Genomic DNA, 57,671 nt, shown 5'->3' with positions numbered 1-57,671 from the left:
GCTATATTCGGGCCGCGCTGGAGCACATCCGCAATGCCGTCGCGTAGTGTCAGTACAGCCTACTTGGCACAGGCAGCCGAGTTGGCAGGAAACCCAGGTCAGTTGGCAGCATATAACTCTCAGGGGCATTGCGTAGTACTCGCTGGCCCTGGAAGCGGAAAAACCAAGACGCTCGCATTGAAGCTGGCCCGTATCCTCGCTGAGGACGTTCAGCCCCCCCGTGGTGCTGCATGCATCACTTACAGCCAAGAGTGTGCGCGTGAGTTGACTCGCCGGCTTGAGGTGTTGGGGTTGCGAGAGGCGCCGAACCTATTCATTGGCACTGTCCATGGGTTCTGTCTGCGCCATCTGTTGATGCCATACGGGCGCTTAGCTGATCTGCCGATAGAATTCCCTCTCTCAGTGGCATCTCAGCGAGTGGGTGAGCGTTTGCTCAAGCAATCTGGAGACCGGCTCTTCGGACCTAATCACCCTTACAAAGCGATCGATCTTGGACGGCATCGCCGCTCCGTACTGAACCGAAATAGCATTGCTTGGAGTAGCGAAGAGGAACTCGCCGCTTGGGCTGACGCTTACGAAGCTGCATTGCGTCAGGATGGGCTAATCGACTATGACGACATGGTTGTCTTTGGCCAGCAGTTGATCTCCGATCATGATTGGGTGCTACCGCTGGTGCAGGCAAAATTTCCAGTGCTGGCAGTCGATGAATATCAGGATCTGGGGGTCGCACTCCATCGAATAGTTACGCGCCTGGCTTTCGATGGTGGTGTGCGCCTGTTCGCGGTCGGCGACGCCGACCAATCAATCTACGGTTTCACTGGTGCCGATGGCGCGTTGCTCATGGAGCTCGCCGCGCGCGAAGACATCGAACCAGTCAGACTTCAGCTGAACTATCGCTCAGGCGCCGGAATTGTCAGTGCTTCGGAAATGGCTTTGGGTGAAGCTCGAGGCTATAGGGCGAATGACCCAGCCCGTCAGACGACCATCGAGTTCGTCCTTTGCCCCAATGGGCTGTCGGATCAGGCCGCACATGCCGTCGCTCAGATCATTCCCACGGCCTTAGCGTCTAAGCCGGGGCGAACGTTGGGCGATATCGCAATTCTTTATAAAGATTATCGTGCAGGCGATGTGGTCGCTGAGGCGGTGACAACGGGCGGCTTCGATTACATCCGGGTGGACACCGCTGCGCCTTATCGTAAGGTTGCGTTGACGAGTTGGGTGGAGGATTGCGCTGCTTGGTGTGCGGGTGGCTGGCGTGTCGGACATCCGCAACTGCGCGGGCTAATTGACCGCTATTTCGCCTTCCACAGGTCGGGCTTAGACGATGTGCACGCTCGACGCAAAGGGCATGAGCTCACCGCTTTACTGTGGCAATTGCGTGCTGACCAGCAGCCCGCACGTAACTTTGTTGCTTCGTTACGTAACGGGATCGTGGATCGCCTAGTTCATGATGAGTTGGCGCTCGCTGATCAGAAAGAGCAGTTAGATCGTATGACGACAGCTCTCGCCGAGGGCGGTGCGTTGGCTACGCTGGACATCACGAGCTTGGGCGGACGTGATGGTTCGCCGGACCACCTCAATTTACTGACACTGCACTCAGCGAAGGGGTGTGAGTATGACGTGGTAATCATGGTCGGTCTCGATCTCGGAAATTTGCCATGGCGAAATGAGAGCCCCGAGAAGTTGCGCGAAAGTCGCCGGCTTTTCTATGTTGGGGTTACACGTGCGCGTGATGAGGTCCATATGCTGTACTCTGGTTTCGTTGACGGCCGCTATGGCCCGATGCGCCTGGGGCGCTCGCCATTCTTGGATGAGCTGGAGCAACGAATGCGTGCAGCCGGTCTGTGAGTGTTGTAAGCGGCCGTTGAAGACTACAACTTCCAAGGTGGTAGGGGGGGCTTTCAGTGCATGTCCAAAATCTTGATTGAGTGGGGGCAGAGAGGGTAAGGCGCATCCACCGCATTGAAGGCGTCAGCAGCGGGAAGAGGTCTGATGTCATAACGTATTATCCGCTGCAGGCAGGCTGAAGTAAGCAGGTACTAAACTTTAGCGCATTGGGTCGGAGTGCAGTCACTGAGTTTTAATGGCGACACCGTAGCTATAGCTCATAGGGATGGAGCCCAAATGATGACCCTATGGCATACCAGACGTTTTGCCATTGAACTTGCACCAGGTCGGTTCCGACGAAATGAGTTTCCTGGTTTCCCAAGCGCAGGAGCTTGCCATTGGCCAAGTACTTATTGGTGGACAAACCCATCTGTCGATCACTGAGTTGTTGAGGTAGGACAGCTCGAAACGGGGCCGCGTAGACCGGGTCATCCGCGACCAGCATGAACTCATCGAACAGGTGAGCATAGGCTTCCATGTGCTCACCTAGATCAAGGGTGTACCAGTCGCTTGTCAGGGTATTGAACCTGACCTCTCCAGTTTCGTATTCCATCACCAAGCTATTCAGGTGATCGATTTCGTTTCGGTCTTCCGTTGGGCAAAAGACGAACACGGTGATGAACGACCTTTCGTGAAGCCAAGAAATCGCATGTGGAATGATGCTCTCGATCGATTGGGGTTCCAGAGTTTTGTCAGGATGAATGTCCCGATAAAAACTCAGTGCCAAGTGCATCTGCTTCATTACGAATGTGTAATCGACGTACATGACACGATATTTCGCTGGAGCCCGCTGCATGCGCTCAAGGTAGATTTGCCTAACATCCGCAACGCATTGCCGCACATCACGGTTGATCTCACGTCCAGTGAAGCGGATCACTGAGTAACCAGCGCGGGTAAGATACCGCTGCCGGATCGCATCCTTTTCGAGCTGTTCCTTTGTCGAGTGATATGCGTGCCCATCCAGCTCGACAATCAGCCGTGCATCTTTGAGAATGAAGTCGACCCTGTATCGATGATGTTTTACGGTGTCTCCGAACCAGTGTTCGCTCTCGATGGCACTCGCGAGATCCTCAATCGCGTTGTGGAACTCCTGCTCGATGTAGGACTGCCCCCGGTCGTGGTACCACGAAGGCGGAGTCTCATCAGTGGGGTGGCCTGGGTACTTCATTCGTCGTCTCCGCTGACATACTGCCCGGTTGCCGTTGACTGCTTACACATACCACCGAGCATGAGTGCTTTCTACGACTGTAGAGGGCGTTAGGGTGCTGGTGAATGGCCGCAATACTCCCTGTTAGATTTCGTCTACAGCCCACCGTACGATGCTTTTTTCGAAGTGTGTCAACGGTGCTGATTCGATTCTAGGTGCCCATGCGCGTAACTTGTCGAGTAGTTGGGTAAGGTTTTCTGAAGGTAAGATCGCCCCTTTGAATTTCGAGGAGATCTGCGTCGGCACACCGTACTCATCCAACGCGGTGAGCAGCGGATCATGGAACAGGTTTTCAAGCTGTTCGGCGAAAAAGCCAAAGTCCCCTGGCTCGATGCCCCTGCGGGTCAAAACGTCCGCTTGGATCTTGCTCAGCGCCATGATGTCTCGGGGAAGGCGGTATGAAATGACGTTGCGTATGAGCTTGAGCCGTTGCCCTATCGACTCGCTGGGAGTCCGGTCGGAGCCATCCTCATCAATCGCCTGCTGGAGATAGGCCTTGAAGTCTTTCTGGGCTCTGAGGGCATTGATATGCCAAGCGAGTTGCAGCCCTGAATGGATACCATACTCCGGCAGCCGATGAGGAAGGTGCTCATAGATCAGAGTACAGAGATACTCAAGTTGCTTTTGCTCTGGGTTACCTTTCCACGTGAGCCATACGCGACCCAGCGCGAGCTCTCGCAGAATGCGGTCGGCCAATTCGACCTGACGTTCGACTGGAATGTGCCTGTTTTCGATCAGCGTCGCGACGGACAGCTGAGGAGTCGCATAGGCAGCCTCAAGACGCTGCCGCGATTGGTCGGTGAGGTATTCGGGTTCGAGTTTCATGAGCAGTCCCATAGGGGACGCCCCGTCTTGCAAGCCGATTGGGTACTCGACTATGAGGCTCTTCTCCTCTGGTGGCTCCTCCAGCATATGAACCTTACCGATGAAGTATTGATTCATTCGCCCGGCGCGCCCGGAAATATTCTTGAATGTGAAAAAATCAAAGGGACTGTTGTTGATTCTTCGGTCATAGATGATGACGTTCTCTGCCGACGTGTTCACCCCCTCGATCATGGTGGACGTACAAATGATGTAGCGAATGGTTCGCTCGTTGAACAACTTCACAAAATATTGCTGGATGGCCCTTGGTACACCGCCGTGGTGAATGCCGATGCCTAGCGAAATCGCCTTCGCTACGTTCCAAGCAGGATGATAGTTATCCGCGATCCATTCTGAAATTTCACGGGTGCCATCAAGCGCAGAGAAGTCCCCCTCATCGATTAAATATTGCGCGACCCGATTTGCGCTTGCCGGTGACTGGCAGTAGATCAGGGTAGGGGAGGTGATCTGCGAGCACAGCTCAAGAAGCTTATCCTTTCGCGTGTCGCCGCGCGTTCGCAGGTTGTAGTGTGTCACGTCGACTGCCACGGTCGAGAAGTTCGAGGGAATGAAATTGTACTCATACCCATCCAGGCCTTGGATGTTCTGAATGTGTGGGCCGAGTAGATAGAACTGAGCATTCAGCTTCGCAAGCTTGTGAAAAGCAAGGCTGAGATCAATAGATCGATTCTTTTCGTCAGAATCGCTGGCAAGGTCGAGCTTGTAGAATTCGTCAATGACGAAGAAATCAACATCACCCAGGTCATCACGCTGGAGCACCCTCTCCTGGGTCAGCAAGTACACATTAATAGGGGCGTCTGTTGCCGCTTGGCTAGGGTGCGTGATGATGTTGCACTGCTGACGAAAGCGCCTGACCAGCCGCCGGCGAGTTTCATCAATGAGCGCGATCGTAGGCACGATCACTACAACCTTTCGGAACTTGCCCTGTGCGAGGACAGCATCAATCACCAGGCTCTTACCGACGCTGGTCGAGGCACTTAGTACGACGTTTCTGCCTTGCATCAACAAATGGAAAACATGTGCCTGCAGGCGATGAAAAACCATGCCTTTCTCAATCCCTTCCACTCGATGAACCTCATAGGCCAACCGGTCGGGGAACGAAACGCTCTCCACATGTGGGGTGATGTAGGGGAACAGTCCAACGGTACGAACTAGGCTGAGCAGCAACGACTGTTCGACTTCATCGAACAGCTCGAACTTGTCAAGCGCCCGAATGACCAGGTCACGGCCCTCCCATTCGGGATGACCCTTGTTCACGATAGAGCTCATCCCCATGAGCAGGCCGGATTTGTCACTTTTGAGATCGTAAAGGTTCTCTAGCTGTTGTTTGATGAGATCGTATTTCATATCAGCTAGCAGCCTTGCAGAGCGCATTAAATTTCTGAACGAGCTGGTGGATGCTCTCGATCGGCACCAAGAAGACCACTACCCGGACTTGTTTGATCTTTGACGGTAATGTATTGGCCAGCGCATTGTAGTGCTGGGTAACCTCTGTCTTGAGGTTGGCCAGATAATCAGACAGGTACCCCTCGGACAACGCGTCGCTGTCGTAGGCGAGCAGGATCGGGAAGCACAACACACTTAGCATTTCCTGCGCAGGAGCATTGCGGTGCAAGGCCTTGTTGAAGGCTTCGGCCGTGGGTAGGTGGTGATGAGGCTCGCGGAGCGTGATGATGATCTCTCGCTCCTCAGTTAGCGCTGCTCTGGAGATGGTGGCATCGAGCACATCGCAAATTTCTTTCAGTGTCTGATCCATCGTTCCGGTGGAAATCATCCGCGACAAACCAAGCCATAGCTGGTCTGCTTCACCCGGTTTCTGGACGATGTGCGCATTGCCGAACTCGGAAAGCTTGCCGTTGACCGCATAGAAAACCTTACATGCGATTGGCTCGCTGTGTTCCCGACTTCGCAGGATGGCATGCAATATCAACTCTGCAATCAATCGATCCCGAGGTACGGCGGCTTGGGTCAACGTGTTGATGGATCGCGCCAATGCCGTTGGCGTGTGGTGTATCTGGAAATTGGCGATTTCGCTCGCACGTAGACAGAATTCAGGCAGCCACTGCAGCAAGTGCTCCGCTAGTTGTTGGGCTCGCCATTCCTCGAAATCGTACTCGACGTCAAACCCAGACAGGGTACGCAGCAAACCATCCTCTGTGGTCGTATGGAACTCCACCAGGAACGGATCGGGCTTGGTCTTGTATGGTTTGGCAAAGGCGGCAGAGTGCTTAGCAGCTGCACCAAGTAGTGCTTTCAGTCGCGCGAGGGCTGCCTCACGGCGGATTATTTTCTTCTCGGGCAAGGTTTTGACATCAGCAGTTGCAGCGTCGTCGGCCCAAGCCAGGAAGGCATCGTAGATCTCTTTCTGCTGGCGATGAGAAGGGGTCTCCCCATACAGATCGATAACCTCAGCAAGGACACGTAGATTCGTTGCCTCCAGCGACGAAGCATCACCGCAAACTTGCCAGACGAAGTTGTCTGCCCAATAGGAAAAGTCCCGCCCTCTGACAGACACGGTCTTGAGCTGCTTGGCCAGCGTCCGCCCTCGCTGGGTGGCTAGGTCGGGGGTAACCCGTCTGTCCAGTTCCTTGGCGAAATACTCCAGCGCCTTTGCGATATCGCGTTTGGACACGATCCTGAAGCAGGCTATGCCCGGTCGCACATCGCATTTTAATGATTTCTGAAACAGGGAGGAGTCAGCTTTCTGCTTCTCCAGGGCGGTGCACTCGGTCAGGTTCCACTTCTTATCACTTTCGGTGGTCTTGACTTGAATGTACTCATTGACAGTTTCCCCAGCATTCTCAGAAACCGCGACGATGTCATCAGCAGTTTCGCATTCCACTTGGAGATAGGTACTGTCACGCAGCATCTTCAAAATAAACGCAACGGCGACGTGATCCTGGTATTTGAAACCTTGTCGAGCTGCTGGCCCACCTTTATTTGATGGGCTTGGAATACTCACCATGACGTCCTTGTATCGATGAAGAAGGTTGGCGGCCGGGCTTGTGAAGAGCAAGCGCAAGCTTACGGACACATCCATTGATGGCTCCACGCTACCATCATTGGCGATCACTCGACTATCCCCACTTGTTCTCGTACGGAGGGTCAGCCATTAACTGAGGTGATCGAATAGCGCTCGACGGTGGTTGGGAACAGCAAAGGGTGACTTTTCGAGAAGGGAACTGTTGGGCGTTAGGCTGGGGGCATCCTTTTCAAACCATCCATAGCATGCCCTCAGATATGCCCCCGGGAGCCTCATCCTCTGGAAGTGGATGGATCTCGATGGTCTGTGAAAAGGCAGAAATGATCAGCTGAACAGCCTGCCCGACGACGCCTAGAGACTCTCAGGGTCGCCAAAAAACATCTGTATCCGCGACCGCAACCACCGCTCCGCCGGGTCGTTGTCCTGCGCCCCGCGCCAGGCCATGTGCAGTTCGAAACTGCGCACAGGTATGGGCAAATCCTCGGCCCGCAACCCGCCCGCTGCAGTCAGCACATCGGCGGTGTAATCCGGCACAGTGGCCACGATATCCGTGCCCGCCAGCAAGCTCCCCAGCCCGTTGAACTGCGGCACCGCCAGCACCACGTGGCGCTTGCGGCCAAGTTCTTCCAGGGCTTCGTCGATGAAGCCGGACAGGTCACCGGCAAACGACACCAGCGCATGGGGCCGCGCGCAGAAGTCGTCCAGGGTGATACCGCCGGGCACGCTGTCGGCACGCAGCAGCTTCGGCATGCTGCGGCGCAGCACCTTGCGTTTGGCGTTGGCCGGCAGGTCGCTGGTGTAGCTGACCCCCACCGAGATTTCCCCCGAGGCCAGCAGGGTTGGCATCAGCAGGTAGTTGACCCGCCGCACCACCAGCACGATGCCCGGCGCTTCGGCGCGGATACGCTTGAGCAGTTGGGGCAGCAGGGCGAACTCGGCGTCGTCCGACAGGCCGATGCGGAACACCGCATTGCTGGTGGCGGGGTCGAACTCGGCGGCGCGGCTGACCGCAGTGGAAATCGAGTCCAGCGCCGGGGACAGCAGGGCGAAGATCTCGTGGGCCCGTGCCGACGGCTCCATGCTGCGGCCGGTGCGCACGAACAGCGGGTCGTCGAACAGGTTGCGCAGGCGTGACAGGGCCGCGCTGATGGCCGGCTGGCCGAGGAACAGTTTTTCCGCGGCGCGGGTCACACTGCGCTCATGCATCAGCGTTTCGAACACGATCAGCAGGTTGAGGTCTACACGACGCAGGTCGTTTCGATTCATCGGTGCGCTTCGCCTAAAGTGGGGCAGGGGTGAATCTTACGGCCAAAGGCTGTTACCCTGCACGGGTTTAGGGGGACCAATTGCAGGGAAAGTCAGGTGCCCAATCGATGACAAGCATGTCGACTATTAATGACCACTGATGGTCTAACCGTCAAAGCCCGGATAAAGTCAGTGGTAATTAGAGGTTCACAAAGGCGAGGTATGCGATGTCCCGCATGATCCGTTTCCACAAGTTCGGCGCTGCCGATGTGCTCCGTTGCGAGGAGCAGGCCGAACCGTCACCCGCTGCCGACGAGGTACAGATTCGCGTCGAGGCGGTTGGCGTCAGCTGGTATGACGTGCTTTGGCGCCAGAACCTGGCGCCGTCCCAGGCACGCCTGCCGGCGGGCATCGGCCACGAAATGGCCGGGGTGGTGACTGCGGTCGGTGAAGGGGTAGAGGACATTGCGGTGGGCGACCGGGTCGCCAGCTTCCCGGCCACCAGTGCCAACGATCACCCGGTGTACGGTGATGTTATCGTGCTGCCGCGTACGGCCATTACCCGCTACCCGGATGTGCTTACCCCGATCGAGGCCAGCGTGCACTACACGCCCTTGTTGATCGCCTATTTTGCCTATGTTGACCTGGCCCGTGCCAAGGCCGGGCAGACCGCGCTGGTGACCGATGCCAGCCATTGTGCCGGCCCCGCCTTCGTGCAGTTGGGCAAGGCCTTGGGGCTGAAGGTGTTCGCAGCCACCAAGGAAGCGGAGCAGCGTGAGTACCTGCTGGGCCTGGGTGCCGACAAGGTGATTGTCACCGAGGAGCAGGACCTGCTGCTGCAGGTTGGCAAGTACACCGATGGCCGCGGCGTGGACATGGTCCTCGACGGCATGGGCGGGCCGCAGATGTCGCTGCTGGGCGATGTGCTGGCGCCGCGGGGCAGCCTTGTGCTGTATGGCCTGCAGGGCGGTAACCAGACGCCGTTCCCGGCCTGTGCAGCCTTCCAGAAGAACATCCAGTTCTACGTGCATTGCATCGGTAACTTCACCGGCAAGCCGGAACTTGGCATCAGCCAGGACCAGGTGGCGCTGCAGCGTGCCTTGCGCGACATCAACCAGTTCACCGCTGACCAGTTGCTGACACCGCAGATCATCAAGGTGTACCCGTTCGAGCAGGTGGTGGAGGCACATCGTTACATGGACCAATGCCCTTGCGGTGGGCGAGTGGTGCTGGACATGGCGCAACACTGACAGCTGTTTGCAAAGCCGACAAACCCGGGCAGAGACCCGGGTTTTTTGTGTGTGGAGCAGAATGATTTCAATTCTAAGTATAGGAATATTCCTACATTGAAATCAGGCGTGGACTACATATAGGGCAATGAACTGCAGTTGTATAGAAATATTCCGCCAACTATTCAGCCTTGAACTATTTCGGCTTGACGTTCAGTGTTCATTTGCAAGCTTGCTGAATGGTTTTTTTACCCCGATCTGTATCTTCTATTCGCTCTGCATCTCCCGATAATGGCCCTGTGATAGTTTGCGCAAGGAGCGTGGAATGAGCATGGCTATGCCTGAGGACGGGCTGCGTGTGGTAGCGGCAGGCCGCCGCAGTGGTGAATTTTTTTCGATGGTCTGGCGACAGTGACGCGTTACGTCATTACTTCAATTTGATTGTAGGAAATTTCTTCCCGGTAAGCACAAGGCGTATCGAATCTTGAATACAAGAGTCAGCACGCGTTGGCTGCATGAAGTTGATGAGGTGATTTCGTGACGGCTATTCACGATCAGGCAATGCACTATATCTACCAGCAAGTGCTCGAGCGCTTGCTGAGCCAAATGTCACAAGCGCAGCGAGCGTCCTTGCAGTTGCTGATACAGCGGTTGCTGGTTGCGGCTGGTGGGCTCGAGTGCATCGGTACGTTCCGCGTGCTGGTGCTGCAAGGCGGCGATTGTCGCAGTGCCCGGCTGCTGGCCATGCTGCGTGCGGCGCAACTGAGCATCGCCCTGCGTGCGCCGGTAACCTTTCAGTTGCGGGTACTGGTGGTCAGCCTGCCGGTGGCCGCCAGCGACACGCTGGAAGGCCACGAGCGCAGTTTCAGTGCCCTGTTCATGCAGGATGACCCGCGGGTTCAGTTGCAGATGATCGAAGGGCGCGAAGTGGTGCCCTTCAGCCGTCGGCCTTCGGCAGAGCCCGAACGCTGGCTGCTGGCGAGGAACGCCATGCTGATGTTCGGTCACATGGTCGATGCCAGGCCCGAAGCCCTGCTGGGTAGCCGTCTGCACCTGGAGCTGGCGGATGCCGTGGGTTGTGCACTGCAGGCACCGACACCGGCCGACGTCTTGATCACCGCCATTCCCGTGCGCCAGCGGCGCCGCTACCTGGGCTGGGCCCGGCGTAGCCTGCGCCTGGCAGGGGAGCGCGGCCCACATGTGTTGCATCAGTGCCTGGCGACGTTGGCCCACGGGCTGAGCCGGTTGCAGGGCGTTGTCGAAGTCTCGCCGGGCAGCCAGGCGCAGCCCATACCGGGCGCTGTCACGGAGGATGCACCGTTGCGGGTGATTACCATGGATGACCTGCTGCCGCATCTGCTTGAAGGGCAGCAACTTGACGCCATGCTGGGTAGTGGACTCGAAACGGCCGAGGATGCCTGGCCATTGGCGGCGTTCGTCGACCTGTACGCCCCGGCGCAGTTGCACGAGCTGCGTGCACGCAGCCTTGAGCTGCAGGCCGCTCGCCCGGCGCTGCGGATGGCAGGCCAGACGGGCGAAAGCAAGCCTCGCGATGTACACACGCTGCCGCTGGGTAAAGCCTACGGTATCAACCAGACCCAGCTGGTGTGCCTGCTGTTCAGCCCGTTCGCCAGGCAGGGGAAGAAGCTGGAGCGTTTTCTGCAGTGCCGTCATGCCGACATGCTGGTTGCGCTGCCGTACTTGCACCGGGCCTTGCAAGGCAAACCTTGCCCCGATGCGGTGAGGGACTGGCTGGTGAATACCAGTGGCCTGCCGCTGGTGCAGTTGCGGGCGATCTATGAAGGGCGCATGCCGCTGACCGCCTGGCGCTTGCAGAGCAACCTGGCCCGCCGCGACGTGCACCTCAGGTTGCTGCCACGGCCTTCGCCGGGGCGCCGCCCTGGCTTGGCGGGGCTGCCTTGATGGGGCAAGCGGTTCCCGGCGAGTTCGCCTATCGCAAGGTGTATCGCTACCTGGAAGCGCTGATCGGGCAGGCCTCAGGCGGCGGTCCCTGCAAGTTGCCGTCGCTGCGTGCACTGTCCCGGCGGCTGCGGGTGTCATTGGCCACTGTGCAGAGCGCCTACAACCTGCTGGAGGAAGAAGGTCGCGTCCAGTGTTTGCCAAGGTCCGGCTACTACGCTCAGGTTGCAGCCAAGGCAGAGGCAGCGGCCATGCCCCGGCAGTCACCCTTGCCGGCGCAGCCATTTCTGGAGCGTGTGCTACTAGGCCATGAACGGCGCTTGGCCCGTCAGCGCGCCAGCGGCGTTGCACCCGTGGAAACGCTCGGTGACACCCGTCTGCGCAATGCCGTGGCTGAGTGTTATACCCGTTCCTCCAGCCAGTACTGGTGTGCCGAGGACGTTCAACTGGCCCCTGATGTACAGGCGTTGCTGGAGACGGTGCTCGCGGGGCTTGCCTTGCAGGGGGGAACGGTGCTGGTGCAGTCGCCCTGTTGCTGGCAGGTGCTGCGCGCGTTGGCGAGCGCTGGCATGCGGGTGCTGGAAGTGTCTGCGGACAGCCGCGGCAACCCGGACCTGCGCGCCTTGGCCCGGTTACTGGGCGGCGAGCCGGTGTGCATGCTGGTGATGCCGTCTTGCCTTGGCATGCCACAAGGGCGGCTGGTGTCGCCGCACTACCAGCAGCAGCTTGGCCAGCTACTTGGCCAGCATCCTGTATGGTTGCTGGAAAACGACCTGGACAGTGAACACTGTTACAGCGGGCCGCCACACACGCGCCTGCGCGACTGGGTCGACCCCCGCTCGCTATTGGTGCTGGGGGCGTTCGAGGCAGCAGTGGGGGCCGAGGCACCGTACGCCTATGTGCTGGGCCATGAAGCCGCACTGGCCAAGGCGTTTGCCGAACGGGCATTTCGGCTTGCGCCGCTGCGCTTGCAAGCGCTTGCCCTGATGATGGGTAAAAGGCAGATCGAGATGCAACTGGTGCAGCTGCGTACCGACCTGCAAAGGCGCACACACTACCTGGTGCACGCGCTGAAATTGCAGTTCGGTCAGCAGGTGGCGCTGCAGATGCCCCAGGGCGGGCGAATGCTTTGGGTGCGTTTTCGCCAACCACTGGAGTGGGATTGCATCGTTGCGGCGTTGGCAGGTTCAGCCTTGCATGCACTGCCGGGCCGGCAGTTCAGCCTGCAGGGCCGTTACCAGCAGTATCTGGCACTGGTGTGGCTGGGTGACCAGCCGGGTGACCTGCAACAGGCGGTGGAGCGCCTGGCGCAGGCACTGGAACCGCGCTGCCGGCCAGCTGCCGGCGTTTCACGCTGACTACGCCTGTTCTTGCCCCTGGCGCAAGCGGGTGCTGAGCAACGCTGCCAGCACCAGCAATGCGGCAATGATCCACAAGCCGGTACGGGTGCTGCCGGTGGCCTGCTCGATCAGGCCCATCACCGACGGCCCGACGAAACCACCCAACAGGCCGCAGGTGGTGACGAACGCCAGGCCCGCCGCCAAGGCGTTGCCACTGAGTCGGCTGGACGGGAAGACAAACAGGATCGACTGCACCACGAACAGCATCAGGGCAGTCAGTGAAAACCCGATCAGGCCGATGAACGAGTTGGTCAGCGACGCCAGCAGCAACCCGGTCGCCATGGTCAGCAGGCCGCAGAACAGCAGGGTGCGGCAACGGCGTGGCGAGGTGGCGAGGCGCGGGAAGGTGGCAGCACCGATGGCGGCGGCAATCCACGGCACGGCAGTCAGCAGGCCTATCTGGAAGGGTGATAGCGCAGCGTAAGTGCCGATGATGCCCGGCAGGAAGAAAATCACTGTGTAGATGGTGATCTGGTGCACGAAGTACACCGCGATCGCCAGCCAGATCTGCCGGTCGCGGAACATCTGCCCCAACTTGCTCTGCTGTGGCGCGGCAGCCCGTTCGGCAGCCAGGCGGCGTTCGATGTCCTGGGCGTCGGCGGCCGACAGCCAGGGCGCCGAAGCCGGGCCATCGGGCAGCTTCTTCCACACCACATAGGCCAGGGCTACGGCGGGCAAGCCTTCGAGCACGAACAGCCATTGCCAGCCATGCCAGCCCAGTACGCCGTCCATTTCCAGCAGGGCACCGCCCAGCGGGCCGCTGAGGATGTTGGCCAGGCACACGCCCAGCAGGAAGTAGCCCGTGGCGCGGGCGCGCTGTTCGCGGTCGAACCAGTAGGTCAGGTACAGCATCACCCCGGGGAACAGGCCCGCTTCGGCCACCCCCAGCAGCAGGCGCATGATGTAGAACGACGTTTCTCCCTGGACGAAGGCCATGCCCGCCGAGAGCAGGCCCCAGGTGATCATGATGCGGGTGATCCAGAAGCGTGCGCCCACCCGGTGCATGATCAGGTTGCTGGGCACTTCGGCCAGCGCGTAGGTCAGGAAGAACAGGCCGGCACCCAGGCCATAGGCCGCTGCCGACAGGCCCAGGTCGATGCCCATGCTGGCTTTCGCCAGGGCGATGTTGGTGCGGTCAAGAAAGCTCATCACGTAGACGACGATAAGCAGTGGCATCAATTTGCGTAGCAGCAGGCCGTTCAGGCGCTGCTCGGTGGTGGCGGCAGGGGCCGAAGCCGCTGCGCTGGTGAGGGTTGTCATTGTTTTTTTCCCCGTGAAAAGTGCTGGTGGTGTGCCCCCTGCGGGGCACACCCAGGCTTGTTGTTCAGGAACGGTTGATGTCGAGCCACACCGCGCCGTTGGGGTACTGGTAGCGCTCCAGGGTCTCGGCATGCATTTCGATGCTGTAGCCCGGGCGTTGCGGTGGCATGTAGCGCCCACGGCGGATCACCACCGGGTCGATGAAGTGCTCATGCAGGTGGTCGACGTACTCCAGTACCCGGTTGTGCAGCGAGGCAGACACGGCGATGTAGTCGAACAGGGCGATGTTCTGCACATATTCGCACAGCCCGACGCCGCCGCCGTGCGGGCACACCGGCACGTCGTACTTGGCCGCCATCAGCAGCACGATCAGCACCTCGTTCAGGCCACCCAGGCGGGCGGCGTCCAGCTGGCAGAAATCCAGCGCGCCGGCCTGGAACATCTGCTTGAACATGACCCGGTTGTGGCAGTGTTCACCGGTGGCGACACCAATCGGCGCGATGCGTTGGCGAATGGTGGCGTGGCCGAGTATGTCGTCCGGGCTGGTCGGCTCTTCGATCCACAGCGGTTCGAAGGCGGCCAGGCGGCGCATGTTGGCGACCGACTCCTCCACGCCCCACACCTGGTTGGCATCCATCATCAGGGTGCGCTCCCAGCCGATTTCGTCGCGCAGGATGCTGGCGCGGCGGATGTCTTCTTCCAGGTCGGCACCGATCTTCTGCTTGATGTGGGTCCAGCCATCTTCCACGGCCTCGCGGGCCAGTTTGCGCATCTTTTCTTCGCTGTAACCCAACCAGCCTGGCGCGGTGGTATAGCCGGGGTAGCCTTCGCGCAGCATCTGCGCCTCACGCTGGGCCTTGCCTGGGGCCTGGCGGCGGAGCAGGGCGATGGCTTCCTCTGGGGTGAGCACGTCTGTGACGTAGCTGAAGTCCAGGCAGCGCACCAGTTGCTCGGGCGTCATGTCGGCCAGCAGTTTCCACACCGGTTTGCCTTCGTGCTTGGCCCACAGGTCCCACACCGCATTGACGATGGCCGCAGTGGCGAGGTGGATCACGCCTTTCTCCGGGCCCAGCCAGCGCAATTGGCTGTCGCTGACGGTGAAGCGGTGCCAGAAGCCGCCCATGTCGGCGGTGATCTCTTCGAGGCTGAGGCCGACGATCAGGGGGGCCAGCGACTGCACCGCTGCCGCGCAGATTTCGTTGCCGCGCCCGATGGTGAACGTCAGGCCGTGGCCTTCAAGGCCCTCGGCGTCGGTGTGCAGTACCACGTAGGCTGCCGAATAGTCGGGGGCGCTGTTCATGGCGTCGGAGCCATCCAGCGACAGCGAAGTGGGAAAACGAATGTCGCGAACGCTCAGGTGGGTAATTCGTATGCTCATGGTCGACTCTTGTTCTGCTCAAGCGCTGGGAGACCTGACTGTAGGTTGTCGAGCGATACAGGCATAATCACCAAATCTTAATCAGCGATACCGGATTCGATATGTCTCGCTTGCCACTCGGCCCCACCCAGGCGCCTGCCAGCCTTGGCGCATTGAAGATCTCCAGCCGGCAGATCACGCTGCTTAATGCGCTGGGCGAGTTCGGCAACCTGCGCCGCGCCGCCGCAGCGATGCACACCACGCAACCGGCAGCCAGCCTGTTGCTGCAGCAGCTGGAGGAACGCCTTGGCGTACGTTTGTTCGAGCGCTTGCCGCGCGGCATGCAAGCAACCCTGTACGGTGAGGTGATGATCCGCTATGCGCAGAGCGCGTTGCATGAGTTCGAGCATGCCCAGGCGCAAATCGCCGAACTGGCGCGCGGGGCCCTGGGCCTGGTGCGGGTGGGCAGCGTCATGGGCCCGGTGCCGGGCGTGCTGACCAAGGCGGTACTGGCCTACAAGCGCGACCACCCCAAAGTGCGCATCTCGCTGGAAGTGGGTACCAGCGATACCTTACTGCCCGCGTTGCTGCGCGGCGACTTTGACATGGTGGTGGGCCGCCTGCCAGACCAGAGCGACAGCCAGGACCTGAACATCGAGCTTTTTGAAGGTGGTGAGCAGATGCGTGTGATTGGCCGCGCCGGGCACCCTCTGGCGGCGGCTGTCGGGTTGCAATTGAGTGACCTGGTGGCCCTGACCTGGATCCTGCACCCCATCGGTAGCCCGATGCGCCGCCGCGTCGAAAGTGCGCTGCAGGCCGGGGGCATGGTGCAGTCACTGGACATCGTTGAAACCGCCTCGATCCTGGCCACCACCGCCATGCTCGAAGCCTCCGAAATGATTGCGGTGGTACCCAACGACGTGGCCGAGCATTATGCCCGCTATGGCATGGTTGCCATCCTGCCGGTAGAGCTGCCGCTGACCATGGCCAACCTGGGCGTGCTGACCCTGCGTTCGCGGCCCAACTCGGTTGCGCTGGATACCTTGCTGCGCTACCTACGTGCGCAATAACCCTGCCTTTTCAACTGCCTGAGGCCTGCCGCCGATGTCGCCGGACCTGACCCATTCCAGCTTTTGCAACTGGATCCGCTACAAGCACCTGGTGCTGATCGACACCCTGGCGCGCACCCGCAACATGCACGCAACCGCCACGCGCATGAACCTCAGCCAGCCGGCCCTGAGCAAGATGCTGCGCGACCTTGAAGAACAGTTCGGCTTTGCCCTGTTCGAGCGCCTGCCACGCAGCATGCCGCCCACCGAACTGGGTGAATACGTGGTGCGTTATGCCCAGGGTGCGCTGGCCGAGTCGCAGCAATTCGTCGACCAGGTCAACCGCCTGCGCAACGGCGGGCACGGTTTTATCCGTGTCGGCGGCATCTTTGCCGCCACTGCGCTGGTACTGCCGCAGGCCATCGCCGCGATCAAGGCGCGCAGCCCGCTGTTGTCGATCGAAGTGGTGGAGCATTCCAGTGATCACCTGCTGACCATGCTGGAGCAGAACAAGCTCGACATCATGATTGGCCGCTTCACCGAAGAGCGCTTCAGCCAGCTGTTCGACTTCCAGCCCCTGGAACCCGAACCGTTCAGCCTGGTGGTCAACAGCGAGCACCCGCTGAACCAGCTGGAAAGCCCACCACTGTCGGCGCTGGGCGACTGGCCGTGGGTGCTGTACCCGGTCGGCACGCCGATCCGCAACCGCCTGGAACAGGCCTTCCGGGTGGCCGGTATCGCCACGCCCGTCGACAGCGTCGAGACCATCTCCATGCCGATGTTCCTGCAACTGCTGCAGTCGGCGCCGATGATTGCCATGTTGCCACGCTCGATGGTTGCCGCGCAGTTGGCCAGCGGGCAGTTCAAGGAGCTGCGCAGCCCCTTGCATGTACCCGCGCTGGAGTATGGCGTGGTCACCCGCAAGGATGAACCGCTGAGCGCTTCGGCCCGGGCGTTTGTCGAGATTTTGCTGGAGGGTGCGCAGAGTCGCAGGACAGTGCAGAGTTAGAAAACGCGGGGGCCGCTGCGCTGCCCATCGCAGGCAAGCCAGCTCCCACAGGGACCGCGCGGTGTTCGAACCTGTGGTGATCCTGTGGGAGCTGGCTTGCCTGCGATGGGCTGCGAAGCGGCCCCGTCGGTCTTCCAGGCGATTGAAGATCACACATCGAAATACTGTTGCGATAACGTCTGGTTATCGCTTGATCGGATCATCTCATTGGGAATGCTGCGCAAGGCTTCTTACAGTGGCAACAGCCATAACAAGAAGCCCGCCGCACCGCCCTGAGAGGTCCCATGCAACTGATTGCCAAGTCCGGTGACCTTGCCGTCATCCGCCTCAACCCGCTGGACAACGTGCTTATCGCCCGCCAGGCCTTGCCGCAAGGCCTGCATCTGGATGCCGAGGCGATTACCGTGCGCCAGCCGATTCCTTCGGGCCACAAACTCGCGACCGAACGTGTGGAGCAGGGCCAGCCGCTGCGCCGTTACGGGCAGATTATCGGTTTTGCCTCGCAGGCCATCGATGCCGGCGAGCACGTGCATGTGCACAACGTGCAGATGGGTGATTTCGCCCGTGATTACGCCTTTGGTGTCGACACCCGCAGCCAGCCTGGCAGCGAAGCGCAGTTTCAGGGCATCGTGCGTGCCGATGGGCGGGTTGCCACCCGGAATTACATCGGCATTCTCACCTCGGTGAACTGCTCGGCGACCGTCGCCCGGGCGGTGGCCGACCATTTTCGCCGTGACATCCACCCCGAGGTACTTGCCGACTACCCGAATATCGACGGCGTGGTCGCCCTGACCCACGGTGCCGGCTGCGCAGTGGACCCCAGCGGCGAAGCCCTGGGCCTGCTGCGCCGCACCCTGGCCGGGTACGCCGTGCACCCCAACTTTGCTGCCGTACTGATCATTGGCCTGGGCTGCGAAACCAACCAGATCGAAAGCCTGCTGGAAACCCAGGGCCTGCAAGCCAGTGCGCAGCTGCGTGCGTTCACCATCCAGGGCATCGGCGGTACGTCGAAAACCATCGCGGCCGGCATCGAGCAGGTCAAAAGCCTGCTGGCCGAGGCCAACCATGTCCAACGCCAACCGGTCAGCGCACGGCACCTGGTGGTCGGCCTGCAATGTGGCGGCTCCGATGGCTACTCCGGCATCACCGCCAACCCGGCACTGGGCAACGCCGTGGACCGCCTGGTGGCGGCCGGTGGTACCGCGATCCTGTCCGAGACCCCTGAAATCTACGGCGCCGAGCACTTGCTGACCCGCCGCGCGGTCAGCCGTGAGGTCGGCGAAAAGCTGGTGGCGCGCATCCGCTGGTGGGAAGACTACTGCCAGCGCATGAACGCCGAGCTGAACAACAACCCTTCGGCCGGCAACAAGGCCGGGGGGCTGACCACCATCCTCGAGAAATCCCTGGGCGCAGTGGCCAAGGCGGGTTCCAGCAACCTGGTCGATGTGTACCAGTACGCCGAAGCCGTGCGTGCCCAGGGCCTGGTGTTCATGGACACCCCCGGGTACGACCCGGTCTCGGCCACTGGCCAGGTGGCCGGCGGGGCCAACCTGATCGCGTTCACCACTGGCCGAGGTTCGGCTTACGGCTGTGCCCCGGCACCGTCGATCAAGCTGGCGACCAACAACCGGGTGTTCGAACACCAGGAAGAGGACATGGACGTCAATTGCGGTGGTATTGCCGACGGCTCCACCAGCATCGAGGAGCGTGGCGGGTACATCTTCGAACAAATGCTGCGCATTGCTTCCGGGGAACGCAGCAAAAGCGAACAGCACGGATATGGGCAGAACGAGTTCGTGCCCTGGCAGATCGGCGCAGTGACCTGATTGACCGCTCCCGTCCCGCTTACGAGATAACAACAATGACTCAAGCCACACATTACAACGTGCAAGCGCTCACCACCTTTGTCGAGCAACTGTTCGAAAAGGCTGGTGCCGATACTGAAGTCGCCCAGGTGGTGACCCGGGTACTGCTCGAAGGTGAACTGCTCGGGCACCGTACCCACGGCCTGAACCTGGTCAGCCGCTACATCGGCGGCATGCTGGAAGGCCAGGTCAAGGCCCGTGCACAGGCACTGGAGCAGGTGTCGGACAGTGGCATCGCCAGCGTGTTCGATGGCCATTACCTGTTGGGGCCTTACTGCGTCAGCCGTGCCCTGGACTGCGCGGCAAAGGGTGCCACTGCGCAGGGCATCGGCATTGCGGTGGTGCGCCGTGCTTCGCACATTGGCTGCCTGGCCGCCTACCTCAAGCCCTATACCGACCAGGGCCTGGTGGCCATGGTCTACTCATCGGACCCTTCGGTGGGGCTGGTCTGTGCCCACGGTGGCATCGACCCGATCTACACCCCCAACCCGATTGCTGCCGGTATCCCGACCCAGGGCGAGCCGATCCTGCTGGACGTGAGCATGTCGACCGTCACCCTCGGGCTGGTTGGCCAGTGCCGCGATGCCGGCAGCCGCCTGCCGCACCCGGTACTGGTGAGCAATGACGGGCAGCTGAGCGACGACCCGGGCGATTTCTTTACCCGCCCGCAAGGCAGCATCCTGCCCCTCGGCGGTCAGGCATTCGGCCACAAAGGCTTCGCCCTGGCACTGCTGGTCGAAGCCCTGACGTCGGGCCTGGCCGGTCATGGGCGCAAGGATGCACCTGAGCAGTGGGGCGCCTCGGCCACGGCCGTGGTCATCGACCCGCGCTTCTTCGGCGGCCTGGAAGCGTTCACCGATGAAACCAGCTTCCTGGGCCGACTGGTGCTCGCCAGCCGCCCGCTCGACCCCGCGCGCCCGGTGCGCTTGCCTGGGCAGGCTGGCCTTGCCCTGCGCCGCCAGGCGCTGGAGCAGGGCGTGAGCCTCTCGCCACCGCTGCTGGCCGACCTTGATCGCCTGGCCGGCGAACTGCAACTGCCGGCACTTTCCCAATGATGCACAGTAAGGGTACACAGATGACTGATCGATCGAACGCCAATCAACCGCTGCCGCTGAGCCAGGATGCCAGTGTGTTCGACAGCGGCAGCTGGGTAGGGCGGGTGTGGCTGGCGGACCAGGGGCCGGCGGTGGTGCTGGTGAAAGCCGGCGCCGTCTACGACATCAGCACCCACGTGGCGACTGTCTCGGCCCTGCTGGAAGTGGCCGACCCGGTGGCTTACCTGCGCGCGTTGCCGCTGGCCGAACCGCTGGTGGCGCTGTCGGTGTTGCTGGACAACAGCGACCCCGCCCGGCGCGACCCGCGCCAGCCATGGCTGCTGGCGCCTATCGACTTGCAGGCGGTGAAGGCCGCTGGCGTAACCTTTGCCGCCAGCTTGCTGGAACGTGTGGTGGAAGAGCAGGCCAAAGGCGACCCGGCCAAGGCCGATGCCATCCGTGACACCCTGGCCAGCCGCATCGGCGCCGACCTGTCGCAGATCGTGCCCGGCTCGGCCCAGGCCGAAGCGCTGCGCAAGGTACTGGTGGAGCAGGGCCTGTGGTCGCAATACCTGGAAGTGGGCATCGGCCCGGATGCCGAAGTGTTCACCAAGGCCCAGCCGCTGTCGGCAGTTGGCCATGGTGCCGATATCGGCATCCACCCCAAGTCCAGCTGGAACAACCCGGAGCCGGAAGTGGTGCTGGCGGTGTCCAGCGATGGCAGCATCAAGGGCGCGATGCTCGGCAACGACGTCAACCTGCGTGACTTCGAAGGGCGTAGCGCCTTGCTGCTGTCCAAGGCCAAGGACAACAACGCCTCCACCGCACTGGGCCCGCTGCTGCGGCTATTCGACGAAAGCTTCGGCCTTGACGATGTGCGCAACGCCGAAGTGGACCTGCGTGTAGAGGGCGAGGACGGTTTCATCCTGTCTGGCCGCAGTTCCATGCGCCAGATCAGCCGCGATCCGCAAGACCTGGTGCAGCAAACCCTCAACGAAAACCATCAGTACCCCGACGGCATGGTGCTCTTCCTCGGCACCCTGTTCGCCCCCAAGCAGGACCGTGACCAGCCAGGCAACGGCTTTACCCACAAGCCGGGTGATGTGGTGACCATCAGCAACCCGCAACTGGGTACCCTGTGCAACCGCGTGACCACCAGCGACCAGGCACCGCAGTGGGCGTTTGGCCTACGCGCGTTGATAGACAACCTCGGCCGGCGTGGCCTGCTGGAGGTAGCAGCTACCGCACGCCAGCCTTGAGCGACACGCTGCGCAAGGGAGGGGCGCAGGCACATCGATGGATCGCCAAAGCGCTGATAGCGCGGCAACAATAATAATAAAGGTCGACACATGAACCCTATGAAGAAGTACCAGCGCATCACCGTTGTGTTCCTGCTGCTGATCGGCATCGTCAACTACCTGGACCGTAGTGCGCTGTCGATTGCCAACACCTCCATCCAGAAAGACATGATGATCAGCCCGTCGCAGATGGGCATCCTGTTGTCGGCGTTTTCCATCGCCTATGCCTTTGCCCAGTTGCCAATGGGCATGATCATCGACCGCCTGGGCAGCAAGGTTGCCCTCGGCGCCTCGCTGCTGGGCTGGTCGGTGGCCCAGGCGGCGTTTGGCATGGTCAACAGCTTTGCCGGTTTCATGGGCCTGCGGGTGCTGCTGGGGATTGGCGAGGCGCCCATGTTCCCGTCGGCGGCCAAGGCCCTGTCGGAGTGGTTCGATGCCAATGAGCGCGGCACGCCCACCGGCGTGGTCTGGTCATCGACCTGCCTCGGCCCGTGCCTGGCGCCGCCGTTGCTGACGTTGTTCATGGTCAACTTCGGCTGGCGTGGCATGTTCATCATTACCGGCGCGATCGGTGTGGTGCTGGCGGTGTGCTGGCTGTCGTTCTACAAAAGCAAGGCGCGTTACCTGGCGGAACTGGCGGCCGAAGGCAAGCCGCTGCCAACTGAGCACAAGGCCCCGGTGGCCCCTGTGCAAACGCCGAAGGCCTCGTACTTCGCCGGCTGGCTCGACCTGTTCAAGCACCGCAGCACCTGGGGTGCAGTGTTGGGTTTCATGGGTGTGATCTACATGCTGTGGCTGCACCTGACCTGGTTGCCGGGCTACTTCGAGCGTGAACACGGCCTGGACCTGTACAAGACCGCCTGGGTCGTGTCGCTGGCCTATGGCTTTGGCGCGGCGGGTACAATCGTTGCCGGGCGCTTCTGCGACCGGCTGGTGAAGCGTGGCATGACCGTGCTGGGCAGCCGCAAGTTCAGCGTCATCACCGGCCTGGTGCTGGCGGCGCTGTTCACCTTGCCGCTGTCGTTCGTCACCGGCCTGACGGGCTGCGTGATCTTGCTGTGCCTGGCACTGTTCAGCATCAACATGGCCAGTGCCACCGCCTGGATGATCGTCAACACCATCGTCGACAGCCCGCGTGTGGCCTCGTTTGGCTCGATCCAGAACTTCGGCGGCTACATTGCCGGCTCCGTGGCACCGATCGCTACCGGCTTCAGCATCCAGTACTCGGGTTCGTTCACCACGGCGTTCATGATCAGTGCGGTGGTGGCGCTGTGCTCGGCGGTGGCGTACTTCATCTTGCTCCAGTCACCGATTGGCAGTGCCAAGGTCGAAGAAGAGGGGATGGTTCCGGCAACCAAGTAAGTTTGAGACGTCACGTAACCCCTGTAGGAGCGGCCTTGTGTCGCGATCGGGCCGCAGCGCGGCCCCAGCGATATCGGCATTATTCTCAAGATCCTGGGGCTGCTGTGCAGCCCATCGCGACACAAGGCCGCTCCTACACAAAGCGCCATCGAACTGACCCATGGCTCTTGTCAGGCACAGTTGTCTGTATGTATAAACAGTGCCTGTTACCGCAACCTGACCTCAGCCAGTGATCGCCCATTCCGTCGACGACCCGTTCTACTACCTGCATAACTTCCGCCAGGTAATGCTGTGGGTCGAACAGCGCTACCAGGACCTGCTCGATGACCAGGACCTGGCCTTCATCCGTGCCTTCAACCAACTGCAAGCGCCAGCCCAGGCCTTGATGGTGCGCATGGTCATGCGCAAGGGCGAGCTGTTTCGCAGCGACCGGCTCGACTACGCCGAAATCGGCGACACCACGCTGGCGCTGCAGCCGTTGCAGGCCCTCGGCTGGGTGCAGGAACCCGAGCAACTGCAACTGGAGCAGCTGTTCGGCTTGCTGCGCAAAGACGAACTGGCCCGCTGCTTCGCCAGCCAACTGAGCCGCCCCCGCGCCGCCAAGCAGGACTTGCTGGCGCAGTTGCAACCCCTGGAACTGGCGGCACGGTCACTGGCCGAATGGTTTCCCGACAGCGAGGTGCGCATTCTCCAGTGGTGCCTGCAGCCCCTGTGCGACCGCATGCGCCTGTTGTTCTTCGGCAACCTGTACCAGGACTGGTCAGACTTTGTCCTCGCCGACCTCGGTGTACTGCGCTACGAGCAGGTGCCATTCAGCGCTGGCTCGCGAGCCCTGCAGCAACGTGCCGAAGTCGACCTGGCCATGGCCTTGCACCACTGCGCCGAGCGGCTGGAGCAGGGCGACGAACCCGTGTCGATTCTGGCGACCTTGCAGGGCCTGCACAGTGACAACCCGTGGCTGGCCCGCCGCCATGCGCGCCTGCAGTTCGCCCTGGGCCAGCAATGCGAGCGCCTGGGGGAGTGGGACCAGGCCATGGCGGTGTATGGCCAGTGCAACCATGCCCAGGCGCGCATTCGCCAGGTGCGCGTGCTTGAGCGCACTGAGCAGTGGCCCCAGGCTCACGGTCTGGCGCTTCAGCTGGCGGCGGCACCTGCTAACGCGCTGGAAGTGCAGGCACTGGAGCGGATGCTGCCACGCCTGGCGCGCAAGCTCGGCGGCCCGCCACAGCGCCGCCAACGTGCCACACCGCTGGAGCTGATCGAGCTCGAACTGCCCCGCGAGCATGCTGCGCTGGGTGTGGAAGAAGCCGTGCGTCAACACCTGGCGCAAGAAGGTGGCCAGGCGCATTACGTGGAGAACACGTTGTTCAACAGCCTGTTTGGCCTGTTGTGCTGGGAGGCCATCTTCGCACCGGTGCCCGGCGCATTCTTCAACCCGTTCCAGGCCGCGCCACAGGACCTGCACGACAGTGACTTCCAGCAGCGGCGCAGTGCGCTGTTCGATCTCTGCCTGGGGCGGCTCGACGATGGCAGCCATCGCCAGGCGATTCTCGACTGCTACAAGGGCAAGCAGGGCCTGCAGTCGCCGTTCGTATTCTGGTCCATGCTCAGCGAGGAGTTGCTGGAACAGGCCTTGGCTTGCTTGCCGGCTGCCCAGCTGAAGCAGTGCTTCCTGCGCTTGTTGCAGGACATTCGCAGCAACCGCGCCGGCATGCCCGACCTGATCCAGTTCTGGCCCGAGCAGGGCCGTTACCGCATGGTCGAGGTAAAGGGGCCCGGTGACCGCCTGCAGGACAACCAGCTGCGCTGGCTGGAGTTCTGCAGGCAACACGGCCTGCCCGTTGCGGTGTGCCATGTGCGCTGGAGCGAAACGCCTTGAGCTACAGCGTGGCGGTGCGTGCATTGTGCGAGTTCAGCGCCAAGGTCGGCGACCTGGACCTGCGCTTCACGCCGTCACCCACCGCTCAGGAAGGCATCGAAGGGCATCAGCGGGTAGTGGCACGGCGTGCTGCGGGCTACGAGTCGGAAATCACCCTTGAAGGCCAGTTTGAAACCCTCAAGGTGCGGGGCCGCGCCGACGGCTATGACCCTGCCAGCAATCGCCTGGAAGAGATCAAGACGCACCGTGGCGATCTGGCGCGTCAGCCGGCCAATCACCGTCAGTTGCACTGGGCCCAGGCCAAGGTCTATGGCTGGCTGATGTGCCAGGCACGGCAATTGCCGGCCATCGAGGTGGCGCTGGTGTACCTGGACGTGGACAGCGATGACCAGACGCTGTTCAGTGAGCACTACACGGCGGCTGAGTTGCAGGCCTTCTTCGAAACCCAGTGCCAGCGCTTTCTGGGCTGGGCCCAATTCCAGCAAAGGCGTCTGGCCGAACGTGACCAAGGCCTTCAGGCGCTGAGCTTCCCCTACCCACAGTTCCGCCAGGGCCAGCGGCAGCTGGCCGAAACCTTGTACAAGGCGGTAAGTACCGGGCGTTGCCTGATGGCCCAGGCCAGCACCGGCATTGGCAAGACGCTAGGTACCTTGTTCCCGCTGCTGAAAGCCATGGTGCCGCAGCAGCTGGACAAGTTGTTCTTTCTCACCGCCAAAACCCCGGGCCGGGCGCTGGCCCTCGATGCCATGCGCCAGATCACCGATGCCACGCCGCAACCTGCCTTGCGCACACTGGAACTGATCGCCCGCGACAAGGCGTGTGAGTACCCGGACAAAGCTTGTCATGGTGAGTCCTGCCCATTGGCTGCAGGCTTCTACGACCGCTTGCCGGCAGCGCGCGAGGCTGCGGCAGCACGGCCGCTGCTCGACCGTGCCAACCTGCGCGAAGTGGCCTTGGCGCATCAGGTTTGCCCGTACTACCTGGGGCAGGAGATGGCGCGCTGGGTCGACGTGCTGGTCGCCGACTACAACTACTACTTCGATGCGCATGCCTTGCTGTTCGGCCTCACCCAGCTCAACCAGTGGCGCGTGGCAGTACTGGTGGACGAAGCGCATAACCTGGTCGAGCGTGGGCGCGGCATGTACAGCGCCAGCCTTGACCAGGGGCAGCTGCTGGCCCTGCGCCAGAGCAAACCGCCTGGGCTGGTCAGTGCGCTGGACCGCCTTAACCGGCAGTGGAACGCCCTCTATAAAGAACAGCGCGCGCCTTACCAAGCCAGCGAGTCACTGCCGGAAGGCCTGCTGCGCGCCCTGCAGCAGTGCATCGGGCTGATTCAGGAACAGATCAACCAGACGCCTGCGCAAATGGACCCGCAGGTGTTGCAGTTCTTCTTCCAGGCGTTGCAGTTCAGCCGGGTTGCCGAGCTGTTCGACGAGCACTTCCTGTTCGACATCAGCCAGCGTCAGGGCCCGCGCAAGCGCCGGCTGGCTACCCTGTGCCTGCGCAATGTCACCCCGGCGCGCCTGTTGGCCCCACGCATGCAGGCAGCGCGCAGCGTGACGCTGTTTTCCGCCACGTTGAGCCCGCGGCATTTCTACAGCGACCTGCTGGGCATGCCGGCCGATACCGCCTGGCTGGAAGTGGCTGCGCCGTTTCGCGCAGAGCAGCTGGAAGTGCGGATTGCCAGCCAGGTGTCCACCCGTTACCAGCAGCGGCACGCCTCCCTGGCGCCGATCGTCGAGCTGATTGCCCAACAGTATGACCGCATGCCGGGCAACTACCTGGCGTTCTTCAGCAGCTTCGAATACCTGCAGCAAGTGGCCGGGCTGCTGGCCGAGCGGCATGGGCAGATTCCCCTGTGGGCCCAGGAACCGGGGATGGACGAGGCGGCCCGCCAAGGGTTTCTTGACCGATTTGTCGCCGACGGACGCGGCGTTGGCTTTGCCGTATTGGGTGGCGCGTTCGGCGAAGGGGTGGACTTGCCGGGTACGCGGCTGGTTGGCGCGTTTGTCGCCACCTTGGGTTTGCCACAGGTCAACCCGGTGAACGAGCAGTTCAAGCAGCGCTTGGGGCGGCAGTTTGGTGCGGGTTTCGACTATGCCTATCTGTACCCCGGCGTGCGCAAGGTGATCCAGGCGGCAGGCAGGGTTATCCGTGGTGACCAGGACCGTGGTGTGCTGGTGCTGATAGACGAACGTTTCGCCGAACCCCGCGTACAGCAGATGTTTCCGACATGGTGGCCGGCAGCCATCGTCTAGCAACGGCTGTCTTGGGTTGCACTTGGCATGGGCGATCCGCGGTTCGTTAGATAGGCTTCAATTGGGTTAAGATCACGCCCCGTGCCAGTTGCAAAGCCTTTGAATATCAAGGTGATGGCACATTCAGGGTCCTGATGACATGCGCGCTTGGCGGTCATGGGGGCTTGTTTGTATGTCGTTTTGACTTGCTTGAGGGTTTGCCCGGTTCGCTGCCGGCCGCCGCTTCGCTACAGGGTTCACGTTTTGTCCGATCTCTCGAAAAATCCGCTGCTGCAGTACATGGCCCGCCTGGCCCCATCCAGCCAGCAGACCATGCGCTACATCCTTCAGGACGCCGCCGACCGGCTGGGCTTTGTCGACTGCAATGTCGTCGACGTGCCTTGGCATCGGCTCGAGCCCGGCCACGTGATCGCCCTGGTGTCGGCCCTGCGTGCCGACGGTTATGCGCCCAACAGCTCGTCGCTGTACGTCAACGCCATTCGCGGGGTGATGAACGAGGCCTGGCGCCAGGGCCTGATCGACCATGAGCAGTTGTTGCGCATCCGCGAGGTCAAGCCGGCCACTGGCAGCCGCCTGCCGCCAGGGCGCAACCTGCGCCGCAGCCTGATTCGCGAACTGATGGATGTGTGCGCGTCCGACCCGCGGCCGCAGGGGGTGCGCGACGCGGCGATCATCGCCTTGCTGTACGGCACCGGCATGCGCAAGTCGGAGTCGGTGGACATCGACCTGGCCCAGGTCGATTTCGAGGCGCGCAGCCTGCAGGTGGTGGGCAAGGGCAACCACCAGTTGATCAAGTACGCACCGCCATGGGCGTTCGAGAAACTGCAGGCGTGGCTGGACTTGCGCCGTCAGGACCTGCCGGCAGGGGCAGAAGACGACCTGTTCCTGTTCAACCGCATCCGCCGCGGTAGCCACATTACCCGGGCGCGCATCACCAAACATGCGATCTACTACATTGCCCGCCAGCGCGGTGCGCAAGTGGGGGTGAAAATCATGCCGCACGACTTCCGCCGGGCGTTCATCACCCGGGTGATCGAAGAGCATGACCTGTCGATTGCGCAGAAGCTGGCGCACCACGCCAACATCCAGACCACGGCCATCTATGACCGGCGTGACGACAACGAACGCCGGCGTGCGGTGGACCGCTTCGACTACTGAGTGATTTTGGGGCCGCTTTACGGCCCTTCGCGGGCACGCCCGCTCCCACAGGTACAGCGCAGGCCCCAGGCAGTGATCAACCTGTGGGAGCGGGCGTGCCCGCGAAGGGCTGCAAAGCAGCCCATTTGCACGTGTGCCGGCACCGAAACAGGGCCGACCCACGCCCCCGCTTTGTGCGTCATCCCCCCGTATGCCCGATGCCAGAGCGGCCGCGGCGAAAGTTTCATTTGCCTTCACCTGCGTAGTTGGCCCGCAACCTGCTATATCCAGCCTGCGAATTTGATCGAGTGGTCAGGCCGCGCGTGCTAGCTGCTGCCCGCGCCGGACCCTCTAAACGGCCAGCAGGCCACGGATTTCAGGGGCCGCAGGATGTCGCTCGCGGAGCAGATCGAACAACAACAAGACGATGCAGGCTGGAGCGCCCACCTGCAGTTGCGCTTTGTCAGGCGCGACGATGTGACCCGCCTTGGTGCGCGTCGGCATTTCGGACCTCTTTTGGTGCAGCGACCCTTCTACCCGGAAGGTGCACCGTGCCATGTCTATGTACTGCACCCGCCGGGCGGCATCGTCGCCGGCGACCGCCTTGACCTGGATATCCACCTGGAACCCGGCAGCCATGCGCTGCTGACCATGCCCGGTGCCAGCAAGTTCTACCGCAGCATCGGCCCGACCGCGCGGCTGACCCAGCGCTTTCAGCTGGCCGCTGGCAGCACCCTGGAATGGCTGCCGCAAGACAGCATCTTCTTTTCCGGCGCCCGCGCCAGCCTGCACAGCCGTTTCACCCTCGAACCCGGGGCGCGCCTGCTGGCCTGGGAAACCCTGTGCCTGGGCCGCCCCGTCATGAACGAGCGCTTCGAGCAGGGCGCCCTGGACAGCCGTTTACACATCGAACTCCCCGACGAAGTCGGCCTGCATGAACGCCTGCGAATCGAAGGCGGGCACCTGAACAAGCTTGGTGGCCACCCGCTGCTCGCTACGTTCTGTGCGGCACCCGCCGACCAGGCGGTGCTGGAGCAGGTTCGCCCACTGCTCGACGAACTGGCCAACCCGGCCGGCGCGACCCTGCTGGGGTCGTTGCTGGTTATCCGTGTGCTTGACCATGACAACCAACACCTGCAACGCACCCTGCAACGCCTGTGGCATGTGCTGCGCCCGGCCGTCCTTGGCCTGCCAGCCTGCCCACCGCGTATCTGGGCTACCTGAGAGAGCGCCATGGAGCTTACCCCGAGAGAGAAAGACAAACTGCTGCTGTTCACCGCCGCATTGCTGGCGGAACGGCGCCTGGCCCGTGGCCTGAAGCTCAATTACCCGGAGGCCGTGGCGCTGATCAGTGCTGCAGTGCTGGAAGGGGCCCGCGATGGCCGCACCGTTGCCGAGCTGATGAGCCAGGGGCGCGAAGTGCTGACCCGCGAGCAGGTGATGCCCGGCATTGCCGAAATGCTCCACGACGTGCAGGTCGAAGCGACCTTCCCGGATGGCACCAAGCTTGTGACCGTGCATGACCCCATCGTCTGAAACAGCCCAGGAGCCCCGCATGATCCCAGGTGAAATCCAGGTCGCCGCTGGCGACATCGAGCTGAACAGTGGCCGGGAAACGGTCAGTGTCAGTGTGGCCAACCACGGCGACCGGCCGGTGCAGGTCGGCTCGCACTACCACTTCTACGAAGTCAACGACGCGCTGGTGTTCGAGCGTGAGCCAACCCTGGGCTTTCGCCTGGATATCCCGGCCGGCACCGCCGTGCGTTTCGAGCCTGGCCAGGCGCGCACCGTGCAATTGGTGGCCTACGCCGGCAAGCGTGAAGTCTATGGCTTCCAGGGCAAGGTGATGGGCCCGCTGGAGGGCAGGGTATGAGCCGTATTTCCCGCCAGGCCTATGCCGACATGTTCGGCCCCACCGTGGGCGACCGCGTGCGGCTGGCCGACACGGCGTTGTGGGTAGAGGTGGAGAAGGACTACACAATCTACGGCGAAGAGGTGAAGTTTGGCGGCGGTAAGGTCATCCGCGACGGCATGGGCCAGGGCCAGATGCTGGCCGCCGAGGCCATGGACCTGGTGCTGACCAACGCCTTGATCATCGACCACTGGGGTATCGTCAAGGCCGACATCGGCATCAAGCACGGGCGTATCGCGGTGATCGGCAAGGCCGGCAACCCGGATGTGCAGCCGGGCGTCAACGTACCGGTGGGCCCCGGCACCGAAGTCATCGCGGCCGAGGGCAAGATTGTCACCGCCGGTGGGGTCGACTCGCATATCCACTTCATCTGCCCGCAGCAGGTGGACGAGGCCCTGAACAGCGGTGTCACCACCTTTATCGGCGGCGGCACCGGGCCGGCCACCGGCACCAATGCCACCACCTGCACGCCCGGCCCCTGGTACCTGGCGCGCATGCTGCAGGCCGCCGACAGCCTGCCGATCAACATCGGCCTGCTGGGCAAGGGTAATGCCTCGCGGCCAGAGGCGCTGCGTGAACAGATCGCAGCCGGTGCGGTGGGCCTCAAGCTGCATGAGGACTGGGGCTCGACCCCGGCGGCTATCGACTGTTGCCTGGGCGTGGCCGAGGAAATGGACATCCAGGTGGCGATCCATACCGACACCCTCAACGAGTCCGGTTGCATCGAAGACACCCTGGCGGCCATCGGCGACCGCACCATCCATACCTTCCACACCGAAGGTGCCGGTGGCGGCCACGCGCCGGACATCATCCGCGCTGCGGGGCAGGCCAACGTGCTGCCATCCTCGACCAACCCGACCCTGCCGTACACGGTCAACACCGTGGACGAGCACCTGGACATGCTCATGGTCTGCCACCACCTGGACCCAAGCATCGCCGAGGACGTGGCTTTTGCCGAATCACGCATCCGCCGCGAAACCATTGCGGCCGAGGACATCCTCCACGACATGGGCGCCTTTGCCATGACTTCGTCCGACTCCCAGGCCATGGGCCGAGTCGGCGAAGTGGTGTTGCGCACCTGGCAGGTTGCCCACCAGATGAAACTGCGCCGTGGGCCTTTGGCGCCAGACACGGCCTATAGCGACAACTTCCGGGTCAAGCGTTACATCGCCAAGTACACCATCAACCCGGCGCTGACCCACGGCATCGGCCACGAAGTGGGCTCGGTAGAGCCGGGCAAGCTGGCCGACCTGGTGCTGTGGTCGCCGGCGTTCTTCGCAGTCAAGCCGGCCCTGGTGATCAAAGGCGGCATGATCGTCACCGCGCCCATGGGCGACATCAACGGCTCCATCCCCACGCCGCAGCCGGTGCACTACCGGCCGATGTTCGGCGCCCTCGGTGCCGCGCGACATGCCACGCGCATGACCTTCCTGCCCCAGGCGGCAATGGACCGCAGCCTGGCCGAGGAGCTGAACCTGCGCAGCCTGATTGGGGTGGTCAACGGCTGCCGCCGGGTGCGCAAGCCGGACATGGTCCACAACACCTTGCAGCCGCTGATCGAGGTTGATGCGCAGACCTACCAGGTGCGCGCCGATGGCGAATTGCTGGTCTGCGAGCCCGCCAGCGAACTGCCGCTGGCCCAGCGTTACTTCCTGTTTTGAAGGAGCCCCAATGATTGTCTTGAACCGCCGTATCACCGACCCCGGCACGCTTTCTGTAAGCGGCACCGTCACCCTGGATGTGGACAGCCGCATCAAGAGCCGCCTGCGGGTAAACCTGGACGATGGGCGCGAAGCCGGGCTCATGCTCGAGCGCGGCCACCTGTTGCGTGGCGGTGAACTGCTTGCCGATGCCGAAGGCAGCCAGCTGATTCGCGTACTGGCGGCGCCCGAAGCCGTGTCGACGGTGCGCTGCGCCGATCCGCACCTGCTGGCCCGCGCGGCCTATCACCTGGGTAACCGCCACGTGCCCCTGCAGATCGAGCCTGGCCTGTTGCGCTTCCAGCATGACCATGTGCTGGACGACATGCTGCGTGGCCTGGGCCTGACGGTAGAAGCCGAACAGGCGCCGTTCGAGCCTGAAGCAGGGGCGTACCAGAGCGCACCGCATGGCCACAGCCACGGCCACGATCACCCGTTCGTGCGCCTGCCTGCCCATTCCTGAACTGCCTTGGAGCAACCTATGAAAAAGACGTTCGCCCTGTTTCTGCTGATGCTGGCCCTGCCAGCCTTCGCCCACCCTGGCCATGACAGCAACCCGCTGCAGGACGGCCTGCTGCACCCGCTGACCGGCCTTGACCACCTGCTGATGCTGCTGGGCACCGGGGTACTCGCTGCATTGACCGGGCGCAGCCTGACGTTGCCCCTGGCAACCCTGGCGGCGATGTTTGGTGGGGCAGTGTGTGGCCACCTGTTTGGCAATGTGCTGGGCATGGAAACCTTGATCGCCCTGTCGCTGCTGGTGGCTGCCGGGGCGGTACTGCTGCCGAGCCGCCAGTTGCTGCTGGCCATGGCCATGCCGGTGTTCGCCCTGTTCCATGGTTGGGCCCATGGCGTAGAAGCCACGCCAAGCGCGTTCTGGCAGTTCAGCGCTGGCTTTGTTGCGGTCAGCGGCCTGCTGCTGGCGGCGGGCTTTGCGGTCGGTTGCCTGTTGCGCCGTCACAGTGGCCTGCAAAAGGCCTTTGGCGGTGGCTTGCTGGCCGGCGCTGCGCTGGTGCTGGCCGGTTGATGGACAGCGACCTGGCATTGCTGCGCCTGCTGCAGCTGGCCAGCCCCGGCCTGCCGGTGGGGGGCTTCACCTACTCGCAAGGCCTGGAGTGGGCGGTGGAGGCGGGCTGGGTAAAAGGCGCGGACGGTTTCGCTGCCTGGCAGCGCGAGCAGGTCGACGACACCTTGGCCTGCCTCGACTGGCCGCTGCTGGCGCGCCTGTACCACGCTTGCCAGGCCGAAAACGCCGAGGCGTTCGGCCACTGGAGCCGCTTCCTGCTGGCCAACCGCGAGACTGCCGAGCTGCGCCTGGAAGAGCAGCAACGTGGCGCGGCCTTTGCGCGGCTGCTTGATGGCTGGCAACTGGGCCAGGCCCCCGCCTGGCGTGCCAGCCTTGAACTGACTCAGCTGGGCGGTATGGCCTGGTTGGCTGTGCACTGGGCAATCCCGCTGCGCCAGCTGGCCCTTGGCTACGCCTTTGCCTGGTTGGAGGGCGCGGTAATGGCCGGGGTCAAGCTGGTGCCTTTCGGCCAGCAGGCTGCCCAGACCTTGCTGCGAGACCTGAGCACCGGCTTGCCCGCGGCCCTCGATCAGGCACTGGCCCTGGACGATGACCAGCTCGGTGGCGGCCTGCCATTGCTGGCCATTGCGTCATCACGTCACGAAACCCAATACACCCGTTTGTTCCGTTCTTGAGGACTGCCTTCATGCAAAGCTATCAACAACCCCTGCGCATCGGTGTCGGCGGCCCGGTCGGCTCCGGCAAGACTGCACTGCTGGAAGCGCTGTGCAAGGCCATGCGCGATCACTACCAGATCGCCGTGGTCACCAACGACATCTACACCAAGGAAGACCAGCGCATCCTCACCGAGGCCGGCGCCCTGGAGCCCGAGCGCATTGTGGGCGTAGAAACCGGCGGCTGCCCGCATACGGCGATTCGCGAAGACGCCTCGATGAACCTGGCGGCCGTCGAGGCGCTGGCGCGCAAGTTTGGCAACCTGGAGGTGATCTTTGTCGAAAGCGGAGGTGACAACCTCAGTGCCACGTTCAGCCCGGAGCTTGCCGACCTGACCATCTACGTGATCGATGTGGCCGAAGGCGAGAAGATACCGCGCAAGGGCGGCCCTGGCATTACCAAGTCGGACTTCCTGGTCATCAACAAGACCGACCTGGCGCCTTATGTAGGGGCTTCATTGGAAGTGATGGAGCGCGACACCCAGCGCATGCGCCCGCAGCGGCCTTGGACCTTCAGCAACCTGAAGAAGGGCGAGGGGTTGCAGGCGGTGATCGACTTCATCGTCGAGCGCGGGATGCTGGGTGTGCGCGGCTGACATAGTGCTGCCCCTGTGGGAGCGGGCGCGCCCGCGAATCAGGCGACACGGTGCCGGGCACCGGCTTCGCCGGTGTTCGCGGGCATGCCCGCTCCCACAGGAGTGCGTGCTCCCTGCATCATGTGTGGCAGCAATTTGGCTTGTCTGGCTGCTCCTCATAGCGGTCATGGTGCCGCACCCAGTCCATGGTTCCGCCTTCGTTGCGCCCCAGTGGCGCAATGTCGAGGAAGTTGTAGGTATTGACCAGAATGTCCAGCCCGCGGGCATAGGTTGAGTAGGTGTGGTACACGCTACCATCCGCTTCGCGGTAGAACGCACTCAAGCCGGGCAGTTCGCTTTCACCGCCGTCATACGGCTCATAGTTGTACTGCCGCTCCCCCTCGCTGCCGACACTGACGCCAAAGTCCTCGTTGAAACCGCTGCCGTGTGACGAGTACCAGGGGAACTGCCAGCCCATGCGCCGACGGAACGCCTGGAACTCGGCATACGGCGCCCGCGATACCGCCACCAGCGACACGTCGTGGTGAGCCAGGTGCAGGTTGGCACCGTCAAAATGGTCGGCCAGGAACGAGCAACCGGGGCAGCCTTCGCTCCAGCCCTCGACGAACATGAAATGGTAAAGCAACAACTGGCTGCGCCCCGCAAACAGGTCGGCCAGGCTCAGTTCGCCGTCCGGCCCCTGAAACTGATAGTCGTGCTCGACCTTGACCCAGGGCAGGGCGCGACGGGCTGCTGCCAGCGCGTCGCGGTGGTGGGTAAAGGCTTTTTCGTGCAGCCACAGTTGCTGGCGGGCCGCCAGCCACTGGCTACGTGAAACCACCGGGTGCCTGCTTTCGCTTGTGCTCATGGTGCTGTCTCCACACTGGGGGATTCACACCTTAGTCGAGCACGCTCAGGTCGAATCGACAGGCACCGGTGGCCGGGTGATGAGCGGTAAGGCGCTCAGCCCGAATGGGCGATATGCCCCTCGGTCAGTTCATCGGCCGCGTCATCCTCGTCGGGTAGCGCGGTGATCACGCTGAAGTCACTGACTTCTACCTTGCCGCCGCCGTAGCCCAGCAAGTGGAAGGAAAACGCTTTGCGCTCGGTCGGGTTGTTAAAGCTGAACTCCATTTCCAGGGGTTTGTCGGCGGTGACTTTCACTTCAGCAGGCAGGCCCAACGGTACGTCCTGCTCCATTTGCTTGGCCTTGAGCTGGATGTAGGCCACACGCTTGGCGTCCAGCGAGCGCACCTTGACCCGCACTCGGGTATGCGAGCCTTCCGGCATTTCCAGGTACTGGGCGCCGATCAGGTTGTCGGCCCAGTCATCGTGAATGCGCTTGCGCAACTTGATCGGCGAAGGGCCGCCGAACTGGTAACGCAGGTTGAGCGGGGTTTGCAGCAGTGACTGGTCGAGCACCCCGGCCAGGGCGCCGATCTGCTGGCCGAGCAGGCTGTCGCCCGGGCCCAGGTAGCGGGCCTGGTCGGCAATGAAGCCTTCGCTGGCGTAACGCCGGCAGCGTTGCTGGAAGTCACATTCGGTGAAAACGCCTTGCCCGTTATGGTAACGCAGCATGCCGTTGGTGTAGGAAATCATCTCGCGGCCGGTGTCGTAGTCGCGGTACAGCGAGCGACCGCCAAGCGCCATGGGAATGGGCAGCGCAAAGTAGTCGAGCACGGAGGTGGCCAGGTCGATATGGCCATAGGTACCGCGTTTGATACGCGGCAGCTGCGCCTGCTCCGGCGCCAGGGTGAGGTTGAAGCCCCAGGACGAGGCCAGGCGCACGCCGTCGATACCGTGGGACTCGTCGGAGGTCACCACCACCAGGGTGTCCTTGAGCACGCCCTGGCGTTCGAGGTTGTCGAGGAAGGCCCCGAGCGCGTCGTCCAGGTAGGCGACCGCTGCCTGTTTTGGCGTGTCATAACGCTTTAGGTATTCGGCTGGCGCGGAGTACGGCTGGTGGGTGCCCACGGTGAGCAGGGTCAGCATCCACGGCTTGTCCTGCTTCTGCAGTTGGCCGACGTAGTCCAGGGCGCCTTCGAAGAAGGCCCGGTCATCCTTGCCCCAGGGGAAGTCCAGGTAGTTCTTGTTGCGGAACCACTCCAGGCCATGCACCGAGTCGAAGCCGATATGCGGCATGATGCGGTCCTTGGCCATGAAGCGCAGGCCGGCACCTTGCAGGTAGTGGGTGGTAAAGCCGGCCTGGCGAAGTTGCGCTGGCAGGCAGGCCTGGTTGCGTTCGTTCTGGGTCAGCAGCTCTACGCCCTTTGGCGTGCCATTGGCCAGCTTGTCGTAATCACCGCACAGCATCGCATACAGGCCGCGGATGGTCTGGTGGGTATGCAGCACATAGTCCGGGGTGTTCATGCCGCGTTCGGCCCATTGGCTGACCTTGGGCATCAGGTCTTCTTCGAAGCGGCTGTGCAAGGCCTGGCGGTTGGGCCGCAGGTAGGCCCCGGGGATGCCTTCCACGGTGATGACCAGCAGGTTGCGGGCACTGCCCGGGCCAGCCAGCAGCCGCTGCCCGTGCAGGTCGGATTGGGTCAGGCCACTGCTGGCCAGCGGCGTGAACGTTTGTTTGTGGCCCATCCAGCCTTCGACCGTGCGCTCCAGGCTGCCGACCCCGGCCGACATCAGTTGGTGGGTGAGGTTGTATTGCCGCCACTGGTCGGCGTCGGTAGGTGCCAGCTGCTGGCTACCCCAGTGGGCACCAAACAGCAGCACCGGAATGGCCCAGGCTTTGCGTGGCAGCGGCATGCTGCGCCGGGTACGGCTGCGCCAGGCGGTGGCCAGCCAGGCCAGCAGGCCGGCACCCATGGTCAAGGGCAGCCAGGCGTGGGCCAGGCCGCCACCGGTTGAATTCTCCATGAATTGCGGGTCGACCAGGTAGGTGAGGTCGGCACTGGTGGGCAACCGGCCCACCGCACTGACCAGTTCGGCTGAAGCCACCCACAAGGCTGCCCAGGCCAGCAGCCCGGGTAGGGCCAGCCACCATGGCCGACGGTGCAGCAGCAATATCAGCAGGCTGCCGAGGGCGAGGTCGGACAGGTAACCGAGCGGGTTGGACCAACCCAGCATGGCGCGCGTACCCAGTGGGATCACCAGTACCAGGGTTGCCAACGCGGCAAGCCGGGTACGTGGGTGGTCTGACAGGTTCTTCACAAAAACTTCCCTTTTGCCATTAAATCGTCATGCATCTGTGATGGATGATAACAGGCCGGGGAAGGGAAAGCGGTTTGCTACAAGGCTGGTAACCAAAAGCCGGGCCCGCGCAAGCGGGCCCGGCCGAGGGCAAGTATCAGAAGTAGTAGGGGAATTTCAGGCTGAAGGAAAAGTCTGGCGCATCATCGGTCAGACCAATGGACAGGTTGGGTACGATGGTCAGGTTGTCGGTGGCGGCGAAGGTCAAGCCGACGTTGAAGTTGGCCGCGTTGTAATCACTGTTGGAGATCGATTGCCAGTCGCCGCCATCGGGTTTGATCTTGCTCTTGCGGGCGAACTGGTCAGACACCGAGAACGACATGCTCATCTTTTCGTTCAGGGCAAAGGCGATACCGCCGCCAATCTGCCAGGAGTCGCCAAGCTTCACGTCACCCGGCACCTTGCTGTTGACCTGCGGGCTGATATCGCTGAACGAGTCCTGCATGTTGTAGGTGTACGACAGGCTGCCGAACAGCACGGCGGGGTCGAAGGTCTTGACCAGCGAGATGCCCGGTGTGATCGACCACACGCCGTTGCCGGTCGGCAGGCTGTCAGGGACTGACAGGTTGCTGTTGCCGTCAACCTCGCGCAGCTTGATGCCATACGGGTCCTTGCCGGTCGGTGCCTTGACCCGCAGAGTGGCAACAGCGTCTGGCCAGGTCTCGTCCTCGTCGAGGAACTTGTAGGCCACGCCAACGTTGACGTCGCCGATTTCCGGGTCGCGGGTGACGGTTGCATCGGAGGTACTGGCCCCGGCGCCTCCCGCACCGCCGGAGGAGTAGGTTGATTCGCGGTACACCACGGGGACGTTGATGTCGAACTGCCAACGCTGGGCCAGGTTGTAGCGCGCGGTCATGTCCAGGGTCCAGTTGTCGGCCTTGATGCGGTCAAGGTTGATACTGCCGAGGAAGATCGAGTCCAGCGCCAGGAAGCCATTGAGCGTCAGCGCACGGGTATCGTAATGGGTGTAGGTGACACCGGTTTCGAAGCTGAACTTGCCGCCGCCAAAGAATCCGCTGGCTTCGTCATACAGGTTGGAAACGCTTTGCGCCGGCTGGGAATCGGCCGTCAGCGCCTGGCCGTACGAGCTGCCTGTGGTGCCTGGTGCACCTGATGCGACGGTCTGCGCACCTTTGACCCCCTCGGCGGGGGACTTGACCAGGCGTTTGGGCGGCGCTGCTGCGGGGGCCTCCTCGACTTGACGCACGCGCTGTTCAAGTACCATCAGCGCCTGTTGCTGGGCCTCGTAACGGCGTTTGAGTTCGATCAGTTCCTGTTTCAGCGCTTCGACCTGTGGGTCGGCGGCTGCGTAGAGTGCTGTGGGTGCCAAGGTAGTCAAACACACAAAAGCTCTGAGCGTAAAAGATCGGTACATGGAGTTGCCGTCCCTTCCAACTACTTTTGATGAGACTGAGCGTAGATCAGTATCCGAAGGTGCGAAGACCTTTGAGCTGGTCAAGGCTGCCGTTGAGCGAAGCCGCTGTCGGCACGTTCTCACGCATGACGACATTCAGGGATGTCATGTTGCTGACCCGGTTGCCGTTGCCGAGCAATGTCGAGTTCTGCATCAGGCCCCCCTGGGCCAGGCGTTGCACGCTGCTGCCCTGGTTGTTGCTGGCGTTGATGTTGAGCTGCACACCTACACCGCTGGAAGACACACTGAGCGCGCCGGCGCCGTTTTCTCCGACCAGGGTCTGGCCGGCGGCCAGCACCTGGCCTTGCTGTTGCACGGCGGGGGCCTGGTTGGCCTTGGTGACGTTGATATCGACATTGTTGTAGGCCGCGTTGTTGTCACCGGCGGCACGTACCACCTGGGTCACACCCTCGGTAGTGGCAAGGCCATTACCGCCCGTGACCACGCCAGTCCCGGCAGAAGGCGCACTGCTCGACGCCGTACCTGTGCCTTTTTCATCGATCATCGATACATAGAACTGGGGCTTGATGGTCGACTGTTGAACCTGCAGCGTGGACGTCGCCCCAATCACGTCGCCCTTGGCGTTTTGCCAGGTGCTGCTCATGACGATGCCGAAGCTGACGATGCGTCCCGGCATCACATAGCGGCCCCGCAGGTTCGCCAGCTCCTGGTCCTTCAGTTCAATGGGTTTCAACGCCTCGGCGTGGCTTGGCAGGCTGGCAGCCAGGCAGGCCATGGCCAGCCACAATGAAGTCTTCATGAAATGCTCCCTGGAGCATCATGCTCCTTGTCATTAGAACAGTCGTTAGAAGAAGTCGCTTTTGATGAAGCCGAAGTCCAGCAGCTCGTTGTCCTTCACGGGGGTGAAGTTGTCCACCCGGCCCTTGGCGGTCAACGGCAGCGGCGGGTCGAGCAGGATATTGTTCTTGTCGTAACCCTGGCCGATCACGGCGAAGATGATGCCGTTCCAGCCTTTGAGGAAGTCTTCGACTTTGTAGCGTTTATGGCCCAGTACCGGGTCACCGATGTATACCCAGCCCTTGTCGACCTTCTGCATGACCACGAAGTGCTTGTAGCCGCGCACATCCATCAGCACCACGACCGGGATGCGCACGTTGTGCAGGGTTTCGGGCGCTACCCGGTAACCGCGGGCACGCATGCCCAAGCTTTCGACGTAGCGTTTCATGTCGAGCATCGAGAAGCCTTGCGTACGCACCAGGTCCTGATCGGCGTGGGCCAGCATGCCTTCGATGATCTGATGTTCGTCCACATCCAGCCAGTAGGCCTGGCGCAGGATGGTGGCCAGCGCGGCGGCGCCGCAGCTGAAGTCGGTTTTCTGTTGCACCAGGTCGGCAAACTTGCGTTCGCGCACGCTCTGGAGAGGCTTGAACACCACGGCGCCGCCCGGCAGGACGGACAGGGGCATTTGTGCAGCTTCGCTCACGCTGGCCAGGCACAGCAAAAACGCCAAGGCGAAAATTCGCATGATCGGGTGCCTTACGGTGTGTTGAAGAAAGGCCCCCCGAAGGGGGCCTCAAGCGCAGCGTTTAGAACGAGGTGTTGGAGATGGCCAGCGAGTTGCTCTGCTGGTTGCCCACACCGGCTGCCACGTTCACGCCCAGGTTGCCGCTGCCACCGTTTACCGAACCGCTAAGGGTTGCAGTATTGGTAACAGGGTTGGCCCAGCCGGTCGGGGTCAGCACTTGGAAGGACACAGTATTGCTCAAGTCGTAAGCGCTGCTTTCGCTGTAGCTCTTCGAAACGTCGTTCGAGGATTGTTTTGATTTCTCGCCAGACTTCGAGAACTCAGACGCCGAAGCATTTTCGTACGAAGAGTCGTGAGACTTGGTGTACGAAGATTCTTTGGACTTGTCGTACGACGATTCACGCGACTTGTCGTAGCTGGAGTCGAATGCTTTTTCGAACGACGAGTCGTATGCACTTTCGTGCGACTTGTCGACCGACACATCCAGCGATGCACTCAGCGAACCATCGAAGGTGCTGGAGCGGGTCCGTTCGCGACGGCCATCATCGGTGGTCAAGGTACGCGTAGCGTTGGCTGCGGCGTCCAGCGAAGCAGTCAGGTTGGCACTGCTCGACGAGCTGTTGCTGCCGCTGGCCGAGCCGCTGGCACCCCAGCTGTTCGAGCCGCTTGCGCTCGAACTGTTGGACCCGCTGGCATTGCTGGTTTTCGAGCCACTGGAGTTCCAGCCACTGGAGCCGCTGGAGCTGGCGCTTTGCGCGCCGGCCACGCTGAAGCTCGACGACGAGTTGCGGTCGTCGGTCGAGTTGAACGTGCCATCACGCGAGCTCGAACCGCTTGCCGAGGTGGTGATGGTAATCGTATCCACCCGGTAGGTGCGGTCGGCGGCGTTGTTCACGATCAGGCCAGGGCCGTCCTGTTCGGCAGACGCGGTGGCAGTGGCATTACCCAGCGGAGCACCGGTGTTGGCGATCGCCATGGTGTTTTTCTGTTGGTTGAGGTCGCCACCGGCAACGTTGATGCCGATGTTGCCCTCAGCCCCGCTGGCCGAGCCGCTCATCACAGCGGACGACTGGGTCGAATAGTTGTCGACACGGTTGCCTGTGCTGGTTTGAACGACATCGGCAGTGGCATTGGCCATGCCGAACACGAAGCTGTTGTCCAGGCTCGACTCGGAGCCGGCGTTGGCGATGGCAGCTGCGTTATCCTGCTGGTTGCCGTTACCGGCGGCCACGTTGATGCCGACATTGCCGCTGGAACCTTCACCCGACTGGTTCATCTCGGCTTCGTTGATGGTGCCTTGGTTGGTGATGTGATTGTCGGCGCTGTTTTGGGTATCCCAGGCATTGGCCGTTGCATACACAGGGATCTTGGTGGGTGGAGGCGTGTGCTGACCATTGTTATGGTGGCCGTTATGGTGGTCATTACGCCGATCGTTTTGCCCAGCTTGTACAGCAACAGCCATGACCGCAGCAATTGCGAACACCAGAGGCTTGATTGCCATCGAGGGTTTCATGGTGATTCTCCGTACTTTATTAGGTTAAGTGTTGTTCTTAACTGATTGGGTCAATCCGCGACCCGGATGCTCAAGGTGTTGGCCATGCGGTTTCCCACCCCGGCACTCTGGTTCAACTGGATCACCCCACGGCTACCGGTGAATGCCTGGTCACTGGTGGTGACCTGGCGATAGCCGGCTGGAATGTCAGTTGCTCCGGAGTTGTTGATCAGCGCCACGTTCTGTTGCAGGAGGACGCTGTCGTCGATGCTTTGCGGTTGAGCACTGAGGGTGATGCTCAGGGCGTTGGCTTGCTGGGTATTGGCACCCGCGCTCTGGTTGACCCCCAGTGCGCCACTGCCGTTGCTGAAGGCGTTGCCCTGGATGGTCGAGCGGGCATCCATCGCGGTGTCGGCCGGCGTATTGAGCCGTTGCCGTATCTGCGTGCTGGCGTTTGCTTCAGGCCCGACGGCGATGGCGCGCGCATTGACTTGTTGTTGTTTGTCACCAGCGGCCTGGTTGACAGAGAGGTTGCCCTGATAGCGGCTGCCGGAGCTGTCGATGTTGGCGTTATTGATGACGGGAACGAGTGAGTCGGCGAGGGCTGGCGCACTGCACAGGGTGGCCAGAATCAGCAGCATGTGCTTCATCTCACTTGCCCCCGCCAGTCAGGATCTGCAGCGGAGCGAGCCCGCGCTGAACACTTGAGTTCACCATGTTCGAGATGCCGTTGCCCGAACCGGTGCCCCGGCCACCTGCCAGGTTGGGCAGCTGGTTCTGATTGCCGAGGTTGCCGCCCAGGTTGTTGGTCTGCTGGGTGATCATGTTGCTGATGCCCGCGCCACTGCTGATGCTGGCGAAGTCGCCATCGCTCAGCTCGTTGGTCTGTTTGAGCACATAGGCCGAAGGGTTGGCGTTGACTGTGGTAGGGCTCGGGTCGGGGATAAGGGGCGGTATCGTCGCGTTACGCACCTGCACGTCGCGCTTGATGATGATGATCCCGTTGTCCGCCTGGGCCGTCAGGCTCAGTGACCCCAATACACAACCCACCAGTACGAGGTGATAGAGGCGTTTGTCACTTTTCCTCACGACGGCAACTCCTTCTTTGAGCGCTGGCCCTGTTCAGCGATGCGAACAACAGAGCAGAAGGTGTGCCGCTTTTAAGAATCGTTTGCAGATCAACCGGTTAAAGCGAGGGGATGAGAATTTGCGGCGTATTCTGTCTCAGTGCTGATACAGGTAGCCGTGGGTATTGCTGGCTAAGCCAGCACTGGCTTTGACTGGAAGGGTTTTTGCAGGGGTGTTTCACTGGCTTGACACTGACCCCGATGCGGGGGAAACCCCCGCATTTTCGGGGACTTTGCCCCACGTGTGTGTCTCAGTGGCTTAACACTCGGTCGGGCATGCTGGCGCATCGCTATTAAGCAGTGTAGCAACCGCTTGCAAGGCCATCAATTGGCGCTGCGGCCAATTGCCCTCAAGTATCTGGTGTGCCTGGCCGTGGCGCTTCAACCAGGCCAGGCTGTCGTCGAAAAAGCGTTGCCGGTCATTTAGATCGGGCTGGCTGCGCTGGCCATCGGCAACCCAGTCGACACCTTGCGGGCTGAGCAGCAGGTGCAGGTCGTACCGTCTTGCAAGCAATGCCTGTTCCAGCCAGGGCGGGCAGTCATCGAACAAGGCGTGGCTCCAGAGCATGTTGCTGAGCAGGTGGGTGTCGAGGATCAGCAGCGGTGGGGCCTGCTCACGGGCCCGGTCCTCCCAGGCCAACTGGCCCCGGGCGATGGTGGGGATATCGGCGTAGCAGGTATCGCGGCACTCCTGGTCGATGAAGTGGCGCACGTACTCGGCCACCACCACGCCGCCGAAATGCGCCTGAATTACGCCACTGAGCCAGCTCTTGCCGCTGGATTCGGGGCCGCACAGCACCAGTACCTTCATGGTCTGTTTTGCGCTCATGGCTGCACCAACGCCGGGTCACGGCGCCATTCCAGCCAGCCGCGCACGGCAATCAGGGTAAGCACGGCGAAGAAGCCTGCGGTGAAATACAGCTGCTGGTGCAGGTACTGGCCCACATAGACGATGTCCACCACCACCCACAGCGGCCAGCATTGCAGGCGCTTCTGGGCCATCCACAGTTGCGCTACCAGGCTGAAGCCGGTGAGGGTGGCGTCCAGCCAGGGCAGGGCGGCATCGGTCCAGTTGGCCATGGCCGCGCCCAGGGCCGCGCTCAGGAGCAGCCCGGCAGCCAGGCCGCCAAGCAGTGCCGGTCGCTTCAGGCGGGAGACCTGGCGGGCGTCTTCAGCGTGGCCGGGGCGCTTCCATTGCCACCAGCCGTACAGTTGCAGGATGGCGTAGGCCACTTGCAGCAGCATGCCCGAATACAGCTTTACCTCGTAGAACAGCCAGCCGTAGATCAGCACCATGACCAGGCCGATCGGCCAGCACCAGGCGTTCTGCTTGACCGTAAGCCAGACAGCGGTGACGCCGAGGACGGCGGCGATGAGTTCAAGGCCGGACATCGGCGATCCTTGGAGAGTCTATCGAGGGAAGGGCGAGATTGTAGCGGGTCAGACAGGCAAGGTGTAGGTACTTGAAGGTTTGCTGGCGAACCCATGTAGGAGCAGCCTTGTGCTGCGAAGAGGCCAGTAAGGCAAATAGAAATCTGCTGGCCTTACTGGCCTCTTCGCAGCACAAGGCTGCTCCTACAAGGGCTAGACCCGGAACTGCCGCAACAACTGTTCCAGCTCTTCGCTCAACTGCCCCAACGCCACCCCGGCATCACTGGATTGGCGCGCCGCATCGGCGGTCTGCTGGGACAGCCCGGCGGTATCCAGCACATTGCGGTTGATCTCTTCGACCACATGCGCCTGCTGCAAGGTGGCACTGGCGATGGAGGCATTCAAGGCAGTGAGGTTGTTCAGCACCTGGTTGATGGCATCCAGGCTGGCGCCGGCCTCGCGGGCTTGCTCGACGGTCTGGCGCGAGGCTTCGCTGCTGGTGTCGATGGCCTTGACCGCCGCGTCCGTCTGGCTTTGCAGGTGCGCGATCATGGTATGGATCTCGGCCGTCGACTGCGCTGTGCGCTGGGCCAGTAGGCGCACCTCGTCGGCGACCACGGCAAAGCCGCGGCCTTGCTCGCCGGCCCGCGCCGCCTCGATGGCTGCGTTCAGCGCCAGCAGGTTGGTCTGCTCGGCGATGGAGCGGATTACGTCCAGCACGCCACCGATGCGCGTGCTGTGCCCGGCCAGGTCGCGGATCACCTGCACGGCCTGGTCGATGGTCAGCGACAGCCGATCGATCTGTGCCAGGCTGCCATGGATGGCTTGCTGGCCATGCGCTACCTGCTGCTGCGCGGTGCGCATTTCCCCGGCGGCCTGTTCGGCGGTCTGGGCCACGTCCTGCACGGCGTACGTCACCTCGTTCACGGCAGTGGCCACTTGGTCCATCTGTAGCGATTGCTGGGCACTGTGCTGTTGTGCAGCACCCGCATTGTCACCGACGTGCCCGGCGGACCGGGCCAGCGCGTGGGCGGCGCCCTGCAACTGGCCGACCACCCCTTGGAGCTTGCCGTTGAAGCGGTTGAAGTGCTCGCCCAGGTGGGTGATTTCGTCACGGCCATGGGTGTCCAGGCGCCGGGTCAGGTCGCTTTCGCCGCTGGCGATATTGCCCATGGCCTGCACGGCCTCCTGCAAGGGGCGGGCGATGCTGCGTGCAATCAACATGACCACCAGCGCCATCAGCAGGGCAATGCCCAAGCCCACCAGCGAGGCGTCGCGCAGCTGACGGGCGAATTCGGCCTGCACATCATCAATGTACACGCCAGACCCGATGATCCAGCCCCAGGGCTTGAACAGCTGTATATAGGAAGTCTTGGCCACCGGCTCGCTGGCGCCGGGCTTGGGCCAGCGGTAGTTGACCGGCCCGGCATCCTGCAGGCGGGCCAGTGCGACCATCTCGTTGAACACGGCAAAGCCGTCGGGGTCGCGAATGGCCGAGAGGTCCTGGCCGTCGAGCTTGGGGTTGGCCGGATGCATGATCATCCTCGGCCCCAGGTCGTTGATCCAGAAGTAGTCGTCATGGTCGTAGCGCAGCGCCCGCACCACTTGCAGCGCCTGTTGCTGGGCGGCTTCGCGGCTGAGTGTGCCGGCCGCCTCCAGCCCTTGGTAATAGGCCAGTACACCGGCCGCGGTCTGCACCACGTGGCGGGTTTTCTCCGCCTTGGCCTGATACAGGTCACCGTGGATCTGGCGCAGCATCAGCAGGCCCAGCACCACCAGCATGGCCACTGCCACCACCAGGATCAGCCACAGGCGACGGCTGATCGACATCGATCTCAGAGTCTTCATCCACGAGCTCCCGCATTGTTCTTTTTATTGAGGTGCATCCAAGCATGCTTTGCGCCAGGGCCCCACTCGACTAATGGCTAAGTGATATCTTAGTAATAGTCTGCCGCAGGTCTCGTAAAGCGAATGCAAAGGCGCTCTGCTAGGATTTCGGCCGCGCAAGATGAAACCTTTAGCAGCCGTGAACTTTTCCACTGGCGTTGCGCCCAACAGTCGCTGTAAAACAGCCGGGCCGCGTGCGGCAATTTCAAGCAAATCAAGAACAAGGGGCCTGCAGCAAGCAGTGCTCCATCCGGGGGAATGATGGATTTTTGGACTGCCTTCCAGGCAATCATCTTAGGCGTGGTCGAAGGGCTGACGGAGTTTCTGCCGATTTCCAGTACCGGGCACCAGATTATCGTCGCCGACCTGATAGGTTTTGGCGGCGAACGGGCCATGGCTTTCAACATCATCATCCAGCTGGCGGCGATCCTGGCAGTGGTGTGGGAATTTCGCGGCAAGATTCTCGAAGTGGTGTTCGGCCTGACCAGCCAGCCCAAGGCACGGCGTTTCACCGGCAACCTGCTGTTGGCGTTCATGCCGGCGGTGGTATTGGGGGTGCTGTTTGCCGACCTGATTCACGAGTACCTGTTCAACCCGATCACTGTGGCGACGGCGCTGGTGGTGGGTGGCGTCATCATGCTCTGGGCCGAGCGTCGCGACCACAGCGTGCAGGTGGACCATGTGGACGACATGCGCTGGAGCCATGCGCTGAAGATCGGTTTTGTCCAGTGCCTGGCGATGATCCCGGGTACTTCGCGCTCCGGCTCGACCATTATCGGCGGCCTGCTGTTCGGCCTGTCGCGCAAGGCGGCGACCGAGTTCTCGTTCTTCCTGGCGATGCCGACCATGGTCGGTGCGGCGGTGTACTCGGGCTACAAGTATCGGGACGTGTTCCAGCCCGGTGACTTGCCGGTGTTTGCCATTGGCTTCGTGACGTCGTTCATTTTTGCCATGATCGCTGTGCGTGCGCTGCTCAAGTTCATTGCCAACCACAGCTATGCGGCATTTGCCTGGTATCGCATCGTCTTCGGCCTGCTGATTCTGGCGACCTGGCAGTTCGGCTGGGTTGACTGGTCCACAGCCCATGGCTGAGGCGTTGCGCGGGCAACGGGCTGAAGGCGTGCGCAATGTGCGCCTGAAGCTGCTGCTGTTGGGCCTGCTTTGCCTGTTGCCCGGCCTGGGTGCTGCGCGAATGGCCTGGAGCGACCAGGTCTGGTGGCCATTGGCGCTGTACCCGGCAATGAGCCTGATCAGCCTGATGTTGTATTGGCAGGATAAACAGCAGGCGCGTACGCAGGCCTGGCGCACGCCAGAGAAAGTGCTGCATGCCAGTGAATTGCTCGGTGGTTGGCCGGGTGCGCTACTGGCGCAGCAGCTGTTCCGGCACAAGACCCGCAAGGTGTCGTACCAGTTGGTGTTTTGGGGGATTGTGCTGGTGCATCAGGTGTTCTGGGCGGACTGGCTGTTTTTTGAGGGGCGTTATCTGCCCTTCAATTGATTTTTACCTGTACCGGCCTCTTCGCGGGCTTGCCCGCTCCCACAGGTACACCATAAGTCTTCAAGTTTGTGGTGGTCCTGTGGGAGCGGGCAAGCCCGCGAAGAGGCCGGTACAGGCTGACTAGATCAACAACCCCACCTGCAACCGCTTGGGCAACCGCCGCACCACCAGCTGGTGCGAGCGTTGCAACAAATCACACAGCTCATCACGCCCCATGGGATAGGGCAGCGCCATGCTGATCCACCGCGCCCGCGCCAGGTACGGCGCAGGCCGCACCCCTGGGCGGTCGCAGTAGCCGAGAAACAGCTCATCGGCCACTTTGAACGACAGCCCCGCACCCGCCAGGTCGAGCACCGCGAACATCTTGTTGCTCGCCACCGAAAACACCCTGATGCCGCCCCATTTATAGTCTTCCCGTGCACCTGGCAGGCTCAGGCAAAATGCTGCCACCTGGGCTTCGCTCATCTTCCTATCAGACATACCGCTCTCCACAGGCCTCGAATGAAGCCGCCAGATGATCGATCCACACCCGAACCGCAGGCAGTACACCGCGCCGATGCGGGTACACCGCCTGCAGATAGCCGCCTGGCAGTGACCAATCTGGCAGCAGGCGCACCAGTTCGCCGCGTTCCAGTTCCTCTTCGCAGAACATGCTGGGCAGCGCGGTGAACCCCAGCCCCGCCCGTACAGCAGCGTTACGTACCACGAAATCATCGATGGCCAAGCGAGGCTCCAAGGCAATTTCCTGCTGTTTGCCTTGAGGGCCGAACAGGCGGAAGTGCACCAGCCGGTCTGCTTCGGCGGCGCCCAGCACCGGCAATGACGCCAGCTCAGCCGGTTCGCGGATGTGGTCGGCGAAACCGGGCGCTGCAACCAGTTGCATCTGCGCCTGGCGCAGGCGGCGGGTGACCAGGGCCGGGTCTTCATCGCCCAGGTCTCGCACGCGTAGCGCGACGTCGATGCCTTCGGAAATCAGGTCGACACGGCGGTTGAGCAATACCATGTCCAACTGCACCAGCGGGTACTGGGCAAGAAAGCGGCTGATCACGTCCGGCAGAAAGGCATGCGCCAGCGCCACCGGGCAAGACACCCGCAAGCGCCCGCGCGGCTCGCTGCTCATGCTGGCCACGGCTTCATCGGCGGCTTCGGCTTCCAGCAGCATGGCCTGGCAGTGGTGCAGGTAGCGCTCGCCCACCGCCGTGAGTTTCAGCTGCCGTGTGGTGCGTTGCAGCAGGCGGGTGCCCAGGCGCTCTTCCAGTTCGGCAATACGCCGTGACAGGCGCGACTTGGGGATGCCCAGCTGACGCCCGGCGGCGGCGAACCCGCCGGCTTCGACCACGCGGGCAAAGTAGAAAAGGTCGTTGAGATCTTGCATGGGAATGTCTCACTGTTCCATCTGTGGGACAAACTAGCGCATTTTTGCCGTCTTTTCAGCCATTACTCACCCCTGTAGGATTCTCTCCATCGTGATCGCCCAACGCTGCGGTCTTCAACTACTGGAGAGTCCCATGAAACTGTTGCACATCGATTCGAGCATCCTGGGCGACAATTCCGCCTCCCGCCAGCTGAGCCGTGAAGTGGTCGAAGCCTGGAAAGCCGCAGACCCGAGCGTGGAAGTGGTTTACCGCGACCTGGCCGCCGATGCCATCGCCCACTTCTCTGCTGCCACCCTGGTAGCCGCAGGTACCCCTGAAGACGTGCGTGATGCAGCCCAGGCGTTCGAAGCCAAGCTGAGCGCGGAAACCCTGGAAGAGTTCCTGGCTGCTGATGCTGTGGTGATTGGTGCGCCGATGTACAACTTCACCGTGCCGACCCAGCTCAAGGCCTGGATCGACCGCGTTGCTGTTGCCGGCAAGACCTTCCGCTACACCGAAGCGGGCCCGGAAGGCCTGTGCGGCAACAAGAAAGTGGTGCTGGTGTCCACCGCCGGTGGCCTGCACGCTGGCCAGCCGACTGGCGCCGGGCATGAAGATTTCCTGAAAGTGTTCCTGGGCTTTATTGGTGTCACTGACCTGGAAATCGTCCGCGCCCATGGCCTGGCCTATGGCCCGGAGCAGCGCAGCCAGGCGATTGATGCTGCACAGGCGCAGATTGCCAACGAGCTGTTTGCTGCTGCCTGATCCTCGGTAGCCGGCCTGTCATGGCCTCATCGCCGGCAAGCCAGCTCCCACAGGTACTGCGTGCGACTTGAAGTCGATGCGGACCATGTGGGAGCTGGCTTGCCGGCGATGAGGCCGTTTCAGGCGACCGGGATTGCTGGATCAGCCGCCGCCAACGCCGCTCCCCGATCAGCCGCTGGCGGGTAAATCCACTGTGTATTGATCTGCGCCTTCAGCACCTTGGCCTCGGCCTTGTCCTCCGGTGGCGACACCGCACGCTCCCACCCTTCGGTATACACCGCGCCCCAGGCGCCCAGGTCCAGGCACGTCACGTACTTGGGCTGGCTGTAGGTCATGGGTGCCACGCCAATCAGCTCGGCAGCGGCATTGTTGCCTGCATGGCGCCCCAACGGAATCGCATGCTGGCAGGACATCACGGCGTAATTGCCTAGCTCGTCACAGGCGGCATAGGCCACATCACCCGCCGCGTATACCGCATCATTGCCCTTGACCTTCAGGTTGCCATCCACGTGCAGGCGCCCCAGGCGGTCGCGCTCGCCGCTGATCTGTTCGGTGAGCGGGTTGGCCTTGAAGCCCACCGTCCACACCACCGTACTGGCGTCGATGCGCTGGCCGTTGTCCAGCAACACGCCGGCAGGGTCAACCGAAGCGACTGTGGCACCGCACACCCACTCGACCCCCAGCGCCTCGCAAGCCTGTTCGATGGCCGGGCGAATGCCGTCTCCCAACGCAGCACCCATCCTGGCGCCGCGATCAATGACGACCACACGCACCGCTGCGTCCTCACCGAGGATTTCCCGTAGCCGTGCCGGCAGCTCGGTGGCCGTCTCGATGCCGGTAAAGCCGCCGCCGGCCACCACCACGGTATTGCGCGCCGGCGTGTCGGGCAGGCTGGCCAGCGATTTGAGATGGGTTTCCAGGCGCGCAGCGCTGTCGATCTTGTCGACGTCGAAAACCTGCTCGATGCCGGCCATGTCGGGCCGGTTAAGCACGCTGCCGCAGGCCATGATCAGGCGGTCGTAGGGCAGGGCGCACTGGGTGCCGCTGCGGGTGCGGTAGCTGACCCGGCGGGCCGCTTCATCAATGTGGAATGCCGTGCCTTGCACGAAGCGAACGTTGACGGCATCGAGCAGGTCCTGCAGCGGCGCGGCCATGGTGTGTACGTCGGGCTCGTAGAAGCGCGGGCGCACATGCAGTTCGGCCTGGGGCGCGAGCAAGGTGACCTCGACGTCCTTGCTACCGTTGAGGTCAAGCTGGCGGATGGCGCTGAGTGCGCTCCACAGGCCGGCAAAGCCCGCGCCAATGATCAGGATCTGCTTCATGGTTGTGCTCCTTTTCAAGTTCGGTGGACAAGGTAGACCGTATTGCAGGTCAACGGTGTTACGAACGCCTGCAGGAGTGCTTCAGAATGTTGGCGGCGTGATCACCCAGATCACTACGGCATCCACCTCGCCGGGGTTTCCGTAGCGGTGGGGCTCCTGGCTGGAGAAGCTGAAACTGTCGCCTTCACCCAGCTGGAAATGCCGTTCGCCCACCCAGAGCTCGAAGCTGCCGCTAAGGAGGTAGCCGGCTTCTTCGCCTTCATGGCTGTAGCTTTGCTGGCTGTAGGTGCCTGGGGGGAAGCGCGAGTGCAGGATCTCCAGCTGGCGGTTGGGCTGGGGGGTGAGCAGCTGATCGACGATGCCATCTTCATAGTGCACGCTAAGGCGGCTGCCCCGCCGCACCACATAGCCCTGGTCTTCGGGCGCAGTGGTAGCTTCGCTGGCGAAGAACCACTGGATGGTCACCCCCAGGCTGCGGGCGATGTTGAACAGCGCCGGTATCGACGGGTAGGAAAGGTTGCGCTCCAGCTGGCTGATGTAGCCGGCGGTCAGTTCACTGTGCGCAGCCAGCTCCGCCAGGGTCATGCCGCGGCGCTTGCGCAGGCCGCGGATGCGGGTGCCCAGGAACTGCGGCGCGGCGCCCCCGGCTTCGCTGGCGGGGGGCTGGGGGAGTTGGCTCATGCACGTCGGTCCATCGCAAAAGCCGCAGTATGTACAGCCTCAGAGCGACCAGGCAACCGTCAGGCCGTCGTGAATCGCTTCTTCGGCGGTGCGCGGTGCCAAACAGTCGCCGACGCGCCGCACCTCTACCAGGCCGGCCAGTTCGCTGGCCAGGCTGTCATCCGGCTGATGGCCCATGCACAGCACCAGGGTGTCGATGCCCTCGAAGATCATCGGTTCGCCACTGGCGGTGTGCTGCAGGTACACCGTGTTGTCGTCGCTGCCATACAAGCGCGCATAAGGGGTGATGGGGATGCCCAGGCGATGCAGCTCGCCGGCCAGTTGGTCGCGCACATACAGCGGCAGGTTCTCGCCGCAATGGGTGCCATTGACTGCCAGCTGCACCTGATGCCCCTCGCGCATCAGGCGCTCGGCGATGCCAGGGCCGATCCAGTCGCAGCGCCAGTCGATCACCAGCACCGAACGCCCCAGCTTCACTTCATTGCGCAGTACTTGCCAGGCGTCCACCACCTGCAGTTCACCGGCGCGCTCGAACGCCGGCCAGTAGGGGGTAGCGCCGGTGGCGGCAATGACCAGGTCGGGGCGCTCGCGCTCGACCAGGGCGCGGTCGACCCGGGTGTTGCGGACGACTTCCACGCCGGCCAGGGCCATTTCCCGCTGCAGGTTGGTGCTGGCGCCGCCGAACTCGCTGCGCCGCGGCAGCAACTGGGCCAGCAGCACCTGGCCACCGAGTTGCGGGCCGGCCTCGTACAGCGTTACCTGGTGCCCGCGGGCGGCGGCCACGGCGGCGGCCTTCATGCCGGCGGGCCCGCCACCGGCGACAAGGATGCGCTTGGGCGTGGTGGTAGGGGTTAGCTGCCCGTACTGTAATTCGCGGCCGGTTTCTGGCCGCTGGATGCAGGAGATGGCCAAGCCACGATGGAAGTGGCCGATGCAGGCCTGGTTGCAGGCAATGCAGGCGCGTACGTCTTCGACCTGGCCGCGTTCGGTCTTGCTCGGCATCAGCGGGTCGCAGATCAGTGCACGGGTCATGCCGCAGACATCGGCCTGGCCGCGGGCCAGGATCAGTTCGGCTTCCTGGGGCTGGTTGATGCGCCCGGTAACGAACAACGGGATGTCCAGCTGCTGCTTGAAGGTTCCCGCTTCTCGGGCCAGGTAGGCCGCCTCGATGGCCATGGGCGGGACGATGTGCACGGCGCCGCCCAGGGACGCCGAGGTGCCAGCGACGATGTGCAGGTAGTCGAGCTGGCCCTGCAGGGCAACCGCTGCGGCCAGCGACTCATCCTCGCTCAGCCCTTGGCTGTCGCGCTCGTCGGCGCTGATGCGCAGGCCGATGATGAACTGCTCGTCGGTGGCGGCGCGCACGGCGGCCAGCACTTCACGCAGAAACCTCAGGCGCTGTTCCAGGTCGCCGTTGTAGCCGTCGCTGCGCAGGTTCACCCGCGGGTTGAGGAACTGCGCGGGCAGGTAGCCATGGCTGGCCACCACCTCGACGCCATCCAACCCAGCCTGATGCAGGCGCCGGGCCGCACTGGCGTAGCCCTGGACAATTTCGTCGATCATCGGCTGGTCCAGCGCACGGGGCATCACCCGGAAGCGTTCGTTGGGCACCGAGGACGCGGAGTAGGCAACCGCCAGTAGGCCGTCCGCCGACTCCATGATCTCCCGCCCGGGGTGAAACAGTTGCGACAGCACCACGGTGCCGTGTGCATGGCAGGCCTCGGCAAGCTGCCGGTAGCCGTCGATGCAGGCATCGTCGGTGGCCATCAGCACATGCGAGGTGTAGCGGGCGCTGTCATGCACCCCGGCTACCTGCAGCACGATCAGGCCGACGCCACCGGCTGCGCGGTCACGCTGGTAGGCGATCAGCTTGTCGTTGACCAGGTTGTCGGTGGGCAGGCAGGTGTCGTGGCCGGTGGACATGATGCGGTTCTTCAAGCGTTTGCCGCGGATCTGCAAGGCTTCGAACAGGTGAGGGAGGGCGGTCTGCATACAGGCGGCTCCGTGCGGTGTTGTTCTTGTTTTGTTTATGAAAATGTAGCGCCAGTAAAAAATCAACTTGTTTTTTTACTGACGCGCGGCTAGGTTTTGATCACCCTCACCGCGAGGGTGTGACCTCACAACAACAAGAAAACGGGCCCTTGGGGCACCGGCAGGAGGAAACTACGATGCAGGTATTCCCACGTGTTACTGGCCTCTGCGCAACGTTGCTGGCTGTTGGCCTGGGCAGCGCGCAGGCCGCACCAGAAATGGTTGTGGTCGCCTACGGCGGTGCTGGCCAGAAGGCCCAGGACGAGGCGATCTTCAAACCGTTCAGTGCGCAGGACGGCAGCAAGTTGATCCAGAGCGAATACAACGGCGAGATGGCGCGCATCCAGGTGATGGCCGACACCGGCAACGTCGACTGGGACGTGGTGCAGATCGAGGGGCCGGACTTGATGCGCGGATGTGAAGAAGGCGTGTACGAGCACCTGGACTGGCAGCGCCTGGGTCACGCGGCCGAGCTGATCCCTGATGCGGCGCAAGACTGCGGTTCTGCCGCATTGGTGTGGAGCGTGGCCATCGCTTATGACCGCAACAAGCTGGCCCAGGCACCGACCTCGTGGGCCGACTTCTGGGATGTGAACAAGTACCCGGGCAAACGCGGCCTGCGCAAGCGTGCGGTGTACAACCTGGAGTTCGCCCTGCTGGCCGATGGGGTCAAGGTCGAGGATGTCTACCAGGTACTGTCGACGCCGGCCGGTGTCGAACGTGCCTTCGCCAAATTGAGTGAGCTCAAGCCCTACATCCAGTGGTGGGACGCGGGCGCACAACCTGCGCAATGGCTGACCGCCGGTGATGTGGTGATGACCTCAACCTACAGTGGGCGTATTGCTGTGGCGGCGCAGCAGGGCAGCCCGCTGGCAGTGGTCTGGCCTGGCAGCCTGTATGGCATGGATTACTGGGCGATCATCAAAGGCTCGCAGCATGTCGATCAGGCCAACCGGTTGATCGCCTACGCCAACCAGGCCGATACCCAGGTGCGTTATGTGCGGCAGATTCCGTATGGACCCACCAATACCCAAGCCGCTGCCAGGCTCGACCCTGCTTTGGCCGATTGGGTGCCCACTTCGCCGCAGAACCTGCAGGGGGCGTTGGCAATGAATGTGGAATTCTGGGTCGATCATGGCGAAGAGCTGGAGCAACGCTTTAATGCCTGGGCGACCAAGTAGTATCGCGCCACTTCATTTACAGGGGAACATCCATGACCGCAATGGAACAGCGTTTGCGCCAGGAGCTGGCAGCCTGTTATCGGTTGATCGCGCACTTTCGCATGAGCGACTTGGTCTTCACCCATATATCCCTGCGCTTGCCAGGGCCAGAGCATCACTTCCTCATCAACCCGTACGGCCTGCTGTTCGATGAGATCACGGCCTCCAGCCTGGTGAAGATCGACCTGCAAGGCCGATCTGTGGAGCCGACGCTGCACCCGGTGAACCCCGCCGGGTTCGTCATTCATAGCGCCATTCATGCCGCCCGCGAGGACGCCCACTGCGTACTGCACACCCACACCCGCGCAGGTTGCGCGGTGGCTGCGCTGGAGTGCGGGCTGCTGCCGGTCAACCAGATGTCCATGGAGTTTTACGGCCAAGTGGCTTACCACGCCTACGAAGGTATCGCGCTGGATATGGACGAGCAGCAGCGGTTGGTGGCCGACCTGGGCGACAAGCCGGTGATGATCCTGCGCAACCATGGCCTGCTGACCACAGGGCGTAGCGTGGCCGAAGCATTCCTGCGCATGTACTACCTGGAGAAGGCCTGCGAGATCCAGTTGGCAGCGCAGAGTGCCGGGCAGCTGATACTGCCGCCGGCTGAAGTGTGCGCGCATACCGAGCGGCAGTTCAACGCGCCGGGGCGGGGGTTGAAGCAGGGTGAACTGACCGACCCGGATGCGCTGCAGCTGGCGTGGGCAGCGTTGTTGCGGATGCTGGAGCGGGTTGCACCTGGTTATCAGGATTGAGCCGGTGACCTGCTGACTTGGCAGGGTTGGTACCAGGCTGTGGAACCAACAATCACCCAACGTGCTGAAACCTGCACGGTCACTGTGGGAGCGGGCGTGCCCGCGAACACCGGCGCAGCCGGTGCCATCCTCCGCGTCGTCTGCTTCGCGGGCACGCCCGCTCCCACAGGAATGGAACCCCTGCTTATTGATTGAGTCGCCTCAAGGGCACAGCACGGTCACTGTTGCGCAACCCTTGGCCATAACTGTGCTGGTTCGCTTTTGAGGAATAGCCTTATGCTGTAACGAAATATGTCAGTAAAGCCTGTAGAAGGAAGTCGCAATGCCGCTCAAGGACCTGCTCATCGCCCTGGTGGTGATCGTCGCCTGGGGAGTCAACTTCGTGGTCATCAAGGTAGGCCTCGACGGCTTGCCGCCGATGTTGCTGGGGGCGCTGCGCTTCTTGTTGGTGGCGTTTCCGGCAATCTTGCTGGTCAAGCGGCCGAAACTGCCCTGGCGCTGGTTGATTGCCTATGGCGCGACGATTTCGCTGGGCCAGTTCGCCTTTCTGTTCCAGGCCATGTACAGCGGCATGCCGCCTGGGCTGGCCTCGCTGATCCTGCAGTCGCAGGCGTTCTTTACCCTGGGTTTCGCCGCGCTGTTTCTCGGTGAACGGCTGCGCCTGGCCAGTGTGCTGGGGCTGCTGGTAGCGGCCAGCGGCCTGGCGTTGATTGGTAGCGAAGATGGCGGCCATGTGCCCCTGCTGGCGCTGGTACTGACCTTGTGCGGGGGTGCCATGTGGGGCATGGGCAACATCATCACCCGGCGTTTTGGCTCGGTTGACCTGGTGGCGTTGGTGATCTGGGGCGGGCTGATACCGCCACTGCCGTTCCTGGCGTTGTCCTGGTGGCTGGAAGGGCCGGAGCGCATTGGCCATGCCCTGGCCAACATCAGCTGGAGCTCGGTGCTGGCCCTGATGTACCTGGCCTTTGTCGCCACCATGCTCGGCTACAGCCTGTGGAGCAAGCTGCTGTCGCGCCACCCGGCCGGCAAGGTGGCACCGTTCTCGCTGCTGGTACCCGTGATTGGTCTGAGTTCGTCGGCGCTGCTACTGGGTGAACGCCTGACCGCAATCCAGGGCTGGGGCGCCTTGCTGGTAATGGCGGGGTTGCTGGTGAACGTGTTCGGCGCGCGTATCGGGCGAAGGTTGCGGGCGGTCAGCGCGTAAACCGCGCAAATAGGCTGCTCGGCGCTCTGTTAGAATCGGCCTCTTTATCCAGGCCAACGGAGCGCTTTCATGATCATTTCCACCACCAGCCAGCTCGAAGGTCGCCCGATTGCCGAATACCTGGGCGTGGTCAGTTCCGAGTCGGTGCAGGGCATCAACTTCGTACGCGATTTCTTTGCGCGTTTTCGCGACTTTTTCGGCGGCCGCTCGCAAACCCTGGAAAGCGCCCTGCGTGAAGCGCGCGAGCAGGCCACCGAAGAACTCAAGGCTCGGGCACGCCAGTTGCGCGCCGACGCGGTAGTGGGTGTTGATTTCGAGATCAGCATGCCGTCGGTGCAGGGCGGCATGGTCGTGGTATTTGCCACCGGCACGGCGGTGCGCCTGAAGTAGAGCGGTCTGCCACTGGTCGGCTGCAGGGCTCTCGTCCGGGCGGTCCGCAAATGACCAGCTAGTCTCTTTTTCACAGGCCGCGTTTTCTGGGCGACTCTTCTGGTTGCCGGCGCGACTGCCACTGGAGGGAGACAGGGCATGAGCGAATCCTTTTTCGAAGACCTGAACGATGCGTTCCCAATCAACAGCCAAGTGCGTTGCGGCCAGGCGGCCTTCCGCCTGGGGTTCGCCCACATGACACTGGATGATTCCGAACAGCTCCAGCCTGCACACCTGCAGCGCAG

51 protein-coding genes and 2 pseudogenes (2 of these 53 cut by a window edge) are annotated in these 57,671 nt (G+C 62.4%); 30 read left to right on the top strand and 23 right to left on the bottom strand.

All coding sequences use genetic code 11. The features are described from left to right. Together AK81_RS02275 and AK81_RS02270 are read left to right on the top strand one after the other, a co-directional pair. Window positions 1-47, top strand: partial view of an ATP-dependent nuclease gene (locus AK81_RS02275; protein ID WP_241496049.1) — the final stretch only. The gene continues 1,744 nt to the left of window position 1, outside the view; only the last 47 of its 1,791 coding nucleotides appear in the window; the start codon falls outside the window, past its left edge; its stop codon occupies window positions 45-47. After that, window positions 34-1,848, top strand: coding sequence for an ATP-dependent helicase (locus AK81_RS02270; protein ID WP_043196460.1), 1,815 nt, complete (start codon window positions 34-36; stop codon window positions 1,846-1,848). Before AK81_RS02275 ends, AK81_RS02270 begins: the two co-directional genes overlap by 14 nt. A gap of 250 nt (window positions 1,849-2,098) precedes the next feature. Here the strand turns inward: AK81_RS02270 and AK81_RS02265 are convergent, their stop codons facing one another. The 4 genes from AK81_RS02265 to AK81_RS02250 form a co-directional block, all read right to left on the bottom strand. Beyond that, entirely contained in the window at window positions 2,099-3,055 is a 957-nt protein-coding gene (locus AK81_RS02265; protein ID WP_043196459.1) for an endonuclease domain-containing protein, read from the bottom strand. 123 nt (window positions 3,056-3,178) lie between these two features. After that, window positions 3,179-5,323: a DEAD/DEAH box helicase gene (locus AK81_RS02260; RefSeq protein WP_043196458.1), complete on the bottom strand. Its 2,145-nt coding sequence runs from the start codon at window positions 5,321-5,323 to the stop codon at window positions 3,179-3,181. 1 nt (window position 5,324) lies between these two features. Then, a complete protein-coding gene (locus AK81_RS02255; protein WP_241496048.1) occupies window positions 5,325-7,016 on the bottom strand; it encodes a HamA C-terminal domain-containing protein in 1,692 nt (563 codons plus the stop codon). Between the two features lie 294 nt (window positions 7,017-7,310). Further along, entirely contained in the window at window positions 7,311-8,225 is a 915-nt protein-coding gene (locus AK81_RS02250) for a LysR family transcriptional regulator (protein ID WP_043196457.1), read from the bottom strand. A gap of 206 nt (window positions 8,226-8,431) precedes the next feature. On the opposite strand from AK81_RS02250, the gene AK81_RS02245 reads away from it, so the two are divergent. The 3 genes from AK81_RS02245 (at window position 8,432) to AK81_RS02235 (ending at window position 12,711) form a co-directional block, all read left to right on the top strand. Beyond that, on the top strand, window positions 8,432-9,454 hold the full coding sequence (locus AK81_RS02245) for a zinc-dependent alcohol dehydrogenase family protein (RefSeq protein ID WP_043196455.1): 1,023 nt from the start codon (window positions 8,432-8,434) through the stop codon (window positions 9,452-9,454). A gap of 516 nt (window positions 9,455-9,970) precedes the next feature. Then, window positions 9,971-11,356: a hypothetical protein gene (locus tag AK81_RS02240; protein ID WP_043196453.1), complete on the top strand. Its 1,386-nt coding sequence runs from the start codon at window positions 9,971-9,973 to the stop codon at window positions 11,354-11,356. After that, window positions 11,356-12,711, top strand: coding sequence for an aminotransferase class I/II-fold pyridoxal phosphate-dependent enzyme (locus AK81_RS02235; protein WP_043196452.1), 1,356 nt, complete (start codon window positions 11,356-11,358; stop codon window positions 12,709-12,711). Before AK81_RS02240 ends, AK81_RS02235 begins: the two co-directional genes overlap by 1 nt. On the opposite strand, the gene AK81_RS02230 is transcribed toward AK81_RS02235, so the two are convergent. Continuing rightward, the gene (locus AK81_RS02230; RefSeq protein ID WP_043196451.1) at window positions 12,712-14,013 is read right to left on the bottom strand and encodes an MFS transporter; all 1,302 of its coding nucleotides are present in this window, start codon (window positions 14,011-14,013) and stop codon (window positions 12,712-12,714) included. A gap of 64 nt (window positions 14,014-14,077) precedes the next feature. Beyond that, window positions 14,078-15,391 (bottom strand): L-fuconate dehydratase, encoded by a 1,314-nt coding sequence (locus tag AK81_RS02225; protein WP_043196450.1) that lies wholly within the window; start codon window positions 15,389-15,391, stop codon window positions 14,078-14,080. Window positions 15,392-15,492: 101 nt separating this feature from the next. On the opposite strand from AK81_RS02225, the gene AK81_RS02220 reads away from it, so the two are divergent. The 17 genes from AK81_RS02220 to ureG all read left to right on the top strand — a co-directional run bounded on the left by AK81_RS02220 (window position 15,493) and on the right by ureG (window position 34,209). Further along, entirely contained in the window at window positions 15,493-16,440 is a 948-nt protein-coding gene (locus tag AK81_RS02220; RefSeq protein WP_043196449.1) for a LysR family transcriptional regulator, read from the top strand. A gap of 34 nt (window positions 16,441-16,474) precedes the next feature. Next, window positions 16,475-17,428, top strand: a complete 954-nt coding sequence (locus AK81_RS02215) for a LysR family transcriptional regulator (RefSeq protein WP_043196447.1) — start codon at window positions 16,475-16,477, stop codon at window positions 17,426-17,428. A gap of 284 nt (window positions 17,429-17,712) precedes the next feature. Beyond that, the gene (locus AK81_RS02210) at window positions 17,713-19,254 is read left to right on the top strand and encodes a UxaA family hydrolase (RefSeq protein WP_043196445.1); all 1,542 of its coding nucleotides are present in this window, start codon (window positions 17,713-17,715) and stop codon (window positions 19,252-19,254) included. 35 nt (window positions 19,255-19,289) lie between these two features. After that, the gene (locus AK81_RS02205; RefSeq protein WP_043196444.1) at window positions 19,290-20,348 is read left to right on the top strand and encodes an Ldh family oxidoreductase; all 1,059 of its coding nucleotides are present in this window, start codon (window positions 19,290-19,292) and stop codon (window positions 20,346-20,348) included. 20 nt (window positions 20,349-20,368) lie between these two features. Continuing rightward, on the top strand, window positions 20,369-21,586 hold the full coding sequence (locus AK81_RS02200) for a fumarylacetoacetate hydrolase family protein (protein WP_043196443.1): 1,218 nt from the start codon (window positions 20,369-20,371) through the stop codon (window positions 21,584-21,586). A gap of 99 nt (window positions 21,587-21,685) precedes the next feature. Next, window positions 21,686-22,987, top strand: a complete 1,302-nt coding sequence (locus tag AK81_RS02195; RefSeq protein ID WP_050491827.1) for an MFS transporter — start codon at window positions 21,686-21,688, stop codon at window positions 22,985-22,987. A gap of 229 nt (window positions 22,988-23,216) precedes the next feature. Then, window positions 23,217-24,866: a VRR-NUC domain-containing protein gene (locus AK81_RS02190; protein WP_043196442.1), complete on the top strand. Its 1,650-nt coding sequence runs from the start codon at window positions 23,217-23,219 to the stop codon at window positions 24,864-24,866. Continuing rightward, window positions 24,863-27,124 carry an ATP-dependent DNA helicase gene (locus AK81_RS02185; RefSeq protein WP_043196441.1) on the top strand — a complete coding sequence of 754 codons (2,262 nt, stop codon included), beginning with the start codon at window positions 24,863-24,865 and terminating at the stop codon, window positions 27,122-27,124. The genes AK81_RS02190 and AK81_RS02185 overlap by 4 nt, the downstream gene beginning before the upstream one ends. A gap of 243 nt (window positions 27,125-27,367) precedes the next feature. Further along, on the top strand, window positions 27,368-28,282 hold the full coding sequence (locus tag AK81_RS02180) for a site-specific integrase (protein ID WP_043196439.1): 915 nt from the start codon (window positions 27,368-27,370) through the stop codon (window positions 28,280-28,282). Between the two features lie 369 nt (window positions 28,283-28,651). Then, the gene (locus AK81_RS02175) at window positions 28,652-29,485 is read left to right on the top strand and encodes an urease accessory protein UreD (RefSeq protein WP_043196437.1); all 834 of its coding nucleotides are present in this window, start codon (window positions 28,652-28,654) and stop codon (window positions 29,483-29,485) included. A gap of 9 nt (window positions 29,486-29,494) precedes the next feature. After that, window positions 29,495-29,797 (top strand): urease subunit gamma, encoded by a 303-nt coding sequence (locus AK81_RS02170; RefSeq protein ID WP_016486440.1) that lies wholly within the window; start codon window positions 29,495-29,497, stop codon window positions 29,795-29,797. 19 nt (window positions 29,798-29,816) lie between these two features. Further along, window positions 29,817-30,134 (top strand): urease subunit beta, encoded by a 318-nt coding sequence (locus AK81_RS02165; protein ID WP_043196435.1) that lies wholly within the window; start codon window positions 29,817-29,819, stop codon window positions 30,132-30,134. Then, window positions 30,131-31,834, top strand: coding sequence for an urease subunit alpha (ureC, locus tag AK81_RS02160; protein ID WP_043196434.1), 1,704 nt, complete (start codon window positions 30,131-30,133; stop codon window positions 31,832-31,834). Before AK81_RS02165 ends, ureC begins: the two co-directional genes overlap by 4 nt. Before the next feature lie 10 nt (window positions 31,835-31,844). Then, a complete protein-coding gene (gene ureE / locus AK81_RS02155) occupies window positions 31,845-32,336 on the top strand; it encodes an urease accessory protein UreE (RefSeq protein WP_043196433.1) in 492 nt (163 codons plus the stop codon). Between the two features lie 18 nt (window positions 32,337-32,354). Then, window positions 32,355-32,900 carry a HupE/UreJ family protein gene (locus AK81_RS02150; RefSeq protein ID WP_043196432.1) on the top strand — a complete coding sequence of 182 codons (546 nt, stop codon included), beginning with the start codon at window positions 32,355-32,357 and terminating at the stop codon, window positions 32,898-32,900. Further along, entirely contained in the window at window positions 32,900-33,574 is a 675-nt protein-coding gene (locus AK81_RS02145) for an urease accessory protein UreF (RefSeq protein ID WP_043196430.1), read from the top strand. The genes AK81_RS02150 and AK81_RS02145 overlap by 1 nt, the downstream gene beginning before the upstream one ends. A gap of 11 nt (window positions 33,575-33,585) precedes the next feature. Beyond that, window positions 33,586-34,209, top strand: coding sequence for an urease accessory protein UreG (gene ureG, locus AK81_RS02140; RefSeq protein WP_043196429.1), 624 nt, complete (start codon window positions 33,586-33,588; stop codon window positions 34,207-34,209). 118 nt (window positions 34,210-34,327) lie between these two features. Here the strand turns inward: ureG and AK81_RS02135 are convergent, their stop codons facing one another. From AK81_RS02135 to mcpP (AK81_RS30705), 12 genes and pseudogenes are all read right to left on the bottom strand, one after another. Next, window positions 34,328-35,056, bottom strand: coding sequence for a DUF899 domain-containing protein (locus AK81_RS02135; RefSeq protein WP_043196428.1), 729 nt, complete (start codon window positions 35,054-35,056; stop codon window positions 34,328-34,330). A gap of 95 nt (window positions 35,057-35,151) precedes the next feature. Continuing rightward, window positions 35,152-37,353, bottom strand: coding sequence for an LTA synthase family protein (locus AK81_RS02130; RefSeq protein ID WP_043196427.1), 2,202 nt, complete (start codon window positions 37,351-37,353; stop codon window positions 35,152-35,154). Between the two features lie 136 nt (window positions 37,354-37,489). Next, window positions 37,490-38,767, bottom strand: a complete 1,278-nt coding sequence (locus AK81_RS02125) for a hypothetical protein (protein ID WP_043196425.1) — start codon at window positions 38,765-38,767, stop codon at window positions 37,490-37,492. A gap of 46 nt (window positions 38,768-38,813) precedes the next feature. Further along, the gene (locus AK81_RS02120; protein ID WP_043196424.1) at window positions 38,814-39,566 is read right to left on the bottom strand and encodes a hypothetical protein; all 753 of its coding nucleotides are present in this window, start codon (window positions 39,564-39,566) and stop codon (window positions 38,814-38,816) included. A gap of 45 nt (window positions 39,567-39,611) precedes the next feature. After that, complete coding sequence (locus AK81_RS02115) at window positions 39,612-40,292, bottom strand: C39 family peptidase (protein WP_043196423.1); 681 nt, start codon at window positions 40,290-40,292, stop codon at window positions 39,612-39,614. A 61-nt stretch (window positions 40,293-40,353) separates the two neighbouring features. Continuing rightward, window positions 40,354-41,805 carry a hypothetical protein gene (locus tag AK81_RS02110; RefSeq protein ID WP_043196422.1) on the bottom strand — a complete coding sequence of 484 codons (1,452 nt, stop codon included), beginning with the start codon at window positions 41,803-41,805 and terminating at the stop codon, window positions 40,354-40,356. Window positions 41,806-41,855: 50 nt separating this feature from the next. Then, window positions 41,856-42,434, bottom strand: coding sequence for a hypothetical protein (locus AK81_RS02105; protein WP_043196420.1), 579 nt, complete (start codon window positions 42,432-42,434; stop codon window positions 41,856-41,858). A 1-nt stretch (window position 42,435) separates the two neighbouring features. Next, entirely contained in the window at window positions 42,436-42,873 is a 438-nt protein-coding gene (locus AK81_RS02100) for a hypothetical protein (protein ID WP_043196418.1), read from the bottom strand. A gap of 297 nt (window positions 42,874-43,170) precedes the next feature. Further along, a complete protein-coding gene (locus AK81_RS02095) occupies window positions 43,171-43,740 on the bottom strand; it encodes an AAA family ATPase (protein ID WP_043196417.1) in 570 nt (189 codons plus the stop codon). Further along, a complete protein-coding gene (gene pnuC, locus AK81_RS02090) occupies window positions 43,737-44,303 on the bottom strand; it encodes a nicotinamide riboside transporter PnuC (RefSeq protein ID WP_043196416.1) in 567 nt (188 codons plus the stop codon). The genes AK81_RS02095 and pnuC overlap by 4 nt, the downstream gene beginning before the upstream one ends. A 192-nt stretch (window positions 44,304-44,495) precedes the next feature. Further along, a pseudogene (mcpP, locus tag AK81_RS30710) lies at window positions 44,496-45,011 on the bottom strand (methyl-accepting chemotaxis protein McpP); the annotation flags it as partial. A gap of 357 nt (window positions 45,012-45,368) precedes the next feature. Further along, window positions 45,369-46,040, bottom strand: a pseudogene (mcpP, locus tag AK81_RS30705) (methyl-accepting chemotaxis protein McpP); the annotation flags it as partial. A 390-nt stretch (window positions 46,041-46,430) separates the two neighbouring features. Here mcpP (AK81_RS30705) and AK81_RS02080 point away from each other — a divergent pair. Further along, a complete protein-coding gene (locus AK81_RS02080) occupies window positions 46,431-47,261 on the top strand; it encodes an undecaprenyl-diphosphate phosphatase (RefSeq protein ID WP_043196554.1) in 831 nt (276 codons plus the stop codon). Continuing rightward, window positions 47,254-47,667, top strand: coding sequence for a DUF1294 domain-containing protein (locus tag AK81_RS02075; RefSeq protein ID WP_043196412.1), 414 nt, complete (start codon window positions 47,254-47,256; stop codon window positions 47,665-47,667). The genes AK81_RS02080 and AK81_RS02075 overlap by 8 nt, the downstream gene beginning before the upstream one ends. 120 nt (window positions 47,668-47,787) lie before the next feature. Here AK81_RS02075 and AK81_RS02070 read toward each other — a convergent pair whose 3' ends face one another. Both AK81_RS02070 and AK81_RS02065 read right to left on the bottom strand, forming a co-directional pair. Next, on the bottom strand, window positions 47,788-48,147 hold the full coding sequence (locus AK81_RS02070) for an MmcQ/YjbR family DNA-binding protein (protein ID WP_043196410.1): 360 nt from the start codon (window positions 48,145-48,147) through the stop codon (window positions 47,788-47,790). Then, window positions 48,140-49,042: a LysR substrate-binding domain-containing protein gene (locus AK81_RS02065; RefSeq protein WP_043196408.1), complete on the bottom strand. Its 903-nt coding sequence runs from the start codon at window positions 49,040-49,042 to the stop codon at window positions 48,140-48,142. The genes AK81_RS02070 and AK81_RS02065 overlap by 8 nt, the downstream gene beginning before the upstream one ends. Before the next feature lie 133 nt (window positions 49,043-49,175). On the opposite strand from AK81_RS02065, the gene AK81_RS02060 reads away from it, so the two are divergent. Next, window positions 49,176-49,787, top strand: a complete 612-nt coding sequence (locus AK81_RS02060; RefSeq protein ID WP_043196405.1) for an FMN-dependent NADH-azoreductase — start codon at window positions 49,176-49,178, stop codon at window positions 49,785-49,787. Window positions 49,788-49,906: 119 nt separating this feature from the next. On the opposite strand, the gene AK81_RS02055 is transcribed toward AK81_RS02060, so the two are convergent. The 3 genes from AK81_RS02055 to AK81_RS02045 form a co-directional block, all read right to left on the bottom strand. After that, entirely contained in the window at window positions 49,907-51,109 is a 1,203-nt protein-coding gene (locus AK81_RS02055; RefSeq protein WP_043196403.1) for an NAD(P)/FAD-dependent oxidoreductase, read from the bottom strand. An 81-nt stretch (window positions 51,110-51,190) separates the two neighbouring features. Beyond that, window positions 51,191-51,790, bottom strand: coding sequence for a helix-turn-helix domain-containing protein (locus AK81_RS02050; RefSeq protein WP_043196401.1), 600 nt, complete (start codon window positions 51,788-51,790; stop codon window positions 51,191-51,193). Window positions 51,791-51,829: 39 nt separating this feature from the next. Beyond that, on the bottom strand, window positions 51,830-53,782 hold the full coding sequence (locus AK81_RS02045; RefSeq protein ID WP_043196400.1) for an FAD-dependent oxidoreductase: 1,953 nt from the start codon (window positions 53,780-53,782) through the stop codon (window positions 51,830-51,832). Between the two features lie 176 nt (window positions 53,783-53,958). Between AK81_RS02045 and AK81_RS02040 the strand changes: the two genes are divergently transcribed. From AK81_RS02040 to AK81_RS02020, 5 genes are all read left to right on the top strand, one after another. Beyond that, window positions 53,959-55,002 (top strand): ABC transporter substrate-binding protein, encoded by a 1,044-nt coding sequence (locus AK81_RS02040; RefSeq protein ID WP_043196398.1) that lies wholly within the window; start codon window positions 53,959-53,961, stop codon window positions 55,000-55,002. Between the two features lie 32 nt (window positions 55,003-55,034). Further along, the gene (locus AK81_RS02035; RefSeq protein WP_043196397.1) at window positions 55,035-55,790 is read left to right on the top strand and encodes a class II aldolase/adducin family protein; all 756 of its coding nucleotides are present in this window, start codon (window positions 55,035-55,037) and stop codon (window positions 55,788-55,790) included. A 322-nt stretch (window positions 55,791-56,112) separates the two neighbouring features. After that, a complete protein-coding gene (locus AK81_RS02030) occupies window positions 56,113-56,997 on the top strand; it encodes an EamA family transporter (protein WP_043196396.1) in 885 nt (294 codons plus the stop codon). Window positions 56,998-57,066: 69 nt separating this feature from the next. Continuing rightward, entirely contained in the window at window positions 57,067-57,387 is a 321-nt protein-coding gene (locus AK81_RS02025) for a YbjQ family protein (RefSeq protein ID WP_038409594.1), read from the top strand. A 138-nt stretch (window positions 57,388-57,525) separates the two neighbouring features. Then, window positions 57,526-57,671, top strand: the 5' portion of a protein-coding gene (locus AK81_RS02020) for a hypothetical protein (protein WP_003253897.1). Its footprint extends 43 nt past the window's final position; the window shows 146 of its 189 coding nt (coding positions 1-146); the start codon lies at window positions 57,526-57,528; its stop codon lies off the right edge, out of view.

Source organism: Pseudomonas putida W15Oct28, from assembly GCF_000708715.2.
GTDB lineage: Bacteria > Pseudomonadota > Gammaproteobacteria > Pseudomonadales > Pseudomonadaceae > Aquipseudomonas > Aquipseudomonas putida_R.
This window is presented reverse-complemented; position numbering and strand designations above follow the sequence as displayed.

Bases quoted from the DNA above. Each gene is read 5' to 3' on its own strand.
- AK81_RS02175 (WP_043196437.1), top strand. From the start codon at position 28,652: ATGTCGCTCGCGGAGCAGATCGAACAACAACAAGACGATGCAGGCTGG.
- ureC (WP_043196434.1), top strand. From the start codon at position 30,131: ATGAGCCGTATTTCCCGCCAGGCCTATGCCGACATGTTCGGCCCCACC.
- AK81_RS02065 (WP_043196408.1), bottom strand. From the start codon at position 49,042: ATGCAAGATCTCAACGACCTTTTCTACTTTGCCCGCGTGGTCGAAGCC.
- AK81_RS02075 (WP_043196412.1), top strand. From the start codon at position 47,254: ATGGCTGAGGCGTTGCGCGGGCAACGGGCTGAAGGCGTGCGCAATGTG.
- AK81_RS02200 (WP_043196443.1), top strand. From the start codon at position 20,369: ATGACTGATCGATCGAACGCCAATCAACCGCTGCCGCTGAGCCAGGAT.
- AK81_RS02210 (WP_043196445.1), top strand. From the start codon at position 17,713: ATGCAACTGATTGCCAAGTCCGGTGACCTTGCCGTCATCCGCCTCAAC.
- AK81_RS02115 (WP_043196423.1), bottom strand. From the start codon at position 40,292: ATGCGAATTTTCGCCTTGGCGTTTTTGCTGTGCCTGGCCAGCGTGAGC.
- AK81_RS02095 (WP_043196417.1), bottom strand. From the start codon at position 43,740: ATGAGCGCAAAACAGACCATGAAGGTACTGGTGCTGTGCGGCCCCGAA.
- AK81_RS02050 (WP_043196401.1), bottom strand. From the start codon at position 51,790: ATGAGCCAACTCCCCCAGCCCCCCGCCAGCGAAGCCGGGGGCGCCGCG.
- AK81_RS02055 (WP_043196403.1), bottom strand. From the start codon at position 51,109: ATGAAGCAGATCCTGATCATTGGCGCGGGCTTTGCCGGCCTGTGGAGC.
- AK81_RS02205 (WP_043196444.1), top strand. From the start codon at position 19,290: ATGACTCAAGCCACACATTACAACGTGCAAGCGCTCACCACCTTTGTC.
- AK81_RS02105 (WP_043196420.1), bottom strand. From the start codon at position 42,434: ATGAAGCACATGCTGCTGATTCTGGCCACCCTGTGCAGTGCGCCAGCC.
- AK81_RS02045 (WP_043196400.1), bottom strand. From the start codon at position 53,782: ATGCAGACCGCCCTCCCTCACCTGTTCGAAGCCTTGCAGATCCGCGGC.
- AK81_RS02255 (WP_241496048.1), bottom strand. From the start codon at position 7,016: ATGGATGTGTCCGTAAGCTTGCGCTTGCTCTTCACAAGCCCGGCCGCC.
- AK81_RS02235 (WP_043196452.1), top strand. From the start codon at position 11,356: ATGGGGCAAGCGGTTCCCGGCGAGTTCGCCTATCGCAAGGTGTATCGC.
- ureE (WP_043196433.1), top strand. From the start codon at position 31,845: ATGATTGTCTTGAACCGCCGTATCACCGACCCCGGCACGCTTTCTGTA.
- AK81_RS02035 (WP_043196397.1), top strand. From the start codon at position 55,035: ATGACCGCAATGGAACAGCGTTTGCGCCAGGAGCTGGCAGCCTGTTAT.
- AK81_RS02150 (WP_043196432.1), top strand. From the start codon at position 32,355: ATGAAAAAGACGTTCGCCCTGTTTCTGCTGATGCTGGCCCTGCCAGCC.
- AK81_RS02260 (WP_043196458.1), bottom strand. From the start codon at position 5,323: ATGAAATACGATCTCATCAAACAACAGCTAGAGAACCTTTACGATCTC.
- AK81_RS02125 (WP_043196425.1), bottom strand. From the start codon at position 38,767: ATGTACCGATCTTTTACGCTCAGAGCTTTTGTGTGTTTGACTACCTTG.
- AK81_RS02145 (WP_043196430.1), top strand. From the start codon at position 32,900: ATGGACAGCGACCTGGCATTGCTGCGCCTGCTGCAGCTGGCCAGCCCC.
- pnuC (WP_043196416.1), bottom strand. From the start codon at position 44,303: ATGTCCGGCCTTGAACTCATCGCCGCCGTCCTCGGCGTCACCGCTGTC.
- AK81_RS02080 (WP_043196554.1), top strand. From the start codon at position 46,431: ATGGATTTTTGGACTGCCTTCCAGGCAATCATCTTAGGCGTGGTCGAA.
- AK81_RS02060 (WP_043196405.1), top strand. From the start codon at position 49,176: ATGAAACTGTTGCACATCGATTCGAGCATCCTGGGCGACAATTCCGCC.
- AK81_RS02195 (WP_050491827.1), top strand. From the start codon at position 21,686: ATGAAGAAGTACCAGCGCATCACCGTTGTGTTCCTGCTGCTGATCGGC.
- AK81_RS02170 (WP_016486440.1), top strand. From the start codon at position 29,495: ATGGAGCTTACCCCGAGAGAGAAAGACAAACTGCTGCTGTTCACCGCC.
- AK81_RS02110 (WP_043196422.1), bottom strand. From the start codon at position 41,805: ATGAAACCCTCGATGGCAATCAAGCCTCTGGTGTTCGCAATTGCTGCG.
- AK81_RS02025 (WP_038409594.1), top strand. From the start codon at position 57,067: ATGATCATTTCCACCACCAGCCAGCTCGAAGGTCGCCCGATTGCCGAA.
- AK81_RS02165 (WP_043196435.1), top strand. From the start codon at position 29,817: ATGATCCCAGGTGAAATCCAGGTCGCCGCTGGCGACATCGAGCTGAAC.
- AK81_RS02230 (WP_043196451.1), bottom strand. From the start codon at position 14,013: ATGACAACCCTCACCAGCGCAGCGGCTTCGGCCCCTGCCGCCACCACC.
- ureG (WP_043196429.1), top strand. From the start codon at position 33,586: ATGCAAAGCTATCAACAACCCCTGCGCATCGGTGTCGGCGGCCCGGTC.
- AK81_RS02245 (WP_043196455.1), top strand. From the start codon at position 8,432: ATGTCCCGCATGATCCGTTTCCACAAGTTCGGCGCTGCCGATGTGCTC.
- AK81_RS02070 (WP_043196410.1), bottom strand. From the start codon at position 48,147: ATGTCTGATAGGAAGATGAGCGAAGCCCAGGTGGCAGCATTTTGCCTG.
- AK81_RS02250 (WP_043196457.1), bottom strand. From the start codon at position 8,225: ATGAATCGAAACGACCTGCGTCGTGTAGACCTCAACCTGCTGATCGTG.
- AK81_RS02215 (WP_043196447.1), top strand. From the start codon at position 16,475: ATGTCGCCGGACCTGACCCATTCCAGCTTTTGCAACTGGATCCGCTAC.
- AK81_RS02225 (WP_043196450.1), bottom strand. From the start codon at position 15,391: ATGAGCATACGAATTACCCACCTGAGCGTTCGCGACATTCGTTTTCCC.
- AK81_RS02120 (WP_043196424.1), bottom strand. From the start codon at position 39,566: ATGAAGACTTCATTGTGGCTGGCCATGGCCTGCCTGGCTGCCAGCCTG.
- AK81_RS02030 (WP_043196396.1), top strand. From the start codon at position 56,113: ATGCCGCTCAAGGACCTGCTCATCGCCCTGGTGGTGATCGTCGCCTGG.
- AK81_RS02220 (WP_043196449.1), top strand. From the start codon at position 15,493: ATGTCTCGCTTGCCACTCGGCCCCACCCAGGCGCCTGCCAGCCTTGGC.
- AK81_RS02135 (WP_043196428.1), bottom strand. From the start codon at position 35,056: ATGAGCACAAGCGAAAGCAGGCACCCGGTGGTTTCACGTAGCCAGTGG.
- AK81_RS02270 (WP_043196460.1), top strand. From the start codon at position 34: ATGCCGTCGCGTAGTGTCAGTACAGCCTACTTGGCACAGGCAGCCGAG.
- AK81_RS02040 (WP_043196398.1), top strand. From the start codon at position 53,959: ATGCAGGTATTCCCACGTGTTACTGGCCTCTGCGCAACGTTGCTGGCT.
- AK81_RS02265 (WP_043196459.1), bottom strand. From the start codon at position 3,055: ATGAAGTACCCAGGCCACCCCACTGATGAGACTCCGCCTTCGTGGTAC.